Origin of the sequence: Massilia luteola, assembly GCF_034420155.1 — a bacterium.
GTDB lineage: Bacteria > Pseudomonadota > Gammaproteobacteria > Burkholderiales > Burkholderiaceae_D > Telluria > Telluria luteola.
In genome coordinates this window covers 1-57,671 of record NZ_JAXOFN010000009.1, presented here as the reverse complement: position 1 = coordinate 57,671, position 57,671 = coordinate 1, and the positions used below count along the sequence as shown (strand labels likewise).

48 protein-coding genes and 2 tRNA genes (1 of these 50 running past the window's edge) are annotated in these 57,671 nt (G+C 64.7%); 38 read left to right on the top strand and 12 right to left on the bottom strand.

From position 1 onward, the window contains the following. The 22 genes from hisG to U9J41_RS12095 form a co-directional block, all read left to right on the top strand. Window positions 1-662 carry the 3' portion of an ATP phosphoribosyltransferase gene (hisG, locus tag U9J41_RS12200; RefSeq protein ID WP_322402453.1) on the top strand. 10 nt of this gene lie to the left of the window's left edge, so the window shows 662 of its 672 coding nt (coding positions 11-672); its start codon lies off the left edge, out of view; the stop codon is at window positions 660-662. A gap of 4 nt (window positions 663-666) precedes the next feature. Then, entirely contained in the window at window positions 667-1,992 is a 1,326-nt protein-coding gene (gene hisD / locus U9J41_RS12195) for a histidinol dehydrogenase (RefSeq protein WP_322402452.1), read from the top strand. Next, window positions 1,989-2,819, top strand: coding sequence for a DNA-methyltransferase (locus U9J41_RS12190; RefSeq protein WP_322402451.1), 831 nt, complete (start codon window positions 1,989-1,991; stop codon window positions 2,817-2,819). Before hisD ends, U9J41_RS12190 begins: the two co-directional genes overlap by 4 nt. Continuing rightward, entirely contained in the window at window positions 2,816-3,916 is a 1,101-nt protein-coding gene (gene hisC / locus U9J41_RS12185) for a histidinol-phosphate transaminase (RefSeq protein ID WP_322402450.1), read from the top strand. Before U9J41_RS12190 ends, hisC begins: the two co-directional genes overlap by 4 nt. A 20-nt stretch (window positions 3,917-3,936) precedes the next feature. Further along, entirely contained in the window at window positions 3,937-4,527 is a 591-nt protein-coding gene (hisB, locus tag U9J41_RS12180) for an imidazoleglycerol-phosphate dehydratase HisB (RefSeq protein WP_036233394.1), read from the top strand. Window positions 4,528-4,543: 16 nt separating this feature from the next. Then, a complete protein-coding gene (gene hisH / locus U9J41_RS12175) occupies window positions 4,544-5,182 on the top strand; it encodes an imidazole glycerol phosphate synthase subunit HisH (RefSeq protein WP_322402449.1) in 639 nt (212 codons plus the stop codon). 42 nt (window positions 5,183-5,224) lie between these two features. Then, complete coding sequence (hisA, locus tag U9J41_RS12170) at window positions 5,225-6,001, top strand: 1-(5-phosphoribosyl)-5-[(5-phosphoribosylamino)methylideneamino]imidazole-4-carboxamide isomerase (protein WP_056437724.1); 777 nt, start codon at window positions 5,225-5,227, stop codon at window positions 5,999-6,001. A 124-nt stretch (window positions 6,002-6,125) separates the two neighbouring features. Beyond that, window positions 6,126-6,887 (top strand): imidazole glycerol phosphate synthase subunit HisF, encoded by a 762-nt coding sequence (gene hisF, locus U9J41_RS12165; protein WP_322402448.1) that lies wholly within the window; start codon window positions 6,126-6,128, stop codon window positions 6,885-6,887. Window positions 6,888-6,905: 18 nt separating this feature from the next. After that, complete coding sequence (gene hisI / locus U9J41_RS12160; protein ID WP_322402447.1) at window positions 6,906-7,340, top strand: phosphoribosyl-AMP cyclohydrolase; 435 nt, start codon at window positions 6,906-6,908, stop codon at window positions 7,338-7,340. Next, complete coding sequence (locus U9J41_RS12155) at window positions 7,337-7,678, top strand: phosphoribosyl-ATP diphosphatase (protein WP_056437731.1); 342 nt, start codon at window positions 7,337-7,339, stop codon at window positions 7,676-7,678. Before hisI ends, U9J41_RS12155 begins: the two co-directional genes overlap by 4 nt. Window positions 7,679-7,695: 17 nt before the next feature. Beyond that, on the top strand, window positions 7,696-8,070 hold the full coding sequence (locus U9J41_RS12150; protein ID WP_322402446.1) for a histidine triad nucleotide-binding protein: 375 nt from the start codon (window positions 7,696-7,698) through the stop codon (window positions 8,068-8,070). Between the two features lie 122 nt (window positions 8,071-8,192). Continuing rightward, window positions 8,193-8,429: a Sec-independent protein translocase subunit TatA gene (gene tatA / locus U9J41_RS12145; protein ID WP_322402445.1), complete on the top strand. Its 237-nt coding sequence runs from the start codon at window positions 8,193-8,195 to the stop codon at window positions 8,427-8,429. Between the two features lie 15 nt (window positions 8,430-8,444). Continuing rightward, a complete protein-coding gene (gene tatB / locus U9J41_RS12140) occupies window positions 8,445-8,951 on the top strand; it encodes a Sec-independent protein translocase protein TatB (protein WP_322402444.1) in 507 nt (168 codons plus the stop codon). 37 nt (window positions 8,952-8,988) lie between these two features. Beyond that, entirely contained in the window at window positions 8,989-9,744 is a 756-nt protein-coding gene (gene tatC, locus U9J41_RS12135; RefSeq protein WP_322402443.1) for a twin-arginine translocase subunit TatC, read from the top strand. A gap of 143 nt (window positions 9,745-9,887) precedes the next feature. After that, window positions 9,888-10,448 carry a PAAR domain-containing protein gene (locus U9J41_RS12130; protein WP_322402442.1) on the top strand — a complete coding sequence of 187 codons (561 nt, stop codon included), beginning with the start codon at window positions 9,888-9,890 and terminating at the stop codon, window positions 10,446-10,448. Continuing rightward, complete coding sequence (locus U9J41_RS12125; protein ID WP_322402441.1) at window positions 10,445-11,236, top strand: polymorphic toxin type 44 domain-containing protein; 792 nt, start codon at window positions 10,445-10,447, stop codon at window positions 11,234-11,236. Before U9J41_RS12130 ends, U9J41_RS12125 begins: the two co-directional genes overlap by 4 nt. Window positions 11,237-11,247: 11 nt before the next feature. Then, window positions 11,248-11,619 carry a hypothetical protein gene (locus U9J41_RS12120; RefSeq protein ID WP_322402440.1) on the top strand — a complete coding sequence of 124 codons (372 nt, stop codon included), beginning with the start codon at window positions 11,248-11,250 and terminating at the stop codon, window positions 11,617-11,619. A 138-nt stretch (window positions 11,620-11,757) separates the two neighbouring features. Then, entirely contained in the window at window positions 11,758-14,586 is a 2,829-nt protein-coding gene (locus U9J41_RS12115) for a type VI secretion system Vgr family protein (RefSeq protein WP_322402439.1), read from the top strand. A 3-nt stretch (window positions 14,587-14,589) separates the two neighbouring features. Next, window positions 14,590-15,141, top strand: a complete 552-nt coding sequence (locus U9J41_RS12110; RefSeq protein WP_322402438.1) for a hypothetical protein — start codon at window positions 14,590-14,592, stop codon at window positions 15,139-15,141. A 10-nt stretch (window positions 15,142-15,151) separates the two neighbouring features. Further along, entirely contained in the window at window positions 15,152-16,912 is a 1,761-nt protein-coding gene (locus U9J41_RS12105) for a C40 family peptidase (RefSeq protein WP_322402437.1), read from the top strand. Then, window positions 16,909-17,427 (top strand): hypothetical protein, encoded by a 519-nt coding sequence (locus tag U9J41_RS12100; RefSeq protein WP_322402436.1) that lies wholly within the window; start codon window positions 16,909-16,911, stop codon window positions 17,425-17,427. Before U9J41_RS12105 ends, U9J41_RS12100 begins: the two co-directional genes overlap by 4 nt. A gap of 11 nt (window positions 17,428-17,438) precedes the next feature. Continuing rightward, the gene (locus tag U9J41_RS12095) at window positions 17,439-17,972 is read left to right on the top strand and encodes a hypothetical protein (RefSeq protein WP_322402435.1); all 534 of its coding nucleotides are present in this window, start codon (window positions 17,439-17,441) and stop codon (window positions 17,970-17,972) included. Between the two features lie 10 nt (window positions 17,973-17,982). Here U9J41_RS12095 and U9J41_RS12090 read toward each other — a convergent pair whose 3' ends face one another. The 4 genes from U9J41_RS12090 to U9J41_RS12075 all read right to left on the bottom strand — a co-directional run bounded on the left by U9J41_RS12090 (window position 17,983) and on the right by U9J41_RS12075 (window position 28,209). Then, window positions 17,983-20,034: a gluconolaconase gene (locus U9J41_RS12090; RefSeq protein ID WP_322402434.1), complete on the bottom strand. Its 2,052-nt coding sequence runs from the start codon at window positions 20,032-20,034 to the stop codon at window positions 17,983-17,985. After that, a complete protein-coding gene (locus U9J41_RS12085) occupies window positions 20,035-21,921 on the bottom strand; it encodes a DUF885 domain-containing protein (protein ID WP_322402433.1) in 1,887 nt (628 codons plus the stop codon). A gap of 178 nt (window positions 21,922-22,099) precedes the next feature. Then, complete coding sequence (locus tag U9J41_RS12080; protein ID WP_322402432.1) at window positions 22,100-26,269, bottom strand: DEAD/DEAH box helicase; 4,170 nt, start codon at window positions 26,267-26,269, stop codon at window positions 22,100-22,102. Then, a complete protein-coding gene (locus U9J41_RS12075) occupies window positions 26,266-28,209 on the bottom strand; it encodes a dipeptidyl-peptidase 5 (RefSeq protein WP_322402431.1) in 1,944 nt (647 codons plus the stop codon). The genes U9J41_RS12080 and U9J41_RS12075 overlap by 4 nt, the downstream gene beginning before the upstream one ends. 147 nt (window positions 28,210-28,356) lie before the next feature. On the opposite strand from U9J41_RS12075, the gene hemE reads away from it, so the two are divergent. The 3 genes from hemE (at window position 28,357) to U9J41_RS12060 (ending at window position 33,512) form a co-directional block, all read left to right on the top strand. After that, on the top strand, window positions 28,357-29,439 hold the full coding sequence (hemE, locus tag U9J41_RS12070; RefSeq protein ID WP_322402430.1) for a uroporphyrinogen decarboxylase: 1,083 nt from the start codon (window positions 28,357-28,359) through the stop codon (window positions 29,437-29,439). Window positions 29,440-29,998: 559 nt separating this feature from the next. Further along, window positions 29,999-32,005, top strand: coding sequence for a primosomal protein N' (locus tag U9J41_RS12065; protein WP_322402429.1), 2,007 nt, complete (start codon window positions 29,999-30,001; stop codon window positions 32,003-32,005). 70 nt (window positions 32,006-32,075) lie between these two features. Further along, on the top strand, window positions 32,076-33,512 hold the full coding sequence (locus U9J41_RS12060; protein ID WP_322402428.1) for a dihydrolipoyl dehydrogenase: 1,437 nt from the start codon (window positions 32,076-32,078) through the stop codon (window positions 33,510-33,512). Window positions 33,513-33,548: 36 nt separating this feature from the next. Here the strand turns inward: U9J41_RS12060 and U9J41_RS12055 are convergent, their stop codons facing one another. Beyond that, complete coding sequence (locus tag U9J41_RS12055) at window positions 33,549-34,034, bottom strand: SRPBCC family protein (RefSeq protein WP_322402427.1); 486 nt, start codon at window positions 34,032-34,034, stop codon at window positions 33,549-33,551. A 181-nt stretch (window positions 34,035-34,215) separates the two neighbouring features. Between U9J41_RS12055 and U9J41_RS12050 the strand changes: the two genes are divergently transcribed. The 6 genes from U9J41_RS12050 (at window position 34,216) to U9J41_RS12025 (ending at window position 42,390) form a co-directional block, all read left to right on the top strand. Next, window positions 34,216-35,097, top strand: coding sequence for a hypothetical protein (locus U9J41_RS12050; RefSeq protein WP_322402426.1), 882 nt, complete (start codon window positions 34,216-34,218; stop codon window positions 35,095-35,097). A gap of 122 nt (window positions 35,098-35,219) precedes the next feature. Further along, the gene (locus U9J41_RS12045) at window positions 35,220-37,280 is read left to right on the top strand and encodes a UvrD-helicase domain-containing protein (protein ID WP_322402425.1); all 2,061 of its coding nucleotides are present in this window, start codon (window positions 35,220-35,222) and stop codon (window positions 37,278-37,280) included. Window positions 37,281-37,417: 137 nt separating this feature from the next. Next, on the top strand, window positions 37,418-39,601 hold the full coding sequence (locus tag U9J41_RS12040; protein ID WP_322402424.1) for a DUF4214 domain-containing protein: 2,184 nt from the start codon (window positions 37,418-37,420) through the stop codon (window positions 39,599-39,601). 112 nt (window positions 39,602-39,713) lie between these two features. Further along, a complete protein-coding gene (locus tag U9J41_RS12035) occupies window positions 39,714-39,917 on the top strand; it encodes a SlyX family protein (RefSeq protein ID WP_056437778.1) in 204 nt (67 codons plus the stop codon). Between the two features lie 495 nt (window positions 39,918-40,412). Continuing rightward, a complete protein-coding gene (locus tag U9J41_RS12030; RefSeq protein ID WP_322402423.1) occupies window positions 40,413-41,657 on the top strand; it encodes a GNAT family N-acetyltransferase in 1,245 nt (414 codons plus the stop codon). Window positions 41,658-41,889: 232 nt separating this feature from the next. Then, window positions 41,890-42,390: a DUF1579 domain-containing protein gene (locus U9J41_RS12025; RefSeq protein ID WP_322402422.1), complete on the top strand. Its 501-nt coding sequence runs from the start codon at window positions 41,890-41,892 to the stop codon at window positions 42,388-42,390. A 114-nt stretch (window positions 42,391-42,504) separates the two neighbouring features. On the opposite strand, the gene U9J41_RS12020 is transcribed toward U9J41_RS12025, so the two are convergent. Next, complete coding sequence (locus U9J41_RS12020; protein ID WP_322402421.1) at window positions 42,505-42,867, bottom strand: hypothetical protein; 363 nt, start codon at window positions 42,865-42,867, stop codon at window positions 42,505-42,507. Window positions 42,868-43,066: 199 nt separating this feature from the next. On the opposite strand from U9J41_RS12020, the gene U9J41_RS12015 reads away from it, so the two are divergent. The 4 genes from U9J41_RS12015 (at window position 43,067) to U9J41_RS12000 (ending at window position 48,789) form a co-directional block, all read left to right on the top strand. Continuing rightward, entirely contained in the window at window positions 43,067-43,660 is a 594-nt protein-coding gene (locus U9J41_RS12015; RefSeq protein ID WP_322402420.1) for a TMEM175 family protein, read from the top strand. A 240-nt stretch (window positions 43,661-43,900) separates the two neighbouring features. Beyond that, window positions 43,901-46,027: a M3 family metallopeptidase gene (locus U9J41_RS12010; RefSeq protein ID WP_322402419.1), complete on the top strand. Its 2,127-nt coding sequence runs from the start codon at window positions 43,901-43,903 to the stop codon at window positions 46,025-46,027. Window positions 46,028-46,153: 126 nt separating this feature from the next. Continuing rightward, window positions 46,154-46,435 carry a DUF4404 family protein gene (locus U9J41_RS12005; protein ID WP_322402418.1) on the top strand — a complete coding sequence of 94 codons (282 nt, stop codon included), beginning with the start codon at window positions 46,154-46,156 and terminating at the stop codon, window positions 46,433-46,435. 77 nt (window positions 46,436-46,512) lie between these two features. Continuing rightward, complete coding sequence (locus U9J41_RS12000) at window positions 46,513-48,789, top strand: YgiQ family radical SAM protein (RefSeq protein WP_322402417.1); 2,277 nt, start codon at window positions 46,513-46,515, stop codon at window positions 48,787-48,789. Between the two features lie 81 nt (window positions 48,790-48,870). On the opposite strand, the gene U9J41_RS11995 is transcribed toward U9J41_RS12000, so the two are convergent. Together U9J41_RS11995 and U9J41_RS11990 are read right to left on the bottom strand one after the other, a co-directional pair. Then, window positions 48,871-50,004 carry an AI-2E family transporter gene (locus tag U9J41_RS11995; protein ID WP_425260390.1) on the bottom strand — a complete coding sequence of 378 codons (1,134 nt, stop codon included), beginning with the start codon at window positions 50,002-50,004 and terminating at the stop codon, window positions 48,871-48,873. Further along, window positions 50,004-50,486: a cyclic nucleotide-binding domain-containing protein gene (locus tag U9J41_RS11990; protein WP_322402415.1), complete on the bottom strand. Its 483-nt coding sequence runs from the start codon at window positions 50,484-50,486 to the stop codon at window positions 50,004-50,006. The genes U9J41_RS11995 and U9J41_RS11990 overlap by 1 nt, the downstream gene beginning before the upstream one ends. 224 nt (window positions 50,487-50,710) lie before the next feature. On the opposite strand from U9J41_RS11990, the gene U9J41_RS11985 reads away from it, so the two are divergent. Further along, complete coding sequence (locus U9J41_RS11985; RefSeq protein ID WP_322402414.1) at window positions 50,711-51,865, top strand: GGDEF domain-containing protein; 1,155 nt, start codon at window positions 50,711-50,713, stop codon at window positions 51,863-51,865. A 66-nt stretch (window positions 51,866-51,931) separates the two neighbouring features. On the opposite strand, the gene U9J41_RS11980 is transcribed toward U9J41_RS11985, so the two are convergent. From U9J41_RS11980 to U9J41_RS11965, 4 genes are all read right to left on the bottom strand, one after another. Next, a complete protein-coding gene (locus U9J41_RS11980) occupies window positions 51,932-52,564 on the bottom strand; it encodes an ABC transporter ATP-binding protein (protein WP_322402413.1) in 633 nt (210 codons plus the stop codon). Then, window positions 52,561-53,634 carry a hypothetical protein gene (locus U9J41_RS11975; protein ID WP_322402412.1) on the bottom strand — a complete coding sequence of 358 codons (1,074 nt, stop codon included), beginning with the start codon at window positions 53,632-53,634 and terminating at the stop codon, window positions 52,561-52,563. The genes U9J41_RS11980 and U9J41_RS11975 overlap by 4 nt, the downstream gene beginning before the upstream one ends. A 178-nt stretch (window positions 53,635-53,812) precedes the next feature. Then, window positions 53,813-53,889: transfer RNA gene (locus U9J41_RS11970), tRNA-Asp, on the bottom strand. A 42-nt stretch (window positions 53,890-53,931) separates the two neighbouring features. Further along, window positions 53,932-54,007 (bottom strand) — tRNA-Val (locus U9J41_RS11965). Window positions 54,008-54,360: 353 nt separating this feature from the next. Between U9J41_RS11965 and U9J41_RS11960 the strand changes: the two genes are divergently transcribed. Together U9J41_RS11960 and U9J41_RS11955 are read left to right on the top strand one after the other, a co-directional pair. Beyond that, window positions 54,361-56,583, top strand: a complete 2,223-nt coding sequence (locus U9J41_RS11960) for a TonB-dependent receptor (protein ID WP_322402411.1) — start codon at window positions 54,361-54,363, stop codon at window positions 56,581-56,583. 168 nt (window positions 56,584-56,751) lie between these two features. Then, window positions 56,752-57,671 (top strand): IS4 family transposase (locus tag U9J41_RS11955; protein ID WP_322402410.1); only part of this gene is annotated, 920 nt, incomplete at its 3' end.

The window sequence follows — 57,671 nt, the reverse complement described above, 5'->3', positions numbered from 1 at the left end:
TCACTCAGGACAGCTCGCAGCTCATCCTCGCCCTCTCGAAGGGCCGCATTTTCGAAGACACGCTGCCGCTGCTGGCCGCGGCCGGCATCGAGGTACTGGAAAATCCGGAAACCTCGCGCAAGCTGATCCTCGCCACCAACGACCCCGGCGTGCGCGTGCTGATCGTGCGCGCCACCGACGTGCCGACCTATGTCCAGCATGGCGCCGCCGACTTCGGCGTGGCCGGCAAGGACGTGCTGCTCGAGCATGGCGGCGAAGGCCTGTACCAACCGATCGACCTGAAAATTGCCTGCTGCCGCATGTCCGTGGCCGTCAACGCCGGCTTCGACTACGAGAACGCCGTGCGCCAGGGCGCGCGCCTGCGCGTGGCGACCAAGTTCGTGCACACGGCGCGCGAGCACTTCGCCAAGAAGGGCGTGCACGTCGACCTGATCAAACTGTATGGTTCGATGGAACTGGCGCCGCTGGTCGGCCTGTCGGACGCCATCGTCGACGTCGTGTCGACGGGCGGCACGCTGCGCGCCAACAACCTGGTCGAAGTCGAAAAGATCATGGAGATCTCGTCGCGCCTCGTCGTCAACCAGGCCGCGCTGAAACTCAAGCGCGAGCGCCTGCAACCGATCATCGACGCGTTCGAACGCGCGTCCAAGCGCGAAGGCTGAACCCATGTCGATCACGATCCGCAAACTCGATTCCAGCGCCGCCGGCTTCCAGCAGACCCTGAATACCCTGCTCGCGTTCGAAGCCGAGACCGACGACGCCATCGAATCGGCCGTGGCGAAGATCCTCGCCGACGTGAAGGCGCGCGGCGACGCCGCCGTGCTGGAATACACGAACAAATTCGATCGTCTTCCGAACGGTGGCGCCACCAGCATGGCCGCCCTCGACGTCACACAGGAAGAACTGCAGGAAGCACTGGACTCGCTGCCGGAATCGCAACGCGCCGCGTTGCGCACGGCCGCCGAGCGCATCCGCGTGTTCCACGAGCGCCAGAAGCAGGAACTGAACGGTTTTACGTACACCGAACCTGACGGCACGGTGCTGGGCCAGCGCGTCACGCCGCTCGACCGCGTGGGCATCTACGTCCCGGGCGGCAAGGCCGCGTATCCGTCGTCCGTGCTGATGAACGCGATTCCTGCCAGGGTCGCGGGCGTGCAGGAAATCGTGATGGTTGTGCCGACGCCGGATGGCGTCAAGAACCGCATGGTGCTGGCCGCCGCGGCGATCGCCGGGGTCACGCGCGTGATCACCATCGGCGGCGCGCAGGCCGTCGGCGCGCTCGCGTACGGCACGGCGACGATTCCGCCGGTCGATAAGATCGTCGGCCCGGGCAATGCGTACGTCGCCGCCGCCAAGCGCCGCGTGTTCGGCACGGTCGGCATCGACATGATCGCGGGCCCGTCGGAAATCCTCGTGCTGTGCGACGGCACGACGGACCCGGACTGGGTCGCGATGGACCTGTTCTCGCAGGCCGAGCACGACGAGTTGGCGCAGGCCATCCTGCTGTGCCCCGACGCCGCTTACATCGCGCAGGTCGAGGCGAGCATCCACAAATTGCTGCCGACGATGCCGCGCAAGGCGACGATCGCCACGTCGATGACGGACCGCGGCGCCCTGATCAAGGTGCGCGACATGGATGAAGCGTGCGCCATCGCCAACGCCATCGCGGCCGAGCACCTGGAGATCTCCGCCGAGGACCCGCAGCAGTGGGCGGACAAGATCCGCCACGCGGGCGCGATGTTCCTCGGCCGCTTCTCGTCCGAATCGCTGGGCGACTACTGCTGCGGCCCGAACCACGTGCTGCCGACGTCGCGCACGGCGCGTTTCTCGTCGCCGCTGGGCGTGTACGATTTCCAGAAGCGCTCGTCGATCCTGTTCGTGTCGCAGGCCGGCGCGCAGACCCTCGGCAAGGTCGCGGCCGAACTCGCGTACGGCGAGGGCTTGCAGGCGCACGCGCGCAGCGCGGAGCTCAGGATTCGGCCGGAATCATGACGGCCTGGCTCGATCAGGTCTTCTGCGAGGATGCGCTGGCCGGCATGGCGCGCATCCCCGACGGCAGCATCGACCTGATCCTGACGGACCCGCCGTATAATCTCGGCAAGGATTACGGCAACGGCTCGGACCAGCAGAGCGTGGAAGATTACCTCGCCTGGACCGAGCGCTGGATCGATTGTGCGCTGCCCAAGCTGAAGGACAACGGCAGCCTGTACATCTTTCTCACCTGGCGCTTCGCGCCGGAGATCTTCGTCATGCTCAAGCGGCGCATGACGATGATGAACGAGATCATCTGGGACCGCCGCGTCCCCTCGATGGGGGGCAGCACCAGGAGCTACAGCTCGGTGCACGACACCATCGGCTTCTTCGTGAAGCGCAAGGATTATTATTTCGACTTGGACGCCGTACGTATCCCGTACGACGCCGCGACGAAGAAGGCGCGATCGCGCTCGATCTTCGTGGGCGCCAAGTGGCTGGAAGTGGGTTACAACCCGAAGGACTTGTGGAGCGTGTCGCGACTGCATCGCGAACATGCGGAACGGGTCGACCATCCGACGCAGAAACCGCTCGAGATCATCGAGCGCATGGTCAAGGCGTCATGCCCGCCGGGCGGCGTCGTGCTCGACCCGTTCATGGGCAGCGGCACGACGGCGCTGGCCGCCAAACGCCTCGGCCGGCATTTCACCGGTTTCGAACTGAACCCCGCTTACTGCGCGACCATCGCGGAACGTTTGTCCGCCCCCGCGCAGCCGGCCACCAGGAAACGCAAAGGCGCCCGCGCCGACGTTTCAACCACCGCCACCGAAGGAGTGAACCAAGCATGAGCAGGACCAGCATCGACAACCTCATCGCCAACACGATCCGCGAAGACGTCCGGTCCGGCCATGTCTACAACGTCCCGGATTCGAGCGGCTACATCAAGCTGGACGCGATGGAAAACCCGTACCAGCTGCCGGATGCGCTGCGCGCGGAACTGGCCCGGCGCCTGGCGGATGCGGTCCTGAACCGCTATCCGGTGCCGTCGTATGCCGGCATCAAGGAACGCATCCGCGCCCGGCTGGGCGTGCCGGCCGGGTTCGACGTCATCCTTGGCAACGGCTCCGACGAGATCATCTCGATCCTGTGCACCGCGACGGCGCGCCAGGATAAACGCGCGGTCGTGCTGGCGCCGATCCCGGCCTTCGTGATGTTCCAGCGCTCGGCCCAGTTCGCGGGCATGGACTTCGTCGGCGTGCCGTTGAAGGCCGACTTCTCGCTCGACCGCGCCGCCATGCTGGCCGCGATCGCCGAGCACAAGCCGAGCCTCGTGTTCCTGGCCTACCCGAACAACCCGACCGGCAACCTGTACGACGAAGCGGACATGATCGCCATCATCGAAGCGCTGGGAGAAAACGGCATCGTCGTCGCCGACGAGGCCTATCACCCGTTCGCCCGCACGAGCTTCATGGACAAGCTGCCGCAGTATCCGAACCTGGTCGTGATGCGCACGCTGTCGAAGCTGGGCCTGGCCGGCATCCGCCTCGGGTATCTCGCCGCGGCGCCCGCCCTGCTGGAACAGTTCGACAAGGTGCGGCCGCCGTACAACGTCAACGTACTGACGCAGGTGGCGGCGGAATTCGCGCTCGACCACGTGGAAGTGCTGGACGAGCAGGCCGCCCGCCTGAACGACGCGCGCACCGAGTTGGCCGCCGCGATGGCCGCGCTGCCGGGCGTGACGGTGTTTCCGTCGAGCGCCAATTTCATCACCGTGCGCGTGCCGGACGCCGACAAGACCTGCGCTAAACTGTTCGCGGAACGGGTGCTGATTAAAAATTTGAGTAGAATGCATGAATTGCTGGCCAATTGCATCCGTGTTACGGTCAGCACCCCGGAAGAAAACTCCGTATTCCTGAATGCCCTGAAGGCTTCGCTGCAAGCCTGAACACCGCCGAGCACCTAGCAATGACCCGCACCGCAGAAATCACGCGCAATACGAGCGAGACGCAGATTCGCGTCGCGCTCAACCTGGACGGCACCGGCCGCCAGAAACTCAATACCGGGGTGCCGTTCCTGGACCACATGCTGGACCAGATCGCCCGCCACGGCCTGATCGACCTCGAAGTCGAGGCCGTCGGCGACCTGCACATCGACGACCACCACACCGTCGAGGACACCGGCATCACGCTGGGCATGGCGGTGGCCAAGGCCATCGGCGATAAAAAGGGGATCCGGCGCTACGGCCACGCCTACGTGCCGCTGGACGAGGCGCTGTCGCGCGTCGTGATCGACTTTTCCGGCCGTCCGGGCCTGGAATGGCATGTGCCGTTCACCCGCGCGACGATCGGCCGCTTCGACGTGGATCTCACCATCGAGTTCTTCCGCGGCTTCGTCAACCACGCCGGCGTGACGCTGCACGTCGACAACCTGCGCGGCGTGAACGCCCATCACCAGTGCGAGACCGTGTTCAAGGCGTTCGGCCGCGCGCTGCGCATGGCGTCCGAGCTGGATGCGCGCGCCGCGGGCACGATCCCGTCGACCAAGGGCAGCCTGTAACGCGACGGAAGAAAGAATGACGAACAAGATTGTTGTGATCGATGGGGTGGGCAACCTGCGCTCGGTGGCACAGGCCCTGCGCGCCGTCGCGCCCGAGGCCGATGTGCGGATTTCCAACGACCCGGCCGTGATCGACGCGGCCGACCGCGTCGTGCTGCCGGGCCAGGGCGCGATGCGCGACTGCATGCAGAGCCTGCGCGAATCCGGCGCCGAGGACGCGCTGCTGCGCGCGACCCGCACCCGTCCCGTGATGGGCGTGTGCGTGGGCGAGCAGATGCTGTTCGAGATGAGCGAGGAGGGCGATGCGCCCGGCCTGGGCCTGCTGCCCGGGAAGGTGGTGCGCTTCCAGCTCGACGGCCGATTGCAGGCCGACGGCTCGCGCTTCAAGGTGCCGCAGATGGGCTGGAACCGGGTGCGCCAGGCGCGCGCCCACGCGCTGTGGAACGGCGTGGCCGACAACAGCTATTTTTATTTCGTGCACAGCTATTTCGCGGTGCCGGACGACGCCGCGCACACCATCGGCGAGACCGACTACGGCGCGCCGTACTGCTGTGCGGTCGCCAGGGACAACATCGTCGCGACCCAGTTCCACCCCGAGAAAAGTGCCGCTGCCGGTTTGCAGCTGTACAAGAACTTCGTTCACTGGAATCCGTAATTTCCGCCGTCAACCCGGCCATTAACCTAATCGATACCGACCATGCTGCTGATCCCCGCCATCGACCTGAAAGACGGTCACTGCGTTCGCCTGAAACAAGGCGATATGGACCTCGCCACCGTGTTTTCCGAAGATCCCGCCGAGATGGCGCTGCACTGGCTGAAGAAAGGTGCGCGCCGTCTGCACCTGGTCGATCTGAACGGCGCGTTCGCGGGCAAACCGAAGAACGAAGACGCGATCAAATCGATCCTGCGCGTCGTGCAGGACTACGCCACGGACAATGAGCTGGACGAGATCCCGGTCCAGCTGGGCGGCGGCATCCGCGACCTCGACACCATCGAGCGCTACCTGGACGACGGCATCACCTACATCATCGTCGGCACCGCCGCGGTGAAGAACCCGGGCTTCCTGCACGACGCCTGCGGCGCCTTCCCGGGCAGTATCATCGTCGGCCTGGACGCCAAGGACGGCAAGGTCGCGACGGACGGCTGGAGCAAGATGTCCGGCCACGAAGTCATCGACCTCGCGCAGAAGTTCGAAGGCTACGGCGTGGAATCGATCGTCTACACCGACATCGGCCGCGACGGCATGATGGGCGGCGTGAACATCGAAGCGACCGTGCGCCTCGCGCAGGCCGTGCGCATCCCGATCATCGCCTCGGGCGGCCTGCACAACCTGGCCGACGTGGAAGCGCTGTGCGCCGTGCAGGACGAGGGCATCGAGGGCGTGATCTGCGGCCGTTCGATCTACGAAGGCACGCTCGACCTGGCCAGCGCGCAGGAGCGCGCGGACGCATTGACCGAGGGCGCGCAGGCGTAAAGGCCGCCACCCCTGAAACCGTCGTCCCCGCGCAGGCGGGGACCCAAGGTTTGCGCGCATATCGACTGCGCGTGCAAATTGGGCCCATGCCTGCGCAGGGGCGACGAGCTAACTTAGTAATCTTATGCTCACAAAACGCATCATCCCCTGCCTGGACGTCACCGGCGGCCGCGTCGTCAAGGGCGTCAACTTCACCGAACTGCGCGACGCCGGCGACCCGGTCGAGATCGCACGCCGCTACAACGAGCAGGGCGCCGACGAGCTCACCTTCCTCGACATCACGGCGTCCAGCGACGGCCGCGACCTGATCCTGCCGATCATCGAGGCCGTGGCATCGACCGTGTTCATCCCGCTGACCGTGGGCGGCGGCGTGCGCAAGGTCGAGGACGTGCGCCGGCTGCTGAACGCCGGCGCCGACAAGGTGTCGATGAACACCTCGGCCGTGACCAATCCGCAGCTCGTGTACGACGCCTCGCAGAAGCACGGCTCGCAATGCATCGTCGTCGCCATCGACGCGAAGCAGGTCGCGCCCGGCAAGTGGGAAGTGTTTACCCACGGCGGCCGCAACGCGACCGGCCTCGATGCCGTCGAATGGGCCCGCAAGATGGAAAGCCTGGGCGCCGGCGAACTGCTGCTGACCAGCATGGACCGCGACGGCACCAAGTCCGGCTTCGACCTGGGCCTGACGCGCGCCGTGTCGGACGCGGTCGGCATTTCCGTGATCGCTTCCGGCGGCGTGGGCGGCCTGCAGGACCTGGCCGACGGCGTGCTGAAAGGCCATGCGGACGCCGTGCTGGCCGCCAGCATTTTTCATTACGGGCAGCACACGGTCGGCGAGGCGAAGCGCTTCATGGCCGAACGCGGCATCCCGATGCGCCTCGACTGACTGATGGAACCGACGACCATGGTGACTCCGACCACCCCCCCGACGATCCCGGCCCAACCCTGGCTCAAGAAAGTCCAATGGGACGAGCACGGCCTCGTGCCGGTGATCGCCCAGGAAGCCGGCAGCGGCGACATCCTGATGTTCGCCTGGATGAACCGCGAAGCCCTGGCCCGGACCGTGGAGCTGGGCGAGGCCGTGTACTGGAGCCGCTCGCGCAAGAAGCTGTGGCACAAGGGCGAAGAGTCCGGCCACGTGCAGAAAGTGCTGGAAATCCGCCTCGACTGCGACGAAGACGTGGTGCTGCTGAAGGTCGAGCAGGCCGGCGGCATCGCCTGCCACACCGGCCGCCATTCCTGCTTCTTCCAGAAGTTCGAGGACGGCGACTGGCACAGCGTCGAGCCGGTGCTGCAGGACCCGGACACCATCTACACCAACCCGAAAAAGAGTAAATGAGCACGCAACTGGAACGCCTGGCGGCACTGATCGAAACCCGCAAGCCGGCCAACGGCGGCGACCCGTCGTCCTCGTATGTGGCCAAGCTGTTCGCCAAGGGCGACGACGCGATCCTGAAAAAGATCGGCGAGGAAGCCGTCGAGACCGTGATGGCCGCGAAGGACGTGCGCGCCGGCGCGGACGTCTCGAAGCTGCTGTACGAAACGGCCGACCTGTGGTTCCATTCGATCGTCCTGCTGGCGCAGTTCGGCCTCACGCCGCAGCAGGTGCTGGACGAACTGGCGCGGCGCGAAGGCATTTCCGGCATCGAAGAAAAAGCGTCGCGTCCGCAAGACTGACCAAGACTGGAGAGAACATGGACAACTGCATCTTCTGCAAGATCGCCGCCCGGCAGATTCCGGCCAGCGTGGTGTACGAGGACGACGAATTGCTCGCGTTCAAGGACATCAACCCGGCGGCGCCCGTGCACCTGCTCGTGATCCCGAAGCAGCACGTGGCCACCTTGTCCGATTGCACCGATGCGCACGCGACCATCCTCGGCAAGATGCTGGCGCTGGCGCCGAAGCTGGCGGCTGAACACGGCATCGCCGTGAAAACCGGTCCGGACGGCCAGCGCAGCGGCGGCTACAAGACGCTGTTCAACGTCGGCCCGGACGGCGGCCAGGAGGTGTATCACCTGCACCTGCACGTGTACGGCGGCCCGCGTCCGTGGCGCGGCCTGGGCACGTAAGAGCGGGAACGGGGCCTGGTCTTTTTCCCTGAAGGAAAGAGGGCATTCTTGCCCTGCATCGCTTATACTGGCGTAGCTTTACGCTTACGCTGATCGGGCTGCTGCCCGGCAAGGAGAAAACAATGGGTTCGATGAGTATCTGGCACTGGCTGATCGTGCTGGTCGTGGTGGTGGTGGTGTTCGGTACGGGCAAGCTGCGCAATGCGGGCTCGGACCTGGGCAAGGCCGTCAAGGGTTTCAAGGATGGCGTGAAGGGCGACGAAGACAAGGCCCCGGGCCAATCGACCGCGCAGCCGCCGCAACAGGTGGCCGACAAGTCGACGATCGACGTCGACGCGCGCGAAAAAACGCGCCACTGATCCCGTTACCCGTCCATGATCGATCTCGGTCTTACCAAACTCGCCATCATCGGCGCGGTGGCGCTGGTCGTGATTGGCCCGGAGAAATTGCCTAAGGTGGCGCGCATGGCCGGCACCCTGTACGGCCGCGCCCAGCGCTACCTGCACGAGGTGAAATCCGAGGTCTCGCGCGAGATCGAGATGGAGGAGTTGCGCAACCTCCACAAGGATATCCAGGACAGCGCGCAAAGCTTCAAGTCCGAGGTGGAGACGTTCAAGTCCGAGGTCGAGACCACCGTCTCGGGCCATATGGGCGAGGTCGAATCCGCCTGGCGCGGCGACACGGCCGTCATGCCCACGACGGCCACGCCGGACGACATCGAGCGCAAGGCGCGCGACTTCCGCCGCAAGAAGCTGGCCAAGACGTCGAGCATGCCGGCCTGGTACAAGAACCGCCAGGGCACGCGCCAGCACGTGCTGTCCGGCGCCGCGCGCGTGCGCAAATTCCGCCCCGGCGCCACCTCCAACACCAAATTTTTCTAGATGACGGCCACCTCCGGACGCCGCATCCTTGCGCCAGATGACTGAAGAAACCGCGGGCGAAGAAACCTTCATCTCCCACCTGGTCGAGCTGCGCGACCGCCTGATCAAGGCGACGTACGGCATCGTCCTCGCATGCATCGCGCTGCTGGTGTGGCCGGGCCCGGCACGCATCTACGATTTCCTCGCCGCGCCCATGCTGGCCGCGCTGCCGGCCGGCTCCAAGATGATCGCCACGGGCGTCGTCTCGCCGTTCCTCGTGCCGATGAAGGTCACCTTGCTGATCGCCTTCATCCTCGCGCTGCCGTGGGTGTTCTACCAGGTCTGGGCGTTCGTCGCGCCCGGGCTGTACGCGCACGAAAAGCGGCTCGTGCTGCCGCTCGTGATCTCGTCGTCGTTCCTGTTCATCGCGGGCGTGGCGTTCTGCTATTTCTTCGTGTTCGGCCGCATCTTCCACTTCATCGGCAATTTTTCTCCGAATTCCATCGCGGTGATGCCGGACATCGAGAATTACCTCGATTTCGTGATGTCCATGTGCCTCGCGTTCGGCGCCACGTTCGAGGTGCCGGTGGTCGTCGTGATCCTCGTGCGCATGGGCATCGTCAGCGTCGAGAAGCTGCGCTCGATCCGTCCGTACGCCATCGTCGGCGCGTTCGTGATCGCCGCCGTCGTGACCCCGCCGGACGCCGTCAGCCAGCTGGCGCTGGCCGTGCCGATGTGCCTGCTGTTCGAGCTGGGCCTCATCATGGCGCCGATCTTCGTGCGGGTGACGCAGGCGCCGGAGGAACACGCCTGAGCGTGCATCCCGCTCCCTGAACGACGGCGCCTGCGGGCGCCGTTTTCATTACCGCCGGCGGTTGTGAAATCGCGGATCGAGCACGATACAATCTATTTTGTTGCTGTTAAAATATTAACTTCAACGAATATTGTGTCGCGACTATGAGCATTATCGGCTGGATACGTGAAGGCGACGCCGCTTCCTGCGGCGGGCATGTCGAACAAGGGCACCCGACCTGCACGAGCCATGGCAAGCCGCTTGCCCATGAGGGCAGCCCCATGAAATGCAGGAAGAACTGTGTGGTCAAGGCGGGGGAGCACCACTTCACCCTGCCGGATGGCCTGCCGCAGGCCTTGCATGGCGATACGACCAGCGGCGGTTGTCCGCTGACGTCAACCCTCAACGGCATCCATGGCATCGACGATCCGTCGGACGCGCCGATCGCCACGGCCTATTTCCAGCCGGCGGCGACTGCGCTGGCCGCCGCCGGTATCGCCGCCGCACCGCTGGACGACGAGCCTTGGGTGCCCGGCCGGTACGACGACCGCTACGTACTGCTGGGGGCGAGCGACGACGAACCGCTGGCCCACGTCGACTACGCGATCGAGCGCGAGGACGGCAGCGTCGAACACGGCACCACCGACGCACACGGCCGCACGCATTTGCTCAAGCAGACGCTGGAGCAGGAACATGTGCGCGTCTACCTGGTGGACAATGCATGAGCGCCGTGCTGGACAGGAACGGCAGGCCGATGCGACTGGTCGCGGCCACGAACACGACCCCGGTGGCCGACGCCGGGACCAAGACATTACGCGTCTGCAACCATGGCAACGACGTGGTCGGCATTGCCGAGTACATGGTCGCGGAAATGCAGCGCAACCCGTTCACCGAGCAGGGCCGGAAGATGACGGAGGCGAACGCCTACGACATCGGCAAGGAACTGGAGGCTTGGCAGGCGCTGCCGTGGTACGCAAAATTCGGCGGCCCCCCCGACTATGCCGGTATCGCCATGGGCAGGAAGACGGCCGCCTACAGCATCTGGGCCGAGCGGGTGGGTCCCGGACGGCCCTGGGATCACAAGCCTATCCTGGCCGCGCGCCTGAGCAGACAAAATATCTTCCGCAAGGGTTGGCAGCGCTACGGCGACAACGATTACTTCTACGATATCTGGTCCAACATCCATTACGGCTACGTCGGCGTCGCCTGCGGTTTCAGTCCCGACGAGCTGCTGGGTGGCGCCGGACTGGCCCAGGCCGGCAGCGACATCGGACGTGACCTCGCCAAATGGCGCCTTCCTCGGGTCCAGCACCATCCTGAAAACGGCAACTGGGCCAATGCCCTCGACGATATTCCGGACCATATCTCCATCAAGCTGGGCGTGGCCTTGTACAAGCAGGCCAAGCCGGCAGCGCTGACCGTGGCCCTTCTACTCAAGGCGGTCGCCGGCGTACCCATTCCCTGGGGCAGGCGGGGAGACGTCGCCAAACGCCCGCACCAATGCTCTCCATGAAAAGGTCATCCATGCTGAAAAAACTCCTGGCCGTTGCTGGGGCAATCGCAGCGCTGTGGCTGGCGATAGGCGTGAACTCGTTTACGTTGCCGGTTGTCTTCCTGCATTACTCCTCCGCCGCCACTGCGCCGGTAACCTATTTCTTTAACGAAGACAACGACATCGTCAAGGATCAGCTGATGCCCGGAGAGAGCATCGAGTTCCGTACCGCCCGCCGTCTCCATGCCGGTTACTTCATCGACGTCAGCCTGCCGCTCGCAAGCCGCGACGGCGTGGAAATCAGGAAGCCGTTCAGCCGCGTCGACGTCTATATCGGGCCCGATACGAAGATCGAGCGCACCGTCGTGAAAACCGACTTCCTGGCCCGTATCGCTTCCAACTAGTGTCGCGTTCGACACATTGTGTAACACCAATTTAATTGCATTACGGGATTATTTGCTTAAAATGCATGTGTGTTACTAGGGAAAATTATTTTATGTCACTTTTAAGGCGATGCGGCGCGCGCAGTCAACAGGAAACAGATGCAAACAGTTGTCCAAACAATCCATGATCTGATCGTCGGCGCCGCGCAGAACAAGCGCATCCTGCGCATCTCCTTTCCGCACGACGACGGTCCGGACGCGCAATTGCTGGCCAACCAGCTCGACGCATTCGAGTCGCTGTCGCGCGACTTCGAGTACCGCGTCGAACTGCTCTCCGATAGCGCCACGCTGGCCCTGAAGGAAATGCAGGGCAAGCTGATGACGGCGGAGCTTGTGCGCGGCGATGGCTCTGTCCGTTATTTCAGCGGCTACGTCTTCAGCTTCCGCCTGGTGACGACCGATGGCGGATTCGCGTTCTATGAAGCCATCCTGGGACCGTGGCTGAAATACCTCAGCCTGCGCAAGGACAATTACCTGTTCCACGGTAAAGCGCTGCGCCAGCAGACCGAAAGCATCTTCGCCGACTATTCCGTCCTGCCCGACTGGGACTGCCGCATCCAGGGCGAGGACCTGCCGATGACGGACGCCTGCCAGTTCGACGAGACCGACCACAACTACCTGCACCGGCGCTGGGAAGCGGCCGGCTGGCATTATTGGTACGAGCACACGGCGCAGGGACACAAGCTCGTGCTGTCCGACGATTCGCGCTACGCCGACGTCATCGACGGGGCCGCTGAGGTGCGCTTCCAGAGCCAGGGCGGCGCGATCGAGGAGGACGGCATCGCCCAGTGGTCGCCGGTACGCAGCATCGCGCCGTCCAGCGTGGCCCTGACCGCATTCAACTTCAAGCGGCCGGTACCGGCCCAGGCCACCATACCGACGGTGAACCAGCAGGGAAGCGTGCTTGGTGTTGAATCCTACGAATACGCCGGCGCCTACGGCTTCAGGGACCGCCAGGATGGGGACCGCCTGGCGCGGCTGCGCATGGAAGAGGCTGAAGCGGCCGCCAAGCATTTCGAAGGCAGCGGCAACAATCGCTTCGTCCAGCCGGGGCGCTGGTTCCGCCTGTGCGACCACTTCCTCGCCGGTACCGGCTTGCCCGACGACGACGGCAAGGATGAATTCCTGGTCCTGGAAGTGCGCCACGTGGCGCGCAACAATTATTTGCAGAACACCCTCCCGGCGGACTACAGCAATACCATGCGCTGCATCCGCAGGCAGATTCCCTGGCGTCCCGGGCGCGGCTACAACAGCACCGACACGCGTATCCTGGCGCCCCAGACGGCAACCGTGGTGGGGCCGCAGGGACCGGACAGCATTCACACCGACGAGTACGGCCGCATCCGCGTCCAGTTCCACTGGGATCGCGAAGGCGCCGAGGACGAGCGCAGCTCGGCTTGGCTGCGCGTGGCCAGTTCGTGGGCCGGCGGCGAACTGGGCGCGGCGGCGGTGCCCCGTGTGGGCAGCGAGGTGATCGTGCAGTGGCTGGGCGGCTCGCCGGACCGCCCCATCGTTACCGGCAGCGTCTTTAACGAACGCAATATGCCGCCCTGGCAGCAGCCGACCCAGCATGCGTTGACCGGCCTGCGCAGCCGCGAGCTGGCACCCAACACCGGCAATGCCGCAGGCGGGCGCAGCAACCACCTGATCCTGGACGACACCTACGACAAGATCCAGGCGCAGCTCAAGAGCGACCACCAGCACAGCCAGCTCTCGCTGGGCTACATCACACGCGTGGAAGACAACAGCGGACGCAAGGACGAGCGCGGCGAGGGCTGGGAACTGGCCACCAATGCCTGGGGCGTCGCGCGCGCCGGCATGGGCATGCTCCTCACGACCGAGGCGCGCGACAACGCCGCCGGCCACGCCAAGGACATGGGCGAGACGGTCGGCCGCCTGAACGCCGCGCGCGAGCGCCACGACCAGATGGGCGACCTGGCCCGGCAGCACCTGGCGCAGCAGGCGGACGTCGACCAGGCGGCGACCGGCGCGGCGCTCGCCGCGCAGAACGAGGCCATCCGCGGCAGCGGCAAGGCGCAGGGCGAATTGAGCGAGCCGCAACTCGTGCTGTCCAGTCCGGCCGGTATCGCCGCCAGCACGGCGCGCAGCACACATCTGCAGAGCGACCGCCACACCGTGCTGACCACCGGCGAACACTTGTCGATCTCGACCGGCAAGAGCCTGCTGGCGAGCCTGACCGAGAAACTCAGCGTGTTCGTCTACAAGGCGGGCATGAAGCTGTTCGCGGCCAAGGGCAAGGTGGAAATCCAAGCGCAGAGCGACAACGTCGAGATCATCGCCGAACAAGTGCTCAAGCTGATCAGCACCAAGCAAAACATCGAGATCGCGGCGGACAAGGAAATCCTGCTGCATGCGGGCGGCAGCTTCATCCGAATCAGCGCCAAGGGCATCGAACAGGGAACCGCCGGCAACTGGGAGGCCCACGCCGCCAGCCATGCCGCGACCGGCCCGCAGAACCTGGATGCCTCGTTCGCCGCGATGCCGGCCGCTGAAGTCGGCCCGCACAGCCTGCGCTTCGCCTTCCCTGGCGCGGACGCCGCCGTCGTGGCGCTGGGCGTGGTCGGCAAGCCGTACCGCATCCTCGACAAGCTGGGCAAGCAGGTCGCGGCTGGCGTCGTGGGAGAGGACGGGCGCCTGCCGCGCCTGGAATTCCCGGACAACGACCAGCTCACGCTGCACGTTGGCGAGGACAGCTGGCGCAGCGTCAAGCTGGAGGGGAGCGAACCGATGCCCGAATTCGAGCGGCTGGACGACGAGTTCTACCGCGAAGAGGACGAAGCGGAGCCGGCATTCGCACCGGAAGATTTCGGCCCCTATGCTTCCAGGCTGGAAGGTCTCGATGGATCGCTCCACCTGAGCCCTAATCTGCTTCGCAAACTCATTACCAATCCCGAAGGGGACGATTAAGTCATGATCAAGAGCATTTTCAAAACACTGGTACTGGCATCTTGCGTGGCACTGGCAGGCGGCGCCATTGCCGCGACACCGACCGGCGCCACCAGCGTGTCGTCGGAACAGCAAGGCATGCATCAGTGGCAGGTCTTGGGTGGCAAACTTATTTTGATCAATGGTGCGTACCAGGATGTCCTCGTCTACAAGCGCAGCCTGACGTTCTACTTCGAAAGCAAGCCTGGCGAAGAGTGGTTGCACGCCCCGATCATCGACGGCGACAAACGGAATGCATTCACTTGGTTCAGCATTTCCCAGGGTGAGCAGACCGTCGCGGATGCTGCCGTGGTGGCCCGCGCCAACAGCGTCGAGGTCGTGATCGCCGAAACCAAACCCCGCGTCGTTGCGCCGATCTCCGTGACTTGGTACCGGTTCACCGAGGCCGGCGACGACGAGACGGACGGCCCCGCTTATTTCTTCAAGAAGACTTCCGCCACGACCTACCCCGCCAATGCCAAGTTGACGGTCGAGCAGGTGCTGAAAAAAGAAGTCGCCGCCAAAATGAAGAAATAGGACTACAGTCATGAGTCGCGAATTCATCAGCGCCAGATATGACGCCGAGACCCTGACCGTGGATTACGTCGGTGACGACGGTACGCACCTGCTGCGTACCGGCGGCACGATCGCCTGGCGCTTCAACAACCCCGGCAATATCCGTCCACCCCGGAAGGGCAAGCAGCTGATCATGGGCGCCATCGGCATCGGCAAGACCAAGAAAAATGCCTCGTTCCTGATATTCAAGAGTTACGCCGAGGGCCGGCTGCAGAAGAAGCAATTGCTGCGCCGCGCCTACAACGACCGTACCATCTATACGATGCTGACCGGGATTCCCAACCCCGATGTACCGGGGACGCTGATGAAGGGATATGCGCCGGCCACGGACGATAACGATCCGCTGCGTTACGCCAATGCGATCAGCAAACATACGGGCTTGCCGATCACGATCAGATTGAGCGACATTTCCGATGCCAAGCTGGAAGAGGTCCTCGATGCCATGGAAAAGTTCGAAGGCTTCCATGCCAGTCAGAATACGCGCCACGAACTGGAAGTTCCGACCACGTTGGTGACCGTCTCCGACGGTGCGATGCCGAAACCGGACCTGCCGGCGCAGATCAAGATCGGCGACAAGACCTACGAAAAAAAGACGGACCCCAGCGGCCAGTTGCCCAGGATCGCCCACACGCAGCCCGGCAAGAAAGTCGAGATCCATTTCCCTGATGTGACGGGCGTCTGGAAAAAGCAGTTCGAGTTCGTGATGGACGGCGTGTCCAGTGCCTATGTGCTGCTGCACGACCTTGTCAGCTACGAAGCACCCACCGCGCCGAAGAAGCCGCCGGCCAGCGTGACCAACCCCGCGCGCAAGCCGTTCGACCACGTCGTGGCGCAGAAGGAAACCCTCGGCGTCCTGGCCGGACGCTTCGGCACGACCGTGGCCGAGATCATGAAGGACAATCCCGCCATCAAGGATCCTGCCAGGATCTACGTCGGCCAGGTGATCGGTATCTATGGCCCGCCGTCGGGCCAGCGAAGGACACCCGCGGCGCGTCCGGCGCCCAAGGCGAAACCGAAGCCGGCAGCGGGTGCGAAGCCGCCAGCGGCCACGCCGCCTGCGACCGGCGCCGACCTGACGCGCAGCAAGAAAGGCGCCGGTGAGCCGCTGGCCATCGTACCGGCCGACCAGAAGACGGCGCCATGGATGCCCGTGGCGATCGCGGAAGCGAAGAAATGGGCCGGAATGAAAGAGGACGTCATCACCAAGACCGGGAATTTCCACAAGCGCGTCGGCCTGGGCGGCAACATGGTGACCACGCCCTGGTGTGCATCGTTCGCCAATTATTGCCTGATGACGGCCGGCGCGCCTTACGAGAAGAGTGCCTCGTCGCAGTTCGCAACCTGGTCGAAGAAGTTCAAGAAGATCGACAAGCCCGTGTATGGTGCCCTCATGGTCATGCGTAACTATGTAAAAACAACAGGCAAGGCGCACGGGACCGGACACGTCACATTCGTATATGGCAAGACGAAAAAGGGAACGATTGCCGGCCTCGGCGGCAATCAGAGCGATCGCTTGAAGGTATCGGAGTATTTCTTGACAGCCGTTTCTGCGCGTTTCCCCCTAAAGGACGGCACGATACTTGAGCAGAAGTTTCATGGCTTTTATATTCCGGTGACTTACGATCAATACGCAAAAAGTCAGGGTGAACCCGAGACCATCGATGTCGATGACGTCAACAATAATTTCCTGAACATTAAAGCCGTATCCGGCGCAAACGAGAAAACACAATGATGAGCAAATCCACGAAAGCGATCATCGTGCTGGGCCTGTCCATCGGCACCGTGGCAGCCCATGCCGGCTCGCCGGACGGTATGAGCGTTGCTGCCATCGGCAGCACGGCGGCCGCACCATTCACCGCTGCGGTGACGCGTTTTTTTTCCGACTACAAACGCGATGGGATTAGTTGCGGCGACGATGCCTTGCGCATCGAGCGCATTTACACAACAGGCTTGCCACGGCAAATCACCAGCGAGTTGGCGCTTGCTGCCGCGGGTGACAGAGCCAGGCACAAGAAGCTCGCGAAGATATTGACCAGCTACCGCGGCGATTCGCTTGACCATGGCTTCGATGCGGTCCTCGCCTACGACGTCAAGGACGGACAACTGCGTCTATATGGCATTTCCGGCAGTTTGCACCAAGACGTACTGGAATCGCATCTGTCCGTGGAGGCAGCGCAGGACCAGCAGAAATTCAACATCGCAGCCTGCAAAGTGCTCGCAAGCCTGCCAGTGCTGGTCACGCCTTGATACGGATTCGAATGAACTACACGACGACCACATTGTTCAAATACGTAGTCATGCTGGCCGCAATGATCACCGGCGCCACCGCAGCCCATGCCGGCTCTCCCGACGGATTGAGTATCGCCGCCGTCGGAAACGCATCGGGCGCGCCCTATACCGGCGCGATCAAGCAATTCGTCGCGGACCACCACGCCCGCGAGGTCGCCGACTGCAACCAGAGCATGCTCAATGTCGCCAATGTCTACTTCACTAACCTGCCGCCGCAACTGACCGGCGACCTGGCCGTGGCCGCCGTGCACGACAAGGCCAAGCGCAAGCGGCTCGGCAAGCTGCTCACGCGCTTTCGCGACGCGACGCTCGACCACGGTTTCGATGCCGCGCTGGCGTACGAGGTCAAGGATGGGAAAGTGCGCCTGTACGGCATCTCCGGCGACCCCGACGAAAAAGTCCTCGTATCGAGCCTGACCCTGGACGAGGCGCAGGACCAGAAAAAATTCAATGTCGCCGTGTGCAAGGCCGTTGCCAGCTTGTTCGTGCTGGCCGAACCTTGAGCACCAAGTCTTAATCCACCGTGATTGGCAGGTCGCGGCCCGCCAGCGCCACCTGCCCCGCGAAATCCGCCGCGTAGATGCGCAGCACGTAATCGCCCGGTTCGAGGCCATCCAATTTCCACGTGCCGGGCAGCGCCACGCCATCCCGCAGCGTGTTGTTGACGGCATAGGCAAATACGGTGGCCTTGCTGCCGTAGACCGTGATGCCGCTGTTTTCCGCGTACAGCAGCTTCACCGCTTCGCGCTCGCGCGGCAGGCGGTCGTAGGTTTGCGTGATGCGCGGCGCCTCGAATCCGGCGACCGGGCTGCCGTCCGCATGCAGCAGCTGGTAGCCCAATTTGTACAGGCCGAGGCGGCGTCGCGCCAGGTTGCCGTCCATCTGGTCGTAGCCGGCGGCCACGATCGTGAGGTCGCCGAGCGCGCGCGCCACGTGCAGGCGCTTGCCCTTCCTGCCCGGCAGGCGCTTGCCGCTCGCGTCGTACAGCGCGATGCCCTGGATGCGGGGCGGCACCGTGTCGCGCAGGCCGACGAACGGCAGCGCCAGCGCGTTGACGGCGCGGCCGCCGGGGTAGTACTCCATGTGCACGTGCGCCATCGGATTGATCGTGCCGAGCGCGTCGCCGACGGCGAAGCGCGTCCCGCGCCGCACGCGTACGCGTTCCGGCTTGCCGTTCGCGCCGCGCAGCAGCTGGAAGCGCGGATCGAGCGCATTGCCCTTGGCGTCGCGGCCCACGCGCATGTGGATGTACGACAGCGGCCCGATGCTCATGCCTTCGCCCAGCTGGCCGAACGCCCAGTTGGGATAAGGGTCGGCGACCGTCGCCGGCAGGACCGCCAGCACGCGCGCGCCCACGTCGGCGCGGATGTCCAGGCCCGCGTGGAAGTGGTCGCGGTTCTCGCCGTCGTAGCTGCCGCGCACCTCGCCCAGCACGCCGACCACCTCGTGAGGTTCCTGTTGCGGGGCGACCGGCCAGGGCATCGATGCCACCGCGGGCGGCGCCGGCGTCGCGTACGCGGGCGGCGCGCCCGGCCGGGGAGGCGCCAGCGCGAACACCTGCTGCGCCTGGCCGTCCGCCACCAGCAGCGCACCGTCGCGTTTGACCGCGATGCCGCGCGGCGCGTACAGCCGCATGCTGCCGTCGCTGGCGTAGCTCGTGCCCGGCGGATGGTCGGCATCCGCCAGCGCGTGATACTGCCCGGCCGGGTCGAACTGGAGGATGCGTCCGCCCGCGCCGCTCGCGTACAGATAGCCGTCGTGCGTCAGCGCCAGCGCGACCGGGCGCCGCAGCAGCGGGCGCCGCTCGTCCTCGGGCGCGCGCGCGAACGTCGTCACGGCGCCGGTCTTGTCGATGCGCCGGATCGCGTCGTTGCCCGTGTCGGCGACGAACAGCACGTCGTGCTTGTCGACCGCGATGGCGCTGGGCGTATCGAATGCCGCCGCGGTGCCGACACCGTCCAGGTAGGCGGGCGTGCCGCTGCCGGCCACCGTCGTCACCACGCCATCCCTGGCGATGCGCCGGATGCGGTCGTGGTAGGTGTCGGCCACGTAGACGTTGCCGGCGCGGTCGACGGCCACGCCGACCGGCCCGTCGAAACCGGCGGCGCCGCCCGCGAGCGTGCTCACCTTGCCGTCGGGCGCCACCTTGCGGATCGCGTTGTTGCGGGTGTCGGCCACGTAGAGATTGCCCAGGCGGTCGATGGCCAGCGCCGACGGCGTATCGAACGCGGCGGCGGCGCCGAGGCCGTCCGCGAAACCCGCGCGGCCGCCGGCGAAGGTGGTCATCCGGCCGTCGGGCGCGATGCGGCGGATGCAGCTGCAGTCGCCGCCGTCGGCCACGAACACGTTGCCGTGGGCGTCGACGACGGTGCCGAACGGGTCGCCGAAGGCGCCCGCCAGCCGCGTTACGCGTGCGCTCCACGCGGCCCTGGTCGGCGCGTCCGCGGGGGGCCAGAAGGGCCGTCCCGGCGTGGCGTCCTGGCGGGCGTTGAAGACGTACAGCGCCGCGCCCCCGGCCAGCAAGGCGGCGCCCGCGAGCGCCGCGACGAGAGGTGTGCGCTTCACTTAGCGCATCAACTCACCGATGATCTTGACCGGCGCATTCCCGTAGCTCAGGAACTGGTCGTGGAACTGCTTGAGGTCGAAGCGGTCGCCCAACTGCTGCTTGCGGCGTTCGCGCAGTTCCATGATGTCGCTGTAGCCGCTGAAATAGCTGGTCAACTGCACGGACGACAGCTGCGCGCGGCGCCATTTTTCCGCCGCTTCCTGCGGGGTCTGGAAGGCCTGGCGCACCAGCAGGTCCATGGCCTGGTCGCGCGTCATGCCCAGCACGTGCACGCTGTAGTCGAGGATCGTGTTGGAGACGCTGCGCAGGTTCCACTTGCACCACATCAGCCACAGCTCGGGCGCGTTGTCGCCATAGCCCGAATCCAGCATCATGCGCTCGCCGTACACGGCCCAGCCCTCGACCATCGCGCCGTTGCCGAACAGGGTTTTCACCAGCGAGGGCGAACGGTTGGCGTTCATCAGCTGCGTGTAGTGGCCCGGGATCGCCTCGTGGATGTTCAGGATTTGCAGCATCCAGTTGTTGTACTCGCGCAGGCTGCTTTCGGCCTGCTCGGGCGTGAGGCCGTCCAGCGGCGTCACGTTGTAATACGTCTTATCCTTCGGACGATACGGCCCCGGCGCATCGATGCTGGCGCCGGCCACGCCGCGCTGGTACAGCGGCGTCTCGCGCACGACCAGCGGCTTGCTCGGGTCGATCGTCACCAGGTTGTTCTTGATCACCCAGTCCTGCAACTGCGGGATCTGGCGCCGGATCTCGGGCAGGAAGTTCGCCGGCGTCGTGTGCTGCAGCGAGAGCTTGTCGATCACCATGCCGATCTTTTTATAGCGGTCGGCCGGCTTGGCGGTGCCGGCGCCCATGGTCTTGTCCCACAACTGGTCGGACAAAGCGTCCATGCGCGTGAGGAGTTCGTCGCGCGCGGCCAGCGCCTTGCGGTAGGTCTGTTCGCCCGTGTTGGACGACTGGATCTCGAAGGCGAACTTTTGTTCGTACAGATCCTTCCCGATGCGGAACGAGCGGGCGCGGTGCGTTTGCATCTGCGATTTATCGAGGTCCGTCAAAAAGTCGACCCAGCCCAGCACCGCCGTGCCGGCGTTCGCGATGCGCACGGCGAAGATCGCCTTTTCCTGCGGCGAGAGGATCGATTCCTGCGCGGCCTGGCCGAGGTCCGCCAGCACGACGAGCGTGCCCGGCGCCTGCTGGATCGCCAGCTGCGTGTGCTCGTGCGTCGGGTTGACGATGGACGCTCGCGCCGCCTGGTAATAGGCAGGCACCTCGGCCAGGCGTTTCAGGATCGTGCGCAGGCGCTGTGCCTTCGCCGCGTATTCCGTATTCAGGATCAGGTCGAAGGCCTGCGCCACGTTGTATTCGGCCGGGTTCCATTCGAACTCGCGGAACGTGGTCAGCTGCCAGCGGTCGTATTTGAGTTTGTTGAGGAGGACGGCGAGGTCGGTGCGCTGGTTCGGCGACAGCTTGTCGGCGTTCAGCTTGCCGAACTTGTCGAGCCATTCGTCGATGAACGCGAGGCGCTTCGCGCGCGAGGCGGCGTCCGGAATCGTCAGCCTGGCGGCCGCATCGAACTTGCCGACGTAGATGCCGTCTTCCGGATCGATGCGCCACAGCGCGGTGAGGAATTGCATGGACAGCGAGTCCATGAAGCGGTCGTTGCGGTTCTGCGGCGCGGCGACGACGGATGGCGCGGTCTTGTTGCGCGCTTCGTTGTGGGAGCGCCCTTTGGCGGCGGGCGCCCTGGCTTTGCTCTTCGACGAGACCTTGGCCTTCGTGCTGTGCGTGGAGGCCTTGTGATGGGGTTTGGTGCGCGCACTCGCCGGCGCCAGCGCGACGCTGGTCAGCAATACGGCAAGCGCGATTTTCGATTTCATCATGTTCTATCTGCCTGGTTGAATAAAGGGCCAGATGGCACGCATCATGGGACGCGCGCGGGGGCGCCAGATTAGCATCATTCGGCCCGCTTGCGGGTATCTGAAACAATCCGTCGCGCCCGTGTCTTGACGCGAACCGCCGCCAACGCCCTCGCAACGGCGCTTATCGTCACCCGGATCGTCATTCGGATCGCCACCCGGCGACCGACGTCGGGCGCGGCCCCGCGCCACCGGACAGCCCCGCCTGCAGCATGGCCAGCATGTCCGCCGGCGACATGCGCGCGGCCATGTCCGTGCCTTCCAGCAGGCTGTCGGCGAGGTCGCGCTTGTGGCGGTGCAGGTCGACGATGCCTTCCTCGATCGTGTGGCGCGCGACGAGCCGGTAGATCGTGACGGGCCGTTGCTGGCCCATGCGGTGCGCGCGGTCGCTGGCCTGGTCCTCCACCGCCGGATTCCACCACGGGTCCATGTGGATCACGTAGTCGGCCGCCGTCAGGTTGATGCCGACGCCGCCGGCCTTGAGCGAGATGAGGAACAGGTCGCCGTCGCCGGCCTGGAACGCATCCACGCGGCGCTTGCGTTCCTGCATCGGGGTCGAGCCGTCGAGGTACTGGTAGCGGATGCCGCGTTCGTCGAGGTGCTTGCGGATCAAGGTGAGGTGGTCGACGAACTGGCTGAACACGAGCGCCTTGTGGCGGTTCTCCAGCAGTTCGTCGACGAGGCGCGCGAACGTCTCCAGCTTGCTGCTGCGGATGCCGCTGTCCGGCGCGACGAGCACCGGATTGCAGCACGCGCGGCGCAGCTTCATCATCTCGGCCAGGATCTGGATCTGTTTTTGCGACTGCGGCGTTTCCAGACTCGCGATGCGTTCCAGCGCTTCGCGCCGCAGCGATTCGTACAGCGCCATCTCCTCTTCCGAGAGCTGCACGGGCAGATTGACCTCGGTGCGCGGCGGCAGCTCGGACAGCACCTGCGCCTTGGTCCGGCGCAGGATGAACGGCTGCGTGAGGCGGCGCAGGCGCGTGCGCGCCGCCAGTTCCGCGCGCTTGTCCGACGCCTTTTCGATGGGGCCGGCGAAGCGCAACTGAAACTGGTCGCTGGTCCCGAGCAGGCCCGGATTGATGAACCGGAACAGGTTCCACAATTCGCCCAGGTGATTCTCCAGCGGCGTGCCGGTGGCGACCATCTTGAAATCGCCCTGCAGCGCCATCACGGCGGCGGAACGGCGCGTGTACGGGTTCTTGACGGCCTGCGCCTCGTCCAGCACGATCGTGTGCCAGCGGATGCCGTCGAACAGCGCGGACTCCAGTTGCAGCAGGCCGTAGCTGGCGACGATCACGTCGAACGGTCCCGCGTCCTTCAGCATCGCGGCGCGGTCGCCGGGGCCGAACAGGCGCACGTTCAGGGTCGGCGCGAAGCGCTCGGCTTCCGCCAGCCAGTTCGTCGCGACGGACGTCGGCGCCACCACGAGCGTCGGCCCGCCCGGCGCGCGCGCCAGGATCAGCGCGAGCGCCTGCAGCGTCTTGCCGAGGCCCATATCGTCCGCGAGGCAGGCGCCGACGCCCCAGTGCGCGAGGCGGGACAGCCATTCGAAGCCTTCGACCTGGTAGTCGCGCAGCTCGGCCTGCAGGGTGCCCGGCAGCTGCGGCTTGTATTCCGCATTCGCCTGCATGTGCTTCAGGTGCGCGCGCCACGCCTTGTCGGCATCGACGCCGCCCGCGTCCTGGGCCATCTCTTCCAGCGCGAAGCTGGCCAGCGGGTGGAAGCGCAGCGCGTCCTGGTCGGCGTCGCTGTATGCCGACAGGTCCAGCAGCCTGCGGTGCAGTTCGTGCGTAAGTGCTAAAAACTGGTTGTCGCCGAGCGCGATGAAACGGTCCTCGCGCACGCGCGCGAGCAGCTCGCGCAAGTCCATCACCTTGTTCTCGTCGACCTGCACCTCGCCGTTGGCCGCGAACCAGTCCTTGTCGCGCTTGATCTGCAGGCGCACGGACTTCGACGTGATCTTCTTCGACACACGGAACGATTCGCCTTCCGGCCACGCGACGAGGACCCTGGATGCATCCAGTTCCTGCAATTGGACCACCAGTTCCAGGCAGTGGATCGGCGCCGCGAGCAGCCATTCGCCGTGTTCCATCTCCGCCTGCTCCAGCGCGGGCAGGTCGGCCAGCAGCTGGCGCTCGGCCTCGCGTTCGCCATTGAGATCGCGGCGCGCTTCCGTGCGCACGCCCGCCACGTCGGCGATCACGCTTTCCGCGCCGTCGCCCGGACGGAAGTACGGGCCGGCACCGGGCAGCGGCCGCACCATCACCTGGATGCGCAGGCCCTGCTGGTAAGGCAGCAGGTTGACGTGCAGGCGCGGGTCGGCCGCCACCTGCTCGATGTCCGCCGCGCTGCCGCCGATATCCGACTGCACGGTGACGATGGACGAGATGGCGCTGATCGCCTGCAGCACGCGCTTCTCGGCCTCCAGCGGGACTTCCAGCCCGTCGCCGACGATGGCGCCGATGCGCCGGTGCTCGTCTTTTACGCGCACGATGCGCAATCGCGTGGGGGTCTCCTTCGTGACGACGACGTCGCCCTGCTGCTCGCGCAGGGGCGGCACCAGCGAGATCAGGACCTTGCCGCCGCCGGCGCGCACCACCAGTTGCGGCTCGCCCGGCAGCAGTTCGATGCGGGTGCCCGGCGAATCCATCCAGAACAGCAGCGGGTGGCCGGCCAGCGCGGCCACTGCCTTGTCCAGGTCGAATTCATAGCGCGTGCCGGTGCCGCTGTAGTAGCGGAAGGCGCCGATGCTGGCGGCCACCTGCACGTCCTGCGCGGTGAGGAAATCCAGCTCCGCCGCTTCCTCCGCGAGGCGCTTGAGGCCCAGCGGACGGCCGCGTGTCCAGCCGCCCTGCACGTCGCGCTTCTGTTCCCTCGGCTCGATGGCGCGCACGCCCAGGTGCGCATCCCATGCGACCAGCCAGGCGAGGCGCGATTCCTTCACGGCTTCCACGTTCACGGCCGGCTGCAGGTTGATGAGGGCGTTCAGCTGGCGCTCCCACGGCTGTTCGCGCTCGAACCACAGGGCGAGGTCGACGAAGCGGTGCTGCTGGCGCAGCGCGATCGCCTGCCGGTCGATGCCGACCATCCCCGATTGGCCCAGCACGGACGCGATCTGCGCCGCAATGAAATCGAAGCCCGCGGCCTGCGCCACGTCGAACTGCTGTTCCAGCATGGCGCGCTTGTCGGCGAGCTGCGGCATGCCGAGCCACCAGTGCAGCAGGGCGCGGAACATCACCGGCTGCAGGCTGGTTTCCCAGTTGCGCGACGGGAGCACCTCGGCATCGACCGTGCCGCCGCGGATCTGGCGCAGCATCGACAATTGCTGGTACACGGCGGTGTCGTGGCTTTGCACCGCGCGGGTGGCGCTGTCCAGGTAGGCCTCCGCGGCCTTCGCGTGCTTCGGGTCGTCGCTGCGCAACAGCGCCGTCACGTACAGATGCCCGCCGATGCCCTCGAACACGGCCTTTCTCTTGCCCGTCTCGCGCCGGAGCAGCTTCAATGCCTTGTCGAAGCCGGCCAGCGCGGGTGCCGTGTCGCCGCGCAGCAGTTGCAGCACGCTGTGGTAGTACAGGGTCGCGGATTCATCGAGGTCGACGAGCAGGCCGGCCGCGGCATCGAGGCGGCCGCACAAAATGAAATGCTCGGCCAGCGCGGTGCGCAGCGCCATCGACGCGCCGCCTTGCGCGACGTGGTCTTCCGCGTAGGCGCGGATCGCGGGCGCGCTCGCGGGTTCGCGCTGCGCGTGGTTGACGAGGACGGCGAGCACGTCGTCGCGCACGAGGCCATTGATGCGCTCCATCAGGTCCGGCTCGAACGGCCGCGCGCAGATGTCGACCAGCGGATGCAGGTACGCCGCTTCGTGGCAGCGCAGGCAGGCGGCCAGCAGCGGTGCGATGGTCTTCGGGCCTTCGCCGGCCAACAGCGCCATGCGCAGCAGCGCGACGCCCTGGCGGTAGCTGCGCAGCATGGGCGTGCCCTGCCAGTCGACGCGCAGCGGCGTCACCTGCTGGTAGACCTCGCGCAGCTCATTGAAGCGGCGCGCGCGCAGCGCCCACCGGATGGCGGGCCATCCGACATCGGCGGCGATCGTGTAGCCGCGCGACGGCAGTTCGCCGATCAGGCCATCCGCGCGCAAGCGTTCGAGCGCGTCGGCCACGTCTTCCTCGTTCGCGCTGGCCGCAAGCGGCGCCAGGTGGTCGTGGATGCGGCGCCGTCCCATCGGTTCGCCGGCCAGCGCGAGCAGCGCGAGGATCAGCTTCTGCCGCTCGTCGCACGCATCGACGACCGCATGCAACACCTCACTCATGCAGGCAGGTTCTCGATCTCGATGGCCGGCAGGCTGGTCGGGACGGGAATGCCGAACACGCGCAGATAGAAATACAGCTCGGCTTCCAGGGTACGCACGATGCTGTCGGCCTTGCGGAAGCCGTGGCCTTCGCCGTCCAGCGTGACGTAGGCGACCGGCACGCCGCGCGCGCGCAGGGCGCATACCATCACTTCCGATTGCGGCGGCGGCACGACCTTGTCGTCCAGGCCCTGGAAGAAGATCATCGGCCGGTGCAGTTTATCGGTATGGTTGATGGGCGAGCGCTCGGCGTAGACGCGGTCGGCGCATTCCTTCGGCGCGATCAGGTATTCGTTGTAGTGCGATTCGAACTTGTGCGAGTCGGCGTCCAGGCCCTTCAGGTCGGACACGCCGTAATAGCTGGCGCCGGCCTTGAACACGTCGTGGAAGGCGAGGGCGCACAAGGTCGTCAGGCCGCCGGCGCTGCCGCCGCGGATCACGAGGCGCTCGCGGTCGACGAGGTCCTGGTCCACCAGATACTGGGCGCCGGCCACGCAATCCTCGACGTCGATCACGCCCCACTGGCCCTTGAGCAGGTCGCGGTAGGCGCGGCCGAAGCCCGTGCTGCCGCCGTAGTTCACGTCCAGCACGGCGACGCCGCGGCTCGTCCAGAACTGCGTGGCCAGCTTCAGCGTGCTGGCGGCCATGCCGGTCGGGCCGCCGTGGCCGATGACCATCAGCGGCGGCAGCTCGCCCGGCTGCGGCGCGTAGTCGCGGTTGGTGGGCGGGTAGTAGAACGCGTACGACGTCCTGCCGTTCGCGCTGGGGTAGCGGATGCTTTGCGGGACGGACAGATAGCCCACGTCCGGCAGCTTCTCGATCGAGCGCGCCGGCACGTCACGCCGTCCGGTGGCCAGGTCGATGCATGCGATTTCCGCCGCCAGCGTGGGCGCGCCGCCCAGCAGCGCCACGGTGTCGCCGGCCACGCGCAGCTCGCGGATTTCCTGGTAGGGCGTGTCGATGCCGGCCAGCCGGCCGCACGCCGTGTCGATGCGCGCGAGGCGGCTGACGCCGTCCTCGATGTACGTGCAGACGATCTCGGTGGCCGAGCGGAAGCCGTACATGCTGTTCCCGAACGTCCAGTGCGGGCTGCCGAATTCGGCCGCGCGCGGGCACACGGCATGCACGACGCCGTGCTCGTAGCGGTACAGGTTCCACCAGCCGCTGCGGTCGGAGACGAAGTACAGCGTCCCGTCCGGCGACCATTCCGGCTGGACGATGGCTTCCTCGGCGCCGCCCGCGACCAGCCGGCCGTCCAGCAGCGTGCCGTCGGCGCCGATCTCGGCCAGCCACAGTTCCGTTCCCTGCCACGGCATGCGCGGGTGGTCCCAGCTCAGCCAGGCGATGTGCATGCCGTCCGGCGAAATCCGCGGCGACGAATAGAAATCATTGCCGTCGACGAGCACCGTCTGCATGCCGTCGGCGCCGAGCGCGCTCAGCGTGTTCCGCGGATAGGTGCCGCCCTGCGAGTGGTCTTCGCGCACGCCGATCAGGCGAAGGTTGCGGCGGTCCAGCACGAAGTCGGCCCAGCGCTCGGTGCCGCCCGCGCTCACCGGCTGCGGCGCGCCGCCGGCGGCGCGGTCGATGCGGTAGATGCGGTTGTCGGCGAAGTTCGAGAACCAGATGTGGCTGTCCGCGACCAGCGTGGCGCCGCCGCCGTACTCGTGCACGCGGGTGCGCACGTTGAACGGGGCCGGCGTCAGTTCCTCGACCTTCCCGTCGCGGCTGCGCATCAGCGTGTTGCGGCCGCCCTCGCTGGCGCGGCCGGCCAGCCAGAACACGTCGCCGCCATCGAGCAGCACCTGCGACAGCGGCGTGGCGCCGGCCGCGACGACAGCGGCGGTGATCGGGGAAGTCCAGGCGCCGCAGGGCGTGGCCTGTTTGCGGGTGGTGTCGGTCATGGTCGGTCCTGAAGATTGGGGACGGGCAGCGGGAAGACAAGCATTATAAGTGCCCGCCGCGGCGAGGCATGTCCGCGAACTCGCATGCGCGCGCGCCAGGAATGCGATAATAAACGTTTGCCCTCGATTTCGACCGGATTGTCAGCCATGCCACAATTTGCCCCGCTCCAGAACGACACCTTCCTGCGTGCGCTGCTGCGCCAGCCGACGGACTACACGCCGGTGTGGCTGATGCGCCAGGCGGGGCGCTACCTGCCGGAGTACCGCGCCACGCGCGCGCGCGCCGGCTCGTTCCTGGGGCTGGCCAAGAATCCCGACTTCGCCACCGAAGTCACGCTGCAGCCGATCGACCGCTATCCGCTGGATGCGTCGATCCTGTTCTCGGACATCCTGACCGTGCCGGATGCGATGGGCCTCGGCCTGTACTTCGAGGATGGCGAAGGCCCGAAATTCGAGCGTACCGTGCGCACCGAAGCCGAAGTCGCCGCCCTGCGCGTGCCCGACATGGCGTCGCTGCAGTACGTGTTCGACGCCGTGACGTCGATCCGCACGGCGCTGAACGGCCGCGTGCCGCTGATCGGCTTTTCGGGCAGCCCCTGGACGCTGGCCTGCTACATGGTCGAAGGCGGCGGCTCGCGCGAATTCCACACGATCAAGAAGATGCTGTACGCGCGTCCGGACCTGATGCACCGCATCCTGGACATCAATGCGGAGGCCGTCGCGCAATACCTGAACGCGCAGATCGACGCGGGCGCGCAGGCCGTCATGATCTTCGATTCCTGGGGCGGCGCGCTCGCGGACGGCGCCTACCAGGCGTTCTCGCTCGCGTACATGCGCAAGGTCGTCGCGCAACTCCAGCGCGAGAAGGACGGCGTGCGCATCCCGGCCATCGTGTTCACGAAGGGCGGCGGCCTGTGGCTGGACGAGATGGCCGACATCGGCGCGGATGCGCTGGGCCTGGACTGGACCGTCAACCTCGGTCGCGCGCGCGCCCAGGTCGGCGACCGCGTCGCCCTGCAGGGCAACATCGACCCGGCCATCCTGTTCGCCGGTCCGGAGCAGATCCGTGCCGAGGTCGAAAAGGCGCTCGCCAGCTACGGCACCCCGTCCGCCGGCCACGGCCACGTGTTCAATCTCGGCCACGGTATCTCGCAATTCACGCCGCCGGAGTCGGTGACGGCGATGGTCGACGCCGTGCACGATTTCAGCCGCCGCCAGCGCGCCGCCTGACGCCCCCCGGCGCTGGCGTCTTTTGCGCAGCGCGATAAGCGTGCAATCACACTTATTCACAATAATTCGTTCTGCGCCGGCGTGGACTGTAGAAATATACAGTGTCCGCCCGCATATGGTAAGTAGTTGATTTTATTGGATTTAGTGTCGCGGTGAGGGTGCCTCGCAGAGGCACTCCCAAGGGAGTAACCGGTTATCCACCGAAGCTGTCAGCCTATTGTTCACAAAGTTATGCACAGGTTCTGTGCATAATCCGGAAAAGTGCTTGGTTTACCGTGGTTTACGAGTTTTCTTCAAGTGTTGCATCAAGTTTTTGCTGCACTGCGCTCAAGTTTTTCACCGGAAAGGCGCAGTTATGCACAGAAGCGCTCAAGCGATGAGAAATTTCATGTGCTTAAAGTCGAAAAATCTAAGTCATTGAATTCATAGGATAATTTTAGGGATATACATAGAGAATTTCCTAACGTTTTGATCTAGCGTAAACCTTCTCCACGGTCAACTTTTCCATTTTCCACAAAGTTTTCCACAGTTCTCCACAGCTTCTCGACAAGGTCCCGGATTGTCCCACTGCATCCTGCAAATCGCGCTCGACACGCCGCTCGATAGCCTGTTCGACTACCGCTGGGCATGCGAAGCCGGTAGCGAGCCGCACGTCGGGCAACTGGCGCTCGTGAACTTCGGACGGCGCGAGGCGGTCGGGCTGATCGTCGCCGTCAAGCACGAGACGGATGTCCCGGCCGACAAGCTCAAGGACGCCATCGCCGTGCGCAGCCAGTTGGCGCCGCTGTCGGCGCGCTGGATCGCGCTGGCGCGCTTCGCCGCCGCCTACTATCACCGCCCGCTGGGCGAGGTGGCGCTGCCGGGCCTGCCGAAAAACCTGCGCCTGTCGACGACGGTGGCGCTGGACCGCGCGCTCAAGAAACTGGCCAAGCTGCCGGACGCGCACGACCCGATGCCGACCGACATGCCCGTGCTGAACGCGGCCCAGCGGCAGGCGGCGGATGCCATCGGCGGCGCGCAGGGTTTCAGTCCGATGCTGCTGTACGGCGTCACGGGCAGCGGCAAGACCGAGGTCTACCTGCAGGCTTGCGCCCAGGTGCTGGGGCGCGACGACGATGCGCAGATCCTGATCCTGGTCCCGGAGATCAACCTGACGCCGCAGCTGGAAGCGAACATCCGCGCGCGCTTTCCCGGCGTGATGCTGGCGACCCTGCACAGCAGCCTGTCGGAAGGCGAACGCATGCTGCACTGGCTGGCCGCGCACACGGGCCGCGCGCGCATCGTGCTGGGCACGCGGTTGGCGATCCTGTCGTCGCTGCCGAGCCTGAAAATGATCGTCATCGACGAGGAACACGACCCGTCGTACAAGCAGCAGGAAGGCCTGCGCTATTCGGCGCGCGACCTGGCCGTATGGCGCGCGCGCCAGCTGGACATTCCGATCGTGCTCGGGTCGGCCACGCCGTCGCTGGAAAGCTGGCACCACGCGCAGACGGGCCGCTACCGCAGGCTCGAACTGCGCGAGCGCGCCGTGCGCGATGCCGTGCTGCCGCGCGTAAAACTGATCGACATGGAGCGCGACAAGCCGAAGGAGGGCCTGACGCCGACGCTGATGCAGGCGCTGCGGGTGCGCATCGAACGGGGCGAGCAATCGCTGCTGTTCCTGAACCGGCGCGGCTACGCCCCCGTGCTGTGCTGCGAGGCGTGCGGCTGGATCAGCAACTGCACGCGCTGCACCGCATTCATGGTCCTGCACCGCCCGGAGCGGCGCCTGCGCTGCCACCACTGCAGCCTGGAGATGCGCATCCCGCACGCGTGCCCGACCTGCGGCAACGTCGACCTGCAGCCGCTGGGCCGCGGCACCCAGCGCGTCGAGGAAGGCCTGCAAACGCTGTTCCCGCAGGCGCGCATCCTGCGCATCGACGCCGATTCCACGCGCCGCAAGGGCAGCGCGCAGGAGGCGTTCGATACCGTGCATCGCGGCGACGTCGACATCCTGATCGGCACGCAGATGGTCGCCAAGGGCCACGATTTCAAACGGCTGACCCTCGTCGGCGTGCTGAATCCGGACACGGCGCTGTTCTCGCAGGATTACCGCGCCAGCGAGCGCCTGTTCGCGCAGCTGATGCAGGTGGCGGGCCGCGCCGGCCGCGCGGGACTGGAATCGGAAGTGCTGATCCAGTCGCGCTACTGCCAGCATCCGCTGTACGGCGCCGTGATGCGGCACGACTACGACCGCTTCGCCGGCAGCCTGCTGGAAGAACGCCACCAGGCCGCGCTGCCGCCGTATATGTACCAGGCGCTGCTGCGTGCCGAGGCGCCCGAGCTGGCGACGGCCATCGAATTCCTCGAGGCCGCGCGCGACGCGGTGCCGTCGGACGCGGTCGTCATCAACGACCCGATCCCGATGACGATGACCCGCGTGCACAACGTCGACCGCGCGCAGCTGCTCGTCGAATCGAATTCGCGGCCGGCGTTGCAGGCATTCCTGACCGAGTGGGTCGAGGCGTTGCGGGCGCTGAAGTCGCGGGTGCGGTGGTCGCTCGAGGTCGATCCGCTCGATATCTGATTTCCCCCCTTCCAAGCCGAGTTCCTGAAAACAGCGTATCGTCACGCTCGTGAACTTCCTGGAGGTGAGGATGAAGAAACTGAAGGTCGATGTCGCCATCATCGGCGCCGGCACGGCCGGCCTGGTCGCCTACCGCGCCGCCAGGGCGCAGGGTGCGCGTACGGTGCTGATCGAGAGCGGCGTCTACGGCACCACGTGCGCGCGCGTGGGCTGCATGCCCAGCAAACTCCTGATCGCCGCCGCCGAGGCCGCACACATGCTGCACCTCGCGCCCGGGTTCGGCGTCCATCCGGGCGCCGTCCGCATCGACGGCGTGGCCGTGATGGAACGCGTGCGGCGCGAGCGCGACCGCTTCGTCGGCTTCGTCGTCGACGGCGTCGACGCCATGCCGGATGAGGACAAGGTGCGCGGCCACGCCCGCTTCACCGATCCGCACACGCTGATCGTGGACGACCACACCGAGATTGATGCGTGCCGCATCGTGATCGCCACCGGCTCCAGCCCGACCCGCCTGCCGGTGCTGGACAACGTGGGGCCCGGCGTGATCACGAGCGACGACGTGTTTTACTGGAACGACCTGCCGCGTTCCGTGGCCGTGATCGGCACGGGCGTCATCGGCCTGGAAATCGGCCAGGCCCTGGCGCGCCTGGGCGTGCGCGTGCGCATGGTCGCGCGCGGCGGCAGCGTGGCGCAGCTGTCCGACCCCGTCGTGCTCAAGACCGCCGCGCGCGTGCTGTGCGAGGAACTCGACATCCACTTCCAGTCGCGCATCCTGCGCGCCGAACAGGACGGCGACGACGTCGTGCTGACGACGGGCCGCCACGACGAAGCGCACACGGAACGTTTTCAATACGTGCTGCAGGCCGCCGGCCGCACGCCCAACGTGCACGACCTCGGCCTGGAAAACGCCGGCATCGCGCTGGACGGCAACGGCGTGCCGCTGTTCGATCCGCGCACCATGCAATGCGGGAACAGCCACATCTTCATCGCCGGCGACGCCAACCACGAGCGGCCCGTGCTGCCCGAGGCGGCCGACCACGGCAAGATCGCCGGCGACAACGCCGGCCGCTTCCCGGACATCCGTCCCGGCCTGCGCCGCACGCCGCTGACGGCCGCGTTCACGGAGCCGAACATCGTCACCCTGGGCGCCAGCTACAAGACGCTGTGCGCGCCGGGCAGGTCGAAGTTCGCGGTGGGGCAGGTGTCGTTCGAGAACCAGGGCCGCAGCCGCGTGATGTTGCAGAACAAGGGCATGCTGCGCGTCTACGGCGAGTACCGCACGGGACGCTTCCTGGGCGCCGAGATGATCGCCCCGCGCGGCGAACACATCGGCCACTTGCTGAGCTGGGCGGTGCAGTCGCGCATGACGGTCGACCAGATGCTGGAGATGCCGTTTTATCACCCCGTGATCGAGGAGGGCGTGCGCACGGCGTTGCGCGACCTCGCGGCCAATCTCGCGAAGGGAGAGAGCGACATCGATCCGGACGAGGTGGAACCGGGTACCTGACCGCTTCGTAGGGTGGGCACCCCGTGCCCACCATTCTTAATTCAGCAGCGAGGCGTCCAGCTTCCCGTCCGCCGCCAGCTGGCGCACGATCTTGACGGTGTCGATGTCCGCTTCCTTGTACGCCGACTTCTTGAAGTCCTCGTACATCCGGCCGGTCTCGTCGGTGGCCGACGGATTGCCGTCGTCGTAGCGGAAGCGCACCACCAGCGCTTCCTGCGTCGGCGTCTCGATGCTCATGGTCAGCAGCGACTGGGCGATGTCGCGCTGCGCCGGCACTTCGTAGCGCACCTCCTGCAGCGGGGTCAGGATCACCTTGTCGTCGATGACGAGGTCGCCATAGCGCAGGCGCCGCGCGAAGCTGCCGCTGGTCCGTTCGCTGATCGTGCATTCGTCCAGGTGCGGCACGAACAGCTTCGGATCCTCGGCGCGCAGCACGAGGCCGCGCCACAGCTGTTCGCGGGTGATCGTGTCCATCAGCGGGTTGAGGGGATCGTTTATCTCAATCAGGTGTTCAAATTTCATTTTGATTAACTCGTGCAAACAGCGCCGGAGGCGCTCACGGGACGATGGTAACGCATACCGTGTCCGAACCGCGACATATCGGTCCATGCATTTGTAAAGGGTCGTTAAACCACGCGACATATGCAAACGAATTGCGGCACACTCTCGGCGATTGTGTCATCCATATTGTCGAGTATTTACAATGCCCTTGCATCGCGTTCCCCCTATTCTCAAAAGCGTTGCCCTCGTGCGCAACTGGCTGGTCGAAAACGTTCCCTGTACCGATTCGATGCTCGGCTACGACCTGTTCCTCAAACTGGGCAACGACTTCGTCGCCGGCCAGCGCCTGAAATTGTCCGCGCTGGCGCAGGGCCTGCCGTATGCCGCCGAGGAGGTCGCCGCCCAGCTGCGCCGTTTCGAGGAACACGGCCTGGTAACGCTGGCGAGCGATGCCGACGACGGCCTCGTGGTGGAAGGCACCGAGCGCTTCCTGGCTTTGCTGGACCGCTACGGCCGCGTCTTCGACGCCGTGTTCATCGTGCGCGGCGAATTGCGCGGCCAGCAGTTGCTGGTATCGTCAAACCAGCCCGAGCTCGCCGACTTCGGACGCCTGCTGTACGACCGCATGTATGACCTCGGCTGGCTGTACCTGCACAATTTCGGCAGCGCGTGCTTCCTCATCTCCTCGCTGGCACGGCGCCTGGCCGAACTGCACGGCCACCGCGCCCGCATCGTGTCGGGCCTGGTCGAAGTGGAAGACCAGGGCAATGTCTTCCTGCTGGGCGGGCAGGGCTTCGCGAAGCCGGGCCAGATCGACGGCCACGCCGTCTGTGTGATCGACGATGCGCTCGTGCTGGATTTCGGCCTGGGTAATGTGCGCAAGTCGTACCGGCGCGATTTTTATTGGGGCACGATCGCCGATTACGCGCGCGACGGCGCCGTGTTCGCCCGCCTGACGCTGCCGGACGGCGTCACCATGGCCTGGAAGGACGACTGGCAGTCGCCCGACACCGACATCGAGCTGGCCCGTTACGCCCCTCACATCGACGAATTGGCCGCGCAATACGTCGCCCGCTATCGCTGAATCCCGCGCCCTTGCCGGCGCGTCAAGGCAGGTCTGCAACACGGCCGTGCGCATTTGCGCCGGCCCGCTTCAACGCGGGGACGAGCTTGTTACAATGCTGAGCTCTCCCATCCAAGGTTCCCATGTCCAACGCCCCGAATTTCGGCCTGAACGGTCCGCAAAGCGAAGCCGTGCTCTATCTCGACGGCCCCTGCCTGGTGCTGGCCGGCGCCGGCTCGGGCAAGACGCGCGTCATCACCCAGAAGATCGCCTACATGATCGAGCACCGCGGCTACGATCCGCGCACGATCGCCGCGCTCACGTTCACGAACAAGGCCGCGCTCGAAATGCAGGAACGCATCGCCAAGCTGCTGAAACAGCCCAAGCAGGCCAAGCAGCTGACCGTATCGACGTTCCACTCGCTGGGCGTCAAGATCCTGCGCCAGGAAGCGGCCGGCGTCGGCTTGAAGGACCGGTTTTCGATCATGGACAGCGACGACTGCTACACCGTCGTCTCCGACCTCGCCGTCACCACCGACAAGCAGGAGATCCGCCGCATCCAGAACGCGATCTCGCTGTGGAAGAACGGCCTCGTCGATCCCGAGGACGCGATCCGCGATGCGCGCGACGAGGACGAGGCCCAGGCCGCCCGTATCTACCGCAGCTACGTCGCGACCTTGCAGGCCTACCAGGCCGTCGACTTCGACGACCTGATCCGCCTGCCGGTGGAACTGTTCCGCAATAACGAGCCGATCCGCGACCGCTGGCAGCGCCGCCTGCGCTACCTGCTGATGGACGAGTACCAGGACACCAACACGTGCCAGTACGAACTGGTGAAACTGATGGTGACGGGCCTCGGCAAGAAGCCGATGTTCACGGCCGTGGGCGACGATGACCAGGCGATCTACGCGTGGCGCGGCGCGTCGGTGGAAAACCTGCGTACCCTGCAGACGGACTTCCCCGACCTGAACGTGATCAAGCTGGAGCAGAACTACCGCTCCACCACGCGCATCCTGCAGGCGGCCAATGCGGTCATCGGCAACAACCCGAAATTGTTCGAGAAATCGCTGTGGTCCGAGCACGGCCTGGGCGAGCCGATCAAGGTGCTGGGCATGCCGAACGACGAGACAGAGGCCGACCAGGTCGCGATCATGATCTCGGCCGACCACTTCCAGCGCAAAAATAAATGGTCCGATTTTGCGATCCTGTACCGCGGCAACCACCAGGCCCGCGTGATCGAGCAGGCGCTGCGCAAGGAACGCATCCCGTACACGATTTCGGGCGGCCAGAGTTTTTTCGACAAGGCCGAGATCAAGGACATCATCGCCTACCTGCGCCTGATCGCGAACGAGGGCGACGACCCGGCATTCATCCGCGCGATCACGACGCCCAAGCGCGGCGTCGGCATGACGACGCTGGAAGCGCTGGGCGAATTCTCGAAGCAGTGGAACTGCTCGCTGTTCGAGGCGGCGCTGAAGGGCGGCATCGAAGCCAGGCTGCAGGACCGCCAGCTCATTCCGCTGCGCGAATTCTGCCACTTCATCAACGACATGGAAGCGCGCGCCACGCGTCCCGGCCCGTCCGGCAGCGGCGACAATGCCGCCGAACTGCTCGACGACATGATGAAAGAGATCAATTACGAGCACTACCTGTACGAGAACTTCGACGACCGGGCTGCGCAAGGCAAGTGGCAGAACGTGCTCGAGTTCACCAACTGGCTGAAGGAACGGGGCCGCGGCGGGCGCGACCGCGACGGCGAGGAAAAAAACCTGCTCGAACTGACGCAGATGGTGGCGCTGATGTCCATGCTCGAGGGCAAGGACGAGGAGCCGGACGCCATCCGCATGTCGACCTTGCACGCATCGAAGGGCCTCGAATATCCGCACGTCTACCTCGTCGGCTGCGAGGAGGGCATCCTGCCGCACAAGGGCGACCCGGACGACCCCGTCGAAAAGATCGCCGCCCGCATCCAGGAAGAGCGCCGCCTGATGTACGTCGGCATCACGCGCGCCCAGCGCAGCCTGCACGTCACCTGGTGCAAGAAGCGCAAGCGGGCGGGCGAACTCGTGCACTGCGACCCGTCGCGCTTCATCAAGGAAATGGCGCTCGACGTCGGCGACGCGGTGCCCAAGGAAAACGAAGTGATGACGCCCAAGGAACGCCTCGCCAACCTGAAAGCCTTGCTGGCCACGCCCAAGGTCTGACGCACGGCCGGCCGGGTTGCGGAAAAGCCTTGTTTCGGAGCAAAGGTGCGCACGATTGAAATTCTTATTTGACTTCAACTGTTGCGCGGGAAATACTTTCACGAATCAATTTTCACGCAGCAAGCATCGTTAATTTAATGGCTACCGTATCCGACATCACGACCACCCCCTTGTCCGGGCTGAACTATATCGATGCGCTGCTCGATACCGGCCCGGACTGGAATTACCTGACGAACGCCTCGGGCGCGCCGATCACCACGCTGACCTATACGTTTTCGGTTGCTTCCGGTAACGAAGACGCGGCCTCCTCGCAAACGAATTTCACGGGATCGGCGCAAGCGTTCTCCGCTTCGCAGCAGGCCGCGACCCGTGCCGCACTGACCTATATTTCGAACCTGACGGGCATCCAGTTTGCCGAGACGAGCGACGGCAACGCCGCGCAGATCCACCTGGCCGATGTCAACCTGGCTGCCAGCAATGTGACCGGGCTGTGCAGCTGGCACAGCAGCTATGGCATCGACGGCGTCCAGCTGAGCAGCTACAACGCCAATGCATATGTGTACCTCGACAACGTCGAGTGGAATTACCAGAACGCCAACCTGACCGCGGGCGGCCAGGGTTACGAGACGCTGCTGCACGAGCTGGGCCATGCGCTCGGCCTGAAGCACCCGTTCGACGACAACATCAACCTGCCGGCATCCGAGGACAACACGTCGAACACGCTGATGTCCTACACCGACGTCGGCGGTCCGTATTCGACTTACCGGCAGGACGACATCGCCGCGCTCATGTGGCTGTATGGCGATGACGGCCTGCGCGGCAATCTCGGCATCAATTCGACGGCGGGCGCTCATTACCTCGTCGGCACCACCGGTGCGGACGTCATCACGGGAACGAGCGCGGACGATAAACTTGAAGGCGACGGAGGGAACGATATGATCGACGGCGGAGCAGGGACCGACACCGCGGTATTCCGCGGCGTACGGAGTAACTATACCTTCAGCGCGCTGGCCAACGGCAACCTGCAGGTGACCAGCACGAACGGCAGCGATGGGGTCGACACGCTGCACTCGATCGAGGTCCTGCAGTTCGCTGACATGAGCGTCAGCAGCGCGGATATCGTCAATGCCGATACCACGGCACCCGGCGCACCCACGCTGGCCGTGACCAAGAACGCCAACGGCTATGCCGCCGGCAGCAATCCGGCCGTCACCGGCGCCGCCGAGGCGAATGCCACGGTGAATGTCTATACGTCGGGCCATGAGCTCGTCGGGACGACCAAGGCCGATGCGAGCGGCGTGTGGAGCCTGACGACGAAAGCCTTCGCCGACGGTACGGGCTACCAGATCTACGCGACGGCCACCGACGCGGCCGGCAACACGTCAGTGACCAGCAGCTCGGTCACCTTCAACATCGATGCGCATGCGCCCGTGATCCCCGTCGCCACGCTGTCCTACACCGACGGCGGCAACCAGGCCACGTTCAGCGGCACCGGCGAGGTCGGTACGACGATCGAGCTGATTCGCGGCGGCGACTTCGTCGACATCGCCACCACGACCGTCGGCGCCGACGGCAAGTGGAGCGTCACGACGTCGCCGCTGCCCAACGCCAGCTATACGGTCAGCGCGGTCTCGGTCGACCTGGCCGACAACGCGACCAGCGCCGCCAACACCATGGCATTCACCGTGGCCAGCAGCGCCAACCTGGCCGGCACGACCGGCAACGACAAACTTACGGCCACCGCCGGCAACAATGCGATCGATGGCCTGGGCGGCATCGACACGGTCGTCTACGCCGGCCAGCGCGTCAACTACACGGTGGCCAAGGAAACCCTGGGCTATGGTGTGACGGACAGGGTCGGCGATGGCGGCCATGACGCCGTCATCAACGTCGAGCGCCTGCAATTTTCCGACGGCGCGGTGGCGCTGGACATCAGCGGTTCCGCGGGTCAGGCGTTCCGCCTGTACCAGGCCGCGCTCGACCGCCCGGCGGAAAGCGCCGGCCTGGGCTTCTGGATCTATCAGCTGGACCACGGCCTGACTCTGGACGACATGGTGCAGGACATCATTAAAAACCAGCCGGAATTCACCCAGAAATATGGCACCAATCCGACCGACGCCCAGTTCGTGAACCTGCTGTACGCCAACGTGCTGCATCGCTCACCGGACGCGGCCGGCTACGACTTCTGGCTGCACGCGCTGGCGAACCACGATACGACGCAGGTCGGCATCGTCAAGTTCTTCAGCGAAAGCCCGGAAAACCAGGCGCAGGTCATCGGCACGATCCAGGACGGCATCGCCTACACGCCCTGGGCTGGCTGAGTTCCCGTCGTCGTCCCCGTTTTTCACCGCAAAGAGCCGCTTTCCAGCGGCTCTTTGCTTTTGCGCGGCGCAGTATCATGCGCCTTTTACTTTTTTATCGAAGGATAGCGACGTGAGCGACGAAAACCGTTTCATCGACATCGAAATCAAGCTGGCCGACCAGGAAAACCTCGTCGACACCCTCAACCGCACGGTCTACGAGCAGGGCCGCCGCATCGATCAACTGGAAGCCATGGTGGCCAAGCTGGCCGAACACGTGCGGACCTTGCGCGACGCCGGACAGGGACCGGTCAACGAGAGGCCGCCGCATTATTGAGTCCACGCAGGGCCGCGGCGCGAAGTCACAATTGGAGAAATAGTCAGGTTGAGCTGGAAATTCCTGGCACCCGATAGTGACTTTGGTTACCGATAAAAGAAGAAACATCATTGCACAAATACATTTTTTGTTTGATTTATGCAACGATTACATTTGAGTAAATTGATTGTTTGGGCGGTGTCTTATGCGCGCTCAAAAAATGTCTTCCAGCATCAAAAGCCACGTGTTTTCTCTTATTTTTCCGATTTGCAAGAAAATATGGGCTGTTTTCGCTTCTTTTTAGAAAATTTCGTGCGAAAGAAGTGCGTCACCTCGATTTTCTCAACATGTCATCTTCAACTTTCCTGTCTAATCTGTAATCAAATTTAGCTATACCTTAAGGATGAGCTCAAGGTAGTATCGCGTAAATACACGCTGCTCGGCAGAGTGTATTTGGCCCGCAAAACGTTAAATTGCGGGTTTTTCCTTCTCCAAACGAGGGCTGATACGATGTTCATGCGTAACCTTGAGATGCGCGAATTCGCGCCATCGGCGCCGGCGCCATTGCTCGTCCGTTCCCGGGCGGCGCGGTGCCCGGAACGGTACGAACTGAACGTCGCAACCGGTTATTACGACCGCCCGGACATCCTGGATGCGTGGCATCGGATGCTGGCCGTCGCCACCAGCCCGGAAACGCTGTACCAGTCCCCGCAATTCTTCAGCCACCTGATCGACATGCATCAAGGGCGGGATGCGAACTGCGAACTGTTCGTCGTTCGCCGCAGCGTCGATTACGCGATCGTCGGCTTCATTCCCGTGCGCACCATCGCGTGCGGCCTCGAGTTCCGCGTCGGTCCGGTGCCGCTGTTCAAACGAACCATGCGCGCCTGCCAGATTCTCGGCAGCGTCCCGTTGCTCGATCCTGCCGAAGAAGGCCTTGCCGAGTTCGTCATTCGGCAATTGCTCGAACGCTATGTGAAGTGTGACGTGCTGTACCTGCAGGCCGTTCCGGAAGACGCCGCCTCTGCCCTGGGCGGCATCGCGGGCGTGTCGGCCTATGTCATGAACGGCTGGCGCGAATGCCATACGCAGCCTCTGCCGGACAGCGTCGACGGCTATCTGCAGAAATTCACTGCCAAGAAGCGCTACAACCTGTCGCGCCAGGTCCGCCTGCTGACGGAAGCGGCCGGGGCGCTGCAGGTGCTGCGCATCGAGCAACCCGGACAGGTTCCGGCCATGCTCGACGCGCTGATCGCCACGGGCGCATGCCCAGGCGCGGAGCGCGGCGCCGAGCAGGCCCGGCTGGAAGGCCTGGCGCGCCACGGCCTGCTGCTGTCCTACGTGATCCGTTGCGGCGACGAGGACATCGCCGTCGTGTACGGCTCGCGTTCTGCCGCCGTCTGGCACGTCTACAAGATCGCCTGCCTGAAGAAGTATCTGCATCTGTCCGTGGGTACGAGCGCGATCCACCTGGCGGTGCAGGACGTGCTGGCCCATTTCGCGTTCAAGGACATCGATTTCGGCTACGGCACGCCGAGCGCGGAATTCCGCTCGACCCATGTGCTCAAAACGCGCGGCCTCGTGCTGCTGCACCGCGCGCGCAGCCTGACGGCCTTGTCGTTGAAGGTGCACGGCATGTACGACGCCGCGAACGACGCCCTGATCCGCCAGGTCAAGCGGGCGCAGAAATGGCACGCGCAACGCCGGCAGGCGACCAAAAAACCGCCACCCAGGGCCGACGCGGCGCCGACTGTTTCCTGAGCGCGCCGGACGCGCGCACCGCCATGGCCGCCGCGTGCGGCCATTTTCTTTCATGCGCCGCCAGCGAACAAGGAGATCGCGTTCGAGCGCCGCGCCGGCGTGGTCGTTTATCGTGGCCCGGTCACGAGCGGGCAGCCGTTTTTCTTGTTGTTATTGCTAGTCTGTTATGGGATTATTTTCCGATCGGGCGCGACCTGCGCCCCTGGCCCACCACCGACGAGGAACCCACGACATGCCTCTGCCACCCGACGCCAACGCCCCCAAGGATTTTGATTTCATCATTGGAGAATGGCTCGTCAAACACAAACGCCTGAACGCCCGGCTCGCGGGATGCACCGCATGGACGGAATTCGAAGGCCGGACGTCGACGATGAAGATTCTCGGTGGCTTCGGCAACCTCGAAGACAATCTCCTGCATTTCCCCGAGGGCGCCTTCCGCGCCGCCGCCATGCGCTCTTACGACCCCACGTCGGGCACGTGGTCCATCTGGTGGCTCGACGGCCGCAACCCGACGGCACTCGACACGCCCGTCGTCGGCAGGTTTTCCGATCACGTCGGCCTGTTCTTCGCGGACGACTTCCTGGACGGGCAGCCCATCAAGGTGCGGTTCATCTGGACGGCGCGGCCGGGTGCGCATCCGCGGTGGGAGCAGGCGTTTTCGAGTGATCAGGGTAAAACCTGGGAGACGAATTGGGAGATGGAATTCATTCCTGCTGGCCGTGGCGAGCGGTGAGTACGCCGTTTCAATCGTCGGACTCGATGTGGAACCGGAAGGGGCAAGAACAGGCAGGCGCCTCCAGCGACGGTGTCATCATTACCATCGTCACATGCTGGCGCAAACATATTGTCAGGCCCACGCCGCCATCAGCAAACAGATGAAGCCAATCACGGCAATGCTTCCGTGCACGAGAACAAGCCACTTGGGAAGCGGAATGTCGTTTAAATGGAAGCGCAAGTTCAGCAAAACACCCCCTGCCGCCGCAACCAGAAACAGTATGAGTGCCAATGTGGCCAGACCCGGCACGCTTGTGGTAGCCGCTGCAAATACCAGCAGCGTTAGCGCAGCTGCCGCTAAAAAACCATGTACCATCGCGAGCCACGACGGAGGATGCGGCTTGCCGCTGAAACGAAGTATCGCCATGGCCGCACCGCCTAAAGCAGAGATGGCGAACAGCACGGTTGAAGTCTTCAACATCAGGTTCGGTTCCATCGAGGCCTCCTCAGGGTGTCAGAAAGCTTGCGCAAGGCACACTCGCTCGCACCTCTCCTTGTGTATTCAAATAGCGGCAGGTTGTCAGTGCCGTAGCGTACGGTCACTTTATCCGGATTATTGGTGGCGCAGTGAGCATGGAATCGATCGCGCCCGGCTGAATGAATACTTCGGCCATATTTTTTGATAGGGAAATTTGATGGGGAAAAACCGGCTAGAAGCCTTCAGCGACGGCGTCATCGCCGTCATCATCACCATCCTCGTGCTGGAACTGAAAGTCCCGCACGGCGGGGACTTCGGCGTCCTGATCCCGCTATGGCCGGTGTTCATGAGCTACGTGATGAGTTTCATCTATGTCGGCATTTACTGGAACAACCACCACCACCTGATGCACGCCGTGAAGGAAGTCAGCGGCGGCGTCCTGTGGGCCAATCTGCACCTGCTGTTCTGGTTGTCGCTGATCCCGTTCGTCACCGCGTGGATGGGCGAGAACCATTTCGAGACCGGGCCGACCGCGGCGTATGGTTTCGTCCTGTTCATGTGTTCGGTTGCATATCTGCTGCTGGTCAAAAGACTGATCGCCAATCATCCGAAGAACGCCAAGCTGGCTGAGGCAATCGGCAACGATCGCAAGGGCAAGCTGTCGTGCGTCCTGTACCTGGCCGGCGTGGCGCTGGCGTGGTTTGCGGCCTGGCTCGGGTTCCTGGTTTATGCGGTCGTGGCGATCGTATGGCTGATTCCGGACCGGCGCATCGAGGAAAAAGTCGTCGAGGAGACCGAGCCGGAAGAGTAATCCAAACGGGGCTGAGCATCTCCGGAACCCGTTTTTTTCGGCCGTAAATATGTAACATCCGACAATATCCCTGCTATGCTTTGCGGGCACTACCGCCGGGCTCGCCCGGCGGTTTCCATTCCGGTGTCCGTACGTGATCGATAAACCGCACGGCACGGATGGGTGTGCGCGCAGCACAAAAAGAGATCGGCCCGTGGCACAAGCATGGGCGATCCGACAACCCTCCGGAGATCCCAACCAATGAACCGTTCGCACATCCTGGCCGTCGCTGTTACCGCAGCCGTTGCCAACCTGGCCTATGCCGCCCCCGCTTCGCTGCTGCCGGCGTCCAATCCGTTCGCCAAGCCGAGCACCCTGCAATACCAGTACCCGGCCTTCGACAAGATCAAGAACGACGACTTCGCGCCGGCGTTCGACGAAGGCATGCGCCAGCAGTCGTTGGAAATCGACGCCATCGCCAATAACAAGGCGGCGCCGACCTTCGACAACACGATCGTCGCGATGGAGCGTTCGGGCCAGCTGCTGAACCGCGTCTCGACCACGTTCTTCAACCTGGTCGGCTGCAACACCAATCCGACCCTCGACGCGCTCGACAAGGATCTCGCGCCGAAGCTGGCCGCCCACAGCGACAAGATCCGCCTGAACGACAAGCTCTACAAGCGCATCCAGACCCTGTACGACAAGCGCGCCAAGCTGCACCTCGATCCGGAATCGGCCTACCTGCTCGAGCGTTATCACACCGACTTCGTGCGGGCCGGCGCCAAGCTGTCCGCCGCCGACAAGGAAACGCTGAAGGCGTATAACGGCAAGATCGCCGCGCTGCAGACCCAGTTCAGCCAGAACGTGCTCAAGGAAGCGAACGCGTCGGCACTCGTCGTCGACACCCGCGCGGAACTGGCCGGCATGTCGGACAAGGCGATCGACGCCGCCGCCGCGCTGGCGAAGAAGGATGGGCTGGACGGCAAGTTCAAGGTGCCGGTCGTGAACACGACGCAGCAGGCGCCGCTGTCCGTGCTGACCAACCGCGCCACGCGCGAGAAACTGCTGGCGCTGTCGCTGGCGCGCGGCAGCCACGGCGGAGACTACGACAACCGCCAGGTCGTGCTGGGCCTCGTCAAGGCACGCGCCGAGCGCGCGAAGCTGCTCGGCTATCCGAGCCACGCCGCCTATATGCTGGAAGACCAGACTGCCAAGACGACGGGCGCCGTCAACCAGCTGCTGGCCGAGTTCGCCAAGCCGGCCGTGCGCAATGCGAAAAAGGAAGCGGCCGAGATCCAGAAGGTCATCGATGCCGAAGGCGGCAAGTTCCAGGCTACCGCTTATGACTGGAACTATTACACCGACAAGGTGCGCCAGGCCCGCTACGCGTTCGACGAAAACCAGCTGCGTCCGTATTTCGAGTACAACAACGTGCTGTTGAACGGCGTGTTCTATGCCGCCAACAAGGAATACGGCATCACGTTCAAGGAGCGTCACGACCTGCCGGTGTACAACCCGGACGTGCGCGTGTTCGACGTGTTCGATGCCGACGGCAAGCAGCTCGCGATCTTCCTGCACGATCCGTACGCCCGCTCGAACAAGCGCGGCGGAGCGTGGATGAATGCCTACGTCAGCCAGAACAAGCTGATGGGCACGCATCCGGTCATCGCCAACCACCTGAACATCCCGAAGCCGGCCGCCGGCGAGCCGACCTTGCTGACGTACGACGAAGTGCGCACGATGTTCCACGAGTTCGGCCATGCGCTGCACGGCATGTTCTCGAACGTGAAATACCCGCGCTTCTCGGGCACCCGGGTGCCGCGCGACTACGTCGAGTTCCCGTCGCAGGTCAACGAGATGTGGATGGCCTGGCCGGAAGTGCTGGCGAATTATGCCAAGCACTACCAGACGGGCGCGCCGATGCCGAAGGAGCTGCTGGATAAAGTCCAGGCATCGTCCAAGTTCAACGAGGGCTACCGCACGACCGAGTACCTGGCCGCGTCGATCCTCGACCAGAAATGGCACCAGCTGGGCGCCGACCAGATCCCGACCGACGTGCCGGGCTTCGAGGCGGCCGCGCTGCATGACGCCGGCGTCGACTTCCCGCTCGTCCCGCCGCGCTACCGCACGACCTATTTCTCGCACGTGTTCTCGGGCGGCTACTCGGCCGGCTACTACGGCTACCTGTGGGCCGAGAAGCTGGACGCCGACACCGTCGAGTGGTTCAAGGAAAACGGCGGCCTGCTGCGCAAGAACGGCGACCGCTTCCGCCAGATGCTGCTGTCGCGCGGCGGCACGATGGATGCGATGGAGATGTACCGCAACTTCCGTGGCCGCGATGCGAAGATCGAGCCGCTGCTGGAGCGCCGCGGCCTGACGGGCGAGTAAGCCACACCCGCACGCCGTTCCCGCCGCGGCGGGGACGGCGTTTTTTATCACGCGTAAACACCGCCGCGCGCCAATCCTCTCCCATCAGGTATAAACTTTCTCACAACACTCTACTGTGAGAAAGCCATGCTGCCCGATAACGAAGACACCCTGAAAGCGCACCTGAAAGCCCTGCACCGCAGTCTCGAGGAGCGGGGCGAGGTCGACGACGAGCTCGAAATGCTGCTGCGCCAGCTCGACGGCGACATCAAGCACGTACTCGACAAGCGCGCCCAGGATCCCGACGCGACGACCTACGGCCTGGCCTCGCGGACGCAGGAGCTGACGGCCCGGTTTGCCATTCGTCATCCGCACCTGGAACCGGCCCTGCGCGAGCTCGGCAATATCCTCGCGAGCATGGGGATTTGAGACAAGCCATTGAAAATTAAGCCATTTTTACGACGGCCGGCAGATTAATACAGCGTTTTCCGGTAAAATGCCGGCCAATGAACTCCCCTGCCAATCTTTTCGCGAACGTCGCCAAACGTTCCAGCCGCGCCCCGGCCGCCCCGTTCCTGCCCATGTCTCGCGCCGAGATGGACAAGCTGGGGTGGGATTCGTGCGACATCATCCTGATCACGGGCGACGCCTACATCGACCATCCGAGTTTCGGCATGGCCCTCGTCGGCCGCCTGCTGGAAGCGCAGGGGTATCGCGTCGGCATCATCAGCCAGCCGGACTGGACCTCGGTGGAACCGTTCCGCGCGCTGGGCAAGCCGAATCTGTACTGGGGCATCACGGCCGGCAATATGGATTCGATGGTCAACCGCTACACGGCCGACCGCAAGATCCGCTCGGACGACGCCTACACGCCGAACGGCGAGCCGAATAAACGTCCGGACCGCGCCGTGACCGTGTACTGCCAGCGCGCGCGCGAAGCGTTTCCGGGCGTGCCCGTCATCGCCGGCAGCATCGAGGCGTCGCTGCGCCGCATCGCGCACTTCGATTACTGGTCGGACAAGGTGCGCCGCTCGGTGCTGTTCGAATCGAAGGCCGATCTCGTCATCTTCGGTAACGCCGAACGCGCGCTCGTCGAGATCACCCGGCGCATCGCGGCAGGCGAGAACATCAAGACCATCCGCGACCTGCGCGGCACGGCCTTCCTCGTGCCGCACGGCTGGCTGCCGGACGAGGAGTGGACCGTGCACAATTCCACGCGCGTGGACGTGCCGGGCCGCATCGACGCGCAACCGAATCCGTATGCGATGGCGCTGGAAGATCCGAAGCAGTGCGCGCTCGACAACGCCGCGCCGGAACCGGCAGTGAAGCCGATCGTCATCATGACGCGCGAGGAACGCCAGGCCGCCGCGAAGGAAAAGGCGCGCAAGACCGTCGTGCGCCTGCCGAGCTTCGAAACCGTCAGCGAAGACCCGGTGATGTATGCGCACGCGTCGCGTGTGTTCCACCTGGAGTCGAACCCGGGCAATGCGCGCGCGCTCGTGCAGCAGCACGGCGACCGCGACGTCTGGCTGAACGCGCCCCCGCTGCCGCTCGCGATGGACGAGATGGACGGCGTCTACGACCTGCCGTACGCGCGCGCGCCGCACCCGAGCTACGGCAAGGCGCACATCCCGGCCTGGGAAATGATCCGGTATTCGGTGAACATCATGCGCGGCTGCTTCGGCGGCTGCACGTTCTGCTCGATCACGGAGCACGAGGGCCGCATCATCCAGAGCCGTTCGGAACCGTCGATCCTGCGCGAGATCGAGCTGATCCGCGACACGACGAAGAACTTCGCCGGCACCATCACGGACCTGGGCGGCCCGACCGCGAACATGTACCGTCTCGCGTGCAAGGACAAGAAGATCGAGGAAAGCTGCCGCCGCCTGTCGTGCGTGTATCCGACCATCTGCAGCAACCTCGGCACGGACCACAGCAAGCTGATCTCGCTGTACCGCAAGGCGCGCGCGATCCCCGGCATCAAGAAGATCCTGATCGGCTCCGGCCTGCGCTACGACCTCGCCGTGCGCTCGCCGGAATACGTCAAGGAACTGGTCACGCACCACGTCGGCGGCCTGCTCAAGATCGCGCCGGAGCACACGGAAGAGGCCACGCTCTCCAAGATGATGAAGCCGGGCATCGGCGCCTATGACGAGTTCAAGGCGTTGTTCGACAAGTACTCGAAGGAAGCGGGCAAGAAGCAATACCTGATCCCGTACTTCATCGCCGCGCACCCGGGCTCGACGGACGAGGACATGCTGAACCTGGCCCTCTGGCTCAAAAAGAATAATTTCCACCTCGACCAGGTGCAGACGTTCACGCCGACCCCGATGGCGATGGCGACGACGATGTACCACTCAGGTAAAAATCCGCTGCACAAGGTCACCGAGGATTCGGAAGAAGTCGTCACGGCCAAGAGCGGCAAGACCCGCAAGCTTCACAAGGCGTTCCTGCGCTACTACGATCCGGAAAACTGGCCGGTCCTGCGCGAGGGTCTCAAGCGCATGGGTCGCGGCGACCTGATCGGCAACGGCGAGCGCCACCTGGTGCCGCCGGCTGGCGCCGAACAGGACGCCGCGCCGCAGCGTGGCGGCGAACGCCGTCCGCCGGTGGCTCCGCGCAGCGACGCGCCGAAAGGCCGCGTGATCGAGGTCGCGACCCGGCGCAACGGGCGCGGCGGCGAGCGCCGCGGCGAACCGGCACCGTTCATGGCGCCGCCGTCCAAGGTGAAGGCCGGCATCCTGTCGACCATCAAGTCCAAGCCCAAGGCAGGCCGTAAATAAACGCACACCGGGGTCAGAGCCCGTTTTTTGGCAATAGCTCAAAAGCCATTACCTAAATTCGGGCTCTGACCCCGGTGTTCTTTATACGCTCAAATCCGCGCTTGCCTGCTTGTCCCGCAACCGGCGCGCATACCGGTGGCGCGCCCTGAGCCGCGGGTTGGTCATGAGTCTCCCCATGGTCTCGCCGACCACCATCACGACGCCCAGCAGCGGCAGCACGAGCATCAGGCCGGCCACGCCGGACAGCGCGCCGCCGATGAAGATCATCAGCACCGTCACCAGCGGGTGGATGTGCAGGCTGCGGCCCAGGGTCAGCGGCATGAAGACGAAGTCGTCCAGCAGGCGGGCCAGGATGAAAACGACGATCGCGCCGTAGGCGATCAGCGGGTTGGCCGGGGCGTCCGTGGCGGCGACCACCACGACCATCATGCAGCCCACGATCGAGCCGACGAACGGCACCCACGCCAGCAGCGCGGAGATCAATCCCAGCAGCAGCGGCGACGAGACGCCGATCACCCACAGGCCGAAGCCGAGCACGATGGTGTCCAGCACGGTCAGTTTCAATAAGCCCTCGAAGTAGCGCCGCGCCGTCTGGTCGACCTGGTGCAGCAGGAACAATGTGCGTTCGAAATAGGCGTTCGGCACGGCGCGCGCGAGGAATTTTTTGAAGCGCAGGCCGTCGCGTAGGAAGAAGAAGGCGAGGAACGGTGCCAGCAGCAGCGACGGCAGCCAGCCGGCCGCGCCCAGCAGGATGGACGTCAGGTGGCGCTGGGCGAAATTGTCCGTATAGGCCTTGAAGCGCTTGTTGACGATCGCCGTCAGGTGCATCTCGGCCAGGATGGGAAACTTGGCTTCCAGCAGCGTCATCGTGTTGCGCACGAAGGCGACGCCGCCGTCCAGGTACAGGGCGCCGGTCTTGTGCCAGCTGTCGGTGTCGCCGGGGGATCCGGTCCAGGTCATCGCCGCCATCAGCAGCAGGGCGCTGGCGCCATAGAATACGGCGCACACGAGCGTGGCCGAGACGTTGCGGGTAAAACCGGTGCGCAGCAAGTGTTGCATCGGACCCAGCAGGATGTAGTACAGGACGGTGCCGAGGATGAAGGGCAGCACCAGCCACAGCATGTGTTCGAGCAGCACCAGCAGCAGACACGTGATGCCGACGATGCCGATCCAGACGAACGGTCCGCTGCGCTCGTCGCGGAGTGCGTCGTTGATCACAGGGCCTCCACCTGGGCGTGGCCGTCGAGCCAGCCGCGCAGGCGCTGGCCGATGTGGCGCGCCAGTGCGAGCGAGATCTTGTAGCCGATCACGGCATCCGTTTCCATCAGGGCCAGGAAGTCATCGCGGAAGAATACGGCCAGTTCGCAGGCGTCGAGGGCACGCACCTGGGCGCTGCGTGGCGAATTGTCCAGCAGGGCCAAGTCGCCGAAGAAACTGCCCGGTCCCAGGTCCCCGACCAGCTGGCGGCCCCTGCTGTGGCTGCGACTGATCTGCACGCGGCCGCTCATCACCAGATACAGGGCCTGGCCCTCCTCGCCCTCGTCGAACACGATTTCGTCCGGCAGGTAGCGGCGTTCATGCATGAGGCCGTCGACGAACTTGATTTCCAGGGGTTTGAGGGAACGGAACAGTGGCGTGTTCTGCAGCCGGAGCTGACGGGGGGACAAGGTGTGCGATTTCAGGAAACCAAAGATCACGAAAGCTCCGGGACAATGCAGCAGAGTAGCTGTACGTCAATTATGAACGATTCATTTGTGCTTGCGCAGCTACTACGCAACGCTCGGCAATCACGGTGCATATCGCTCAACAGTTGATATAAATCGTGCGTGCACCCGATTGAAAAACGTGTAATATAATTCCTTTGGGAAATATTTCTTATATTAATGGCATCATCTCACCACTTCCGACCAGGAGGAACCGAGTGATCGATATCCAGACCTTCATGCTGGCGCTCGGCGTCGGTAACACGGCGTTTGCCCTGCTGATGGCGGGCTATATGCGCGGCGCGGTACCGAATCCCGCCCTGCGCACCTGGATGTGGGCGCGCCTGTCGTCCGGGCTGGCGCAGATCTGCTGCTGGATGGCGCCGCATGCCGGACTGCCCATCGCCGAGGAACTGGCCGCCTTCGGCTGGGTCGGCGGTGTCGCATTGGAACTGGCGTCGTATTGCGTGTTCTTCGGATTCCGCAACTGGCGCCGGGTGCTTGCGCCGGCCGCCGTCGCGGCGCTGTTCGTCGTCGCCGCCGCGGCGATGGCTCAGGCGTCGCGCGAGCAGATGACGCAAGTGGTGGCCGTGATCGTCGCCCTGTTCGCGTCCGGCGCCGCCGCCATCCTGCTGCGGCCCCAGGCCGGCGCGCCGCTGCTGCAGCGTGTCATCGGCGCCAACGATGCCCTGTTCGCCATCGCGATCTGGACGTGGATGGCCGTGGCAAACGGCGGCGTCGGGAGGTTCGATGCGAATCCGGTAGTTGGCTTTGCTTATCTGGCGAGCTATTTACTGATGATCGTCAATGGATTCGGCTTCTTGTTGTTGTGTAAGCTCAAGGACGACCAGCGCATGCACCACCTGGCCACGATCGACGGCTTGACCGAGATGCTGAATCGCCGCGCCTTTTTCGAACGGGCCGAGAAAGCGCGCCAGCAGGCGGTGCGCCTGCGCAAGCCGATCGCGCTGATGATGCTCGACCTCGACCATTTCAAACAGCTCAACGACGGCTTCGGCCATGCCTGCGGCGACGAGGCCCTGCGCCTGTTCGCCGACACCGCGCGTGCGAGCCTGCGCGACAACGACGTGATGGGCCGGCTGGGCGGCGAGGAATTCGCGCTGGCGATGCCGGGCACGTCGCTGGCGGGTGCGCAGCAGGCGGCGGAACGCCTGCGCGTCGCCGTCGCCGAGGCACCGGGACTGGCCTGCGCCGCGACCTATCGCATGACGGTCAGCATCGGCGTCGTGATGATCGATCCGGGCGAGGAATTGACGGCCGCCCTGGCGCGCGCCGATCACGCCTTATATACGGCCAAGACGGGCGGACGCAACCGCGTCGAGATCGGCGGACCGCTCCTCAAGCGGGCCTGAACCGCCGGTATCCAATGGCGTCGAGATCGGCGCGTCCCTGCTCAAGCGGGCCTGAACCGCCGACATTCAAAGCACACCGGGCTGCGCGTCCAGGTCGAGCGTGGCCGTGGGCGGGATGCGCAGGTCCAGGTGGCTCGTCAGCACGATGCAGCGATTGTCCGCGTGCGCGCGGCGCGTCAATGCCGTCTCCAATACCTCGACCGCCTGCACGTCCAGGCCGTTGAACGGTTCGTCCACCAGCAGCAGGCGCGCCGGCAGCGCGAGCGCGAGCGCCAGTTGCAGCTTTTTGTATTGGCCCAGCGACAGTCCCGCGACCGGCTGGCCACCGATGTCGGCGATGTGAAACGCATCCAGGTGCCGGCCCAATACATCGCGGTCGGCGTCGGCGTAGAGCGCCAGGTGCAGTTCGAGCCATTCGCGCGCCGTCAGCCAGTCCAGTGCCGGCGCTTCTCCGCCGCAATAAAAGCTCAGGCGCCGATAGGCGAGCGCATCCGTTGCGCTGTCCAGCCCGTCCAGGCGGATGTGGCCGCGGCTCGGGGCCAGCGCGCCGCCCAGCAGTTTTAATAAGGTCGTCTTGCCGCGGCCGTTGCGGCCGCGCAGCCAGGTGAGGCCGGGGCCGAGCCGCAGGTTCAGCCCGACGAAGACGCTGCGCGTCGCAAAGTGAAAACCGAGGTTCTCGACGTCGACGGATGGACTCATTCCCATAATTTGCTTCCGGTGGCGCACAACAGCATGATGGCGAACGCAACGAGCGCCATGCGGCCGCGTGCCGTGAAGGGAGGTGTCAGCACGAGCAGCGGCGCAATGCCCCAAGCCAATGCGAGGAAGAGGTGGGCGGCCGTCCCGTGCCACGCACCGGCCGCTGCGCCCATGCAGGTCAGCACGGCCAACGCGGGCGTCAGGATCAGCAAGGTCATGGCGCGTGCGTGCCGGGCCAGTGCGGCAACGTCGATGGGCCAGCCGGCCGCCGGCACCCGCACGCGTGCCAGCTGGGTCCGCAACGCCTGGTCGGCGTCGTGCACGAGCAAGACCAGCAGGATACTCGTCAGCACCGCGCCGAGCACGCGCGGCATGGCCTGCGGTCCCATCATCCACAGCGCGGCGGCGCCGGCGGTGGCGGCCAGCAGCACGCACTGGCGCGCGCCGGCGACATTGCCGCGCCACAGCGGCAGCCAGAACAGTCGGCGCCACAGATACAGTGCGCCGATGCGGGACGCGGGCGGGTGGGTGCCCGCAGCGGCAACCGCCGGCGCCCGGCGCGCGCGTTGCGGGAGGCCGGCGCCGCGTACGAGCAGGACGGTGGCGCACGTCCAGGTCAGCAGGAAGGACAGCACGGTCCCGGCGACGGCGCGCGGCGGCACCAGCCAGTCGGGACGTTGATACAACCACACCGCCAGCGAGGCCGTGTACGCCAGGCCCAGCGGCCCGGTCAACAGGGTGGCGACGACGGCGGAGGCGCGCAGCAACAGGCCGGGCGGCACCGGCAGCGGATGCAGCCACGCGCGCACGTGCGCGGGCATGACGCGGGGCCGCAGCAGCACGATTGGCAGGCTCATCGCGACACCATGCAGGCACAGCAGGGGCAGGGCGAGCGGCAGCGGTTCGGCGGCTGCGAGCATCGCGGGCATGGCGGCAAAAGCGAGCAGCCCGACGAGGGTCGGACCCAGCACGAACATGACGATCTCGGCGGAGCCGCGCAGGCGCGCGGCCAGTTGCGCCAGGGCGTGGCGGGCGAGGCGGAGACGGAACCGGGTGTAAGGATGCGTCATCGATAGAGTCGGGGGATGAAACGAAAAAAGGTCCGACGAATCGGACCTTTTTTTCTTGATGCTGGCGGAGCGGACGGGGCTCGCCCACGTTCCGCGGGCCGCGGAATCGCTTGCAAGCGATTCCCTTCGACCCCCAACACGTGTTCCCCGCAGGGGGAACACTTTTACATCTGAATTCTGGCGGAGCGGACGGGGCTCGAACCCGCGACCCCCGGCGTGACAGGCCGGTATTCTAACCAACTGAACTACCGCTCCGTTTACTTTGATCGGTTCTTCACTTTGCAAATTGCCGGAACCTGGTGGGCGCTGAGAGGCTCGAACTCCCGACCTAATCCTTGTAAGGGATCCGCTCTACCAACTGAGCTAAGCGCCCGTCACTTTGTTCCGGTTTCTTGCCAACGTTTGTCATCACGTCCGAAGAGGCCCGAATCATAGCGTATCCCTTCAAAAACGTGCAAGGGGTTTTCAGAAAAAAGTGAACAGGGATGCAGCATGCGACTTTCTCATATGCAACAGACTGTTGTAAGGATGTGTGCGGCTGGTTGTATTCCTTGCATAAGGATATACACATAATCGACAATTGCCGTTTTACACGCCGGCAATATTTAGACATCGACAATCAGGTGCGAGTTTGCCGAGGCCCACAGCCTGCCCTACCCGGGTGCCTCAGGAGAGACAGCGGAGACAACGCGGCAGTTTTTTTCACTCTTCCCTAGGAAAAACTCAATGATCAAGATGTCGAAGATGCACAAGCGCGTCATCGCCGCGCATGGCGCGGTGCTGGCGCTGGCCGTCGTACCCGGCGGCGCGGCCCTGGCCCAGACTGCGCAGGCGACCCAACTGCAGACGGTCACCGTGACCGCGCAGCGCCGTACCGAAAACATCAAGGAAGTCCCGGTGTCCGTCACCGCCATCAAGGGCGAAAAGCTGGACGTGCTCGTGTCCGGCGGCGCGGACATCCGCCTGCTGGCCGGCAAGACGCCCAGCCTGAACGTTGAGTCCTCGAACGGCCGCACGTTCCCGCGTTTCTATATCCGCGGCTACGGCAACACCGATTTTTCCGAATTCGCATCGCAGCCCGTGTCGCTGATCTATGACGACATCGTCCAGGAAAACCCGATCCTGAAGGGCTTCCCGATCTTCGACCTGGCCGGCGTGGAAGTGCTGCGCGGCCCGCAAGGCACCCTGTTCGGCCGCAACACCCCGGCCGGCGTCGTGAAATTCGAATCCGAAAAGCCGAATTTTAAAAAGGTCGAGGGTTACTACAACGTGTCGTACGGCACCCACGGCACCACGAACGTCGAAGGCGCGGTCAACGTGCCGCTGTCGGACAAGTGGGCGATGCGCGTATCGACCCTGCGCCAGCACCGCGACGACTTCGTCGACAACTACAGCGACATCGCGAAGACGAACAAGACCAGCGAACTCGACGGCTACAACGAACATGCCGAACGCGTGCAATTCCTGTACAAGCCGGATACCACGTTCAGCGCCCTGTTCAACGTGCACCAGCGCACGACCACCGGCAGCGCCCGCCTGTTCCGCGCGAACCTGATCAAGAAGGGCACGAACGACATCGTCGACGGCTACGACCTCGACAGCATCGTCACCAACGCCCAGAATTTCCAGAACCTCAAAACGAACGGCGCCAACGCCCGCATCACGTGGGACCTGGGCCCGGTCCTCTTCCACTCGATCACCGGGTACGAGTCGGTCGGCAATTACTACAGCCGCGGCGACATCGACGGCGGTACGCCGCAAGGCCCGGGCTTCATCCCGTTCCAGTCCGAGACGGGCGGCTTCATCGACGACCTGAAGCAGTACTCGCAGGAATTCCGCGTCGAATCGAAGGATGCGGGGCCGCTGCACTGGCAGGCCGGCGTCTACTACTTCAAGGAAGACGTGACGGGCGGCAGCGACGGCTACAGCAGCGCCACCGGCGCCCGCACGTCGCGCCAGTCCAGCGAGCAGAACAACAAGGCCTGGGCCGCGTTCGGTTCCGTGATGTACAACATCAATGACGCCCTGTCGGTGCGCGGCGGTATCCGCTACACGGACGACAAGAAGGACTTCCACACCGTCACCGCGATCGGCTTCACCCCGGTCGGCCCGAACAGCGTCGGCGAAAGCAAGGACAAGATCAACTGGGATCTGTCGAGCACGTACAAGTTGAATGCCGACGTGAACCTGTACGCCCGCATCGCGACCGGCTTCCGCGCCCCGAGCATCGCGCCGGCCTCGACCTTCGCACCGGTGGGCATCACCGTCGCCGACGCCGAGACCATCACCTCGTACGAAGGCGGCATCAAGGCCGACCTGTTCGAGCGCCGCGCCCGTGTCGCGTTCTCGCTGTACGACTTCGACGTCAAGAACCAGCAGCTGACCGTGGTCGGCGGCAACACCAACGTCACCAAGCTGATCAACGCGAAGAAGACCGAGGGCCGCGGCGCCGAATTCGACTTCGAAGGCCTCGTGACGCCGGACCTGCGCGTCGGCGCCAGCGCCTCGTACAACTTCACCGAAATCCGTGACCCGAGCCTGTCGCTGAGCAAGTGCGCAGCGTGCACGATCACCGACCCGCTCAATGCCGCCGGCAACGTCCTGATCGACGGCAACCCGCTGCCACAGGCACCGAAGTGGATCATGAACCTGAACGCCCGCTACAGCATGCCGGTGGCGGACGGCGAGTTCTACGTCTATACCGACTGGTCGTACCGTTCGAAGATCAATTTCTTCCTGTACGAAGCGAAAGAGTTCACGGGCAAGCCGCTGACGGAAGGCGGCCTGCGCCTGGGCTATATCTGGGCAGACGGCAAGTATGAAGTGGCCGCGTTCGGCCGCAACATCCTCGACCAGCGCCGCATCACCGGTGCGATCGACTTCAATAACCTGACGGGCTTCACCAATGACCCGCGCACCTACGGTGTTCAGTTCAAAGGCAACTTCTAAGTTGTAGCAAGTCGTCAGGCAGAAAGGCCGCGAGCGATCGCGGCCTTTTTTTTTGCCCCAAAGATTGTGCCCAAAACCGGGCTCTGACCCTAATACCGTTAAGTTAAGCGGCAAGTTCAGCAACGATCGCTTGTAAACGAGGCCGCGGGCTGTTAACCTGCGGCCTTCATGTTATCTGAATCCCTACCACTTGTTACTGTCGACTTGGCAGCCCCTGACTGGAGGCGGCTGGGCGAGCATCTTCCCGCCGAGTGGATCGAGGCGGCACTGAACTATTCTGGCAAGGCCAGCATCCGCCAGCGGCGTTTGCCCGCGCAGCAGGTAGTATGGCTGGTGATTGCGCTGGCCTTGTACCGACACCGGTCAGTACGTCAAGTGTTGGCGGAACTGGACTTGGCTTTACCGGACCTGGAGGACCGCTGTGTGACCGATAGCGCCGCAACCCAGGCGCGGCAGCGGCTTGGCGAGGAGCCGCTGGCCTGGTTGTTCGCCGCCTCGGCCCGGCGCTGGCACCAGCAGGATGAGCAGCGGTATCAGTTCAAGGGCCTGCAACTTCTTGCCATGGACGGGACCACACTCAAGCTGGCCGACAGTTCCGAAAACCGGGACCATTTCGGCGCACCGCATTACGTGGGCGATGCCACTGCCAGCTATCCCCATGCGCGTTTGGTCACATTGTGCGTGCTCGATACCCAACTCGTTCTGGCGGCGCGTTTTGGCATTTACCGTCAAAGCGAAATCACCTTCGCACGGGACCTATTGGCGGATATCCCCGACCACTCATTAACGGTCTTCGATCGCGGCTTTCTGGGAGCCGAACTACTCTGCAAGCTCAGCGGTAATGGGCTCGAGCGCCACTTTCTGGTGCCAGCGAAGGCCAACACGCGCTGGACCCTGATCGAAGGCGATGAGAAAGACGGCGTGGTGGAGATGAAAGTCTCAGCTGCAGCACGCAAACGAGATCCGGACCTGCCCGCACACTGGCGCGCACGGGCCGTTCTGACGCCTACGCCGCAGGGGCGGCTCGTTTATCTTTTGACTTCGCTGCTGGACCGTCGACGCTTTCCTGCCGATCAATTGCGCCAATG

Coding starts and splice junctions, on each gene's coding strand:
- hisD (WP_322402452.1), top strand. CDS start 667: ATGTCGATCACGATCCGCAAACTCGATTCCAGCGCCGCCGGCTTCCAG.
- U9J41_RS12190 (WP_322402451.1), top strand. CDS start 1,989: ATGACGGCCTGGCTCGATCAGGTCTTCTGCGAGGATGCGCTGGCCGGC.
- hisC (WP_322402450.1), top strand. CDS start 2,816: ATGAGCAGGACCAGCATCGACAACCTCATCGCCAACACGATCCGCGAA.
- hisB (WP_036233394.1), top strand. CDS start 3,937: ATGACCCGCACCGCAGAAATCACGCGCAATACGAGCGAGACGCAGATT.
- hisH (WP_322402449.1), top strand. CDS start 4,544: ATGACGAACAAGATTGTTGTGATCGATGGGGTGGGCAACCTGCGCTCG.
- hisA (WP_056437724.1), top strand. CDS start 5,225: ATGCTGCTGATCCCCGCCATCGACCTGAAAGACGGTCACTGCGTTCGC.
- hisF (WP_322402448.1), top strand. CDS start 6,126: ATGCTCACAAAACGCATCATCCCCTGCCTGGACGTCACCGGCGGCCGC.
- hisI (WP_322402447.1), top strand. CDS start 6,906: ATGGTGACTCCGACCACCCCCCCGACGATCCCGGCCCAACCCTGGCTC.
- U9J41_RS12155 (WP_056437731.1), top strand. CDS start 7,337: ATGAGCACGCAACTGGAACGCCTGGCGGCACTGATCGAAACCCGCAAG.
- U9J41_RS12150 (WP_322402446.1), top strand. CDS start 7,696: ATGGACAACTGCATCTTCTGCAAGATCGCCGCCCGGCAGATTCCGGCC.
- tatA (WP_322402445.1), top strand. CDS start 8,193: ATGGGTTCGATGAGTATCTGGCACTGGCTGATCGTGCTGGTCGTGGTG.
- tatB (WP_322402444.1), top strand. CDS start 8,445: ATGATCGATCTCGGTCTTACCAAACTCGCCATCATCGGCGCGGTGGCG.
- tatC (WP_322402443.1), top strand. CDS start 8,989: ATGACTGAAGAAACCGCGGGCGAAGAAACCTTCATCTCCCACCTGGTC.
- U9J41_RS12130 (WP_322402442.1), top strand. CDS start 9,888: ATGAGCATTATCGGCTGGATACGTGAAGGCGACGCCGCTTCCTGCGGC.
- U9J41_RS12125 (WP_322402441.1), top strand. CDS start 10,445: ATGAGCGCCGTGCTGGACAGGAACGGCAGGCCGATGCGACTGGTCGCG.
- U9J41_RS12120 (WP_322402440.1), top strand. CDS start 11,248: ATGCTGAAAAAACTCCTGGCCGTTGCTGGGGCAATCGCAGCGCTGTGG.
- U9J41_RS12115 (WP_322402439.1), top strand. CDS start 11,758: ATGCAAACAGTTGTCCAAACAATCCATGATCTGATCGTCGGCGCCGCG.
- U9J41_RS12110 (WP_322402438.1), top strand. CDS start 14,590: ATGATCAAGAGCATTTTCAAAACACTGGTACTGGCATCTTGCGTGGCA.
- U9J41_RS12105 (WP_322402437.1), top strand. CDS start 15,152: ATGAGTCGCGAATTCATCAGCGCCAGATATGACGCCGAGACCCTGACC.
- U9J41_RS12100 (WP_322402436.1), top strand. CDS start 16,909: ATGATGAGCAAATCCACGAAAGCGATCATCGTGCTGGGCCTGTCCATC.
- U9J41_RS12095 (WP_322402435.1), top strand. CDS start 17,439: ATGAACTACACGACGACCACATTGTTCAAATACGTAGTCATGCTGGCC.
- U9J41_RS12085 (WP_322402433.1), bottom strand. CDS start 21,921: ATGATGAAATCGAAAATCGCGCTTGCCGTATTGCTGACCAGCGTCGCG.
- U9J41_RS12080 (WP_322402432.1), bottom strand. CDS start 26,269: ATGAGTGAGGTGTTGCATGCGGTCGTCGATGCGTGCGACGAGCGGCAG.
- U9J41_RS12075 (WP_322402431.1), bottom strand. CDS start 28,209: ATGACCGACACCACCCGCAAACAGGCCACGCCCTGCGGCGCCTGGACT.
- hemE (WP_322402430.1), top strand. CDS start 28,357: ATGCCACAATTTGCCCCGCTCCAGAACGACACCTTCCTGCGTGCGCTG.
- U9J41_RS12060 (WP_322402428.1), top strand. CDS start 32,076: ATGAAGAAACTGAAGGTCGATGTCGCCATCATCGGCGCCGGCACGGCC.
- U9J41_RS12055 (WP_322402427.1), bottom strand. CDS start 34,034: ATGAAATTTGAACACCTGATTGAGATAAACGATCCCCTCAACCCGCTG.
- U9J41_RS12050 (WP_322402426.1), top strand. CDS start 34,216: ATGCCCTTGCATCGCGTTCCCCCTATTCTCAAAAGCGTTGCCCTCGTG.
- U9J41_RS12045 (WP_322402425.1), top strand. CDS start 35,220: ATGTCCAACGCCCCGAATTTCGGCCTGAACGGTCCGCAAAGCGAAGCC.
- U9J41_RS12040 (WP_322402424.1), top strand. CDS start 37,418: ATGGCTACCGTATCCGACATCACGACCACCCCCTTGTCCGGGCTGAAC.
- U9J41_RS12030 (WP_322402423.1), top strand. CDS start 40,413: ATGCGTAACCTTGAGATGCGCGAATTCGCGCCATCGGCGCCGGCGCCA.
- U9J41_RS12025 (WP_322402422.1), top strand. CDS start 41,890: ATGCCTCTGCCACCCGACGCCAACGCCCCCAAGGATTTTGATTTCATC.
- U9J41_RS12020 (WP_322402421.1), bottom strand. CDS start 42,867: ATGGAACCGAACCTGATGTTGAAGACTTCAACCGTGCTGTTCGCCATC.
- U9J41_RS12015 (WP_322402420.1), top strand. CDS start 43,067: ATGGGGAAAAACCGGCTAGAAGCCTTCAGCGACGGCGTCATCGCCGTC.
- U9J41_RS12010 (WP_322402419.1), top strand. CDS start 43,901: ATGAACCGTTCGCACATCCTGGCCGTCGCTGTTACCGCAGCCGTTGCC.
- U9J41_RS12005 (WP_322402418.1), top strand. CDS start 46,154: ATGCTGCCCGATAACGAAGACACCCTGAAAGCGCACCTGAAAGCCCTG.
- U9J41_RS12000 (WP_322402417.1), top strand. CDS start 46,513: ATGAACTCCCCTGCCAATCTTTTCGCGAACGTCGCCAAACGTTCCAGC.
- U9J41_RS11980 (WP_322402413.1), bottom strand. CDS start 52,564: ATGAGTCCATCCGTCGACGTCGAGAACCTCGGTTTTCACTTTGCGACG.
- U9J41_RS11975 (WP_322402412.1), bottom strand. CDS start 53,634: ATGACGCATCCTTACACCCGGTTCCGTCTCCGCCTCGCCCGCCACGCC.
- U9J41_RS11960 (WP_322402411.1), top strand. CDS start 54,361: ATGATCAAGATGTCGAAGATGCACAAGCGCGTCATCGCCGCGCATGGC.